Genomic DNA, 43626 nt, shown 5'->3' with positions numbered 1-43626 from the left:
CCGATCTGGAAAACCAGCTTGATGAAGTTTCCATGGGCAAGCTGGAATGGAAAGACGTTCTCAAGGATTTCTGGAAGTCGTTCAAAGGCAATGTCGACGAGGCGAAGGAACTCAAGATCACGGACGTCCTTGATGCCCTTCAGGTGATGCTGGAAAACTACCTGTTCCCGCCCCGCGAAGATGGAACAGACGCGCATAAATGCCCGAAATGCACGGATGGAACGCTGAGCCTCAAGCTCGGCAAGTTTGGCGCCTTTCTTGGTTGTTCGAACTATCCGGAATGCAATTATACCCGGCCGCTCGTTGCCAATGAAAACGGCTCCGAATCCGAACTTGACTCCGGCCCCAAAGTCCTTGGCATTGATAAGGAAACCGGCAAGGAAATCACCCTTCGCAAAGGCCCGTATGGTGTTTACGTGCAGCTTGGCGAGGAAGAGGAAGTCGAAGGCAAGAACGGCAAGCCGAAAAAGGTCAAACCGAAACGCACATCCCTGCCCAAGGGATTGGAGCCATCTGTCGTTGACCTGACCAAGGCCGAAGAACTTCTGACCCTGCCACGTGTTGTCGGGATTTATCCCGATACTGGCGAGGAAATGAAGGCCAATATCGGTCGTTTCGGCCCATACGTTCAGGCGGGTAGCATTTTTGCCTCGCTCAAGGCCGACGATGATGTTCTGACGATTGGTGAAAACCGGGCGATCACCCTGATCGCGGATAAGCGTGAGAAGTCCGGCACGGAAATCGGCAAGCATCCCGATGATGGTGAACCGATCTTTGTCGCCGTTGGTCGCTGGGGACCGTTTGTTAAGCACAAGAAAACCATCGCCAATATCCGCGATGTAGAACGTGATGACATCACCCTTGAAATGGCCATCAAGGCCATCAAGGAAAAGGAAGCCAAGTCGGGCAAAACGACCAAGGCCGCGACCAAGAAAACGGCAACCAAAACCGCAACGGCTAAGAAAAAATCCCCTGCGAAAAAGAAAACGGCTGCAAAGAAGCCCGCAGCGAAGAAGACAACCACGAAAAAGGCGGCGGCGAATTAATCGCCGCCTTCCTTTTCTTTGGAATACCTATGAAAGGACGCCGCAACGTTGGCGAACGATACAGAAGACAAAAAACACTTCCCCACCAAGGAAGAGATTATCGAGTTCATCGATATGAGCCCGACACCGGTTGGGAAGCGCGAAATTGCGCGCGCCTTCAACATTAAGGGTGCAGCCAAGATCGAACTCAAAAAGATCCTGAAAGACCTGAAGATTGGTGGCGATGTCGTCAAGGGCCGCCGGCGTTTTGACAAACCCGACCGCCTGCCCCCGGTTGAAGTTCTGGAAATCACCGGCGTTGATGACGACGGCGAAGTTCTGGCCAAACCGAATGTCTGGAAACATGAATACGAACCGCCGCTGATTGTTGTGAAATCAATTCGTCGTGGCGGCCCAAGTGCGCCAGGCATTGGTGACAAGATTCTGGCCAAGCTTCGCTATACCGGCAAGCATACATACGAAGCCAGCATCATGCGGGTCCTTGGAAGCGGGCCACAGCGCGTCTTGGGGCTTTATCGCCCCAATGAACGCGAAGGCCGCGTTGTGCCCACAGATCGCAAGGATAGCGGCGAGATCGCGGTTCCGCTGGATGATCATCCTGATCTTGAAAGCGGCGCACTGGTTTTGACCGAAATTTTGCCGGGCAAACATTTTGGGCTGCGCAAAGGCCGGATTACCGAGGTTCTTGGCAATATCAATGAACCGAAATCCATCAGCCTTGTATCGATCCATGCGCGCGGCATTCCATTTGAGTTCCCGCCTGAAGTCGAACTTCAGGCACGCGAGTCCAAGGCAACACCTCTGGGCAAACGCACTGATCTGCGCGACATCCCGCTGGTCACCATTGATGGTGCCGATGCGCGTGACTTTGACGATGCCGTCTGGGCCGAAGCCGACCCCGATCCCGCCAATGAAGGCGGCTGGCACATCATGGTCGCGATCGCTGATGTGTCCTGGTATGTGCGTCCGGGCGATGCACTTGATCGCGAAGCGGTCAAACGCGGCAATAGCTGCTATTTCCCGGATCGTGTGGTGCCGATGTTGCCGTTTGAGCTTTCGAACGGCTGGTGTTCGCTTGTCCCGCATGAAGATCGCGGCTGCATGGCGGTTGAAATGTGGCTGGATAAACACGGCCATAAACTGCGTCACAAATTCTGCCGCGGAATGATGAAGTCGGCCGCCCGACTGACCTATGATCAGGTTCAGCGCGCCATGGACGGCCAGCCAGACGACACCACCGGTCCACTGGTTGATACCATCATCAAGCCGCTGTATGGCGCGTTCAATGCGTTTTTGGAAGCACGCAAGAAACGTGGCGTGCTCGAGCTTGATGTGCCCGAACGCAAGATCGAGCTTAATGACAGCGGACAGATCGTTGCCATTGCACCGCGTGCACGGTTTGACAGTCACAAGCTGATCGAAGAATTCATGATCGCAGCCAATGTCTGTGCTGCTGAGGAACTTGAACGTATCAAGCAGCCCTGCATGTATCGTATCCACGATGCACCGAGCGAGGAAAAGCTTGAAGCGCTGCACGAATTCCTTGAAGGCGCTGGCTACAAGCTGAACAAGGCATCGGTCCTGAAACCGCGTGATTTCAACCGCATTCTTGAACTGGCCAAGGACACGCCAGAGTCTGAGCTGATCAACACGGTCGTTCTACGCAGCCAGTCACAGGCCATGTACAGCCCCGACAATATCGGGCACTTCGGCCTTGCACTGAAACGGTATGCGCACTTTACCTCCCCGATCCGGCGCTATGCCGACCTTCTGGTCCATCGTGCTTTGATCGCGGGCCTCAAGCTTGGTGAAGGCGGTTTGACGCCCGAAGAAGGCGAACGGTTCGAACAGATTGGTGAGGACATCTCGGGCACCGAACGACGGGCGGCCATGGCCGAACGCGATGCGGTTGACCGTTATGTCGCTGCCTATATGTCTGACAAGGTCGGGGCGGAATTCCCCGGTAAGATTTCTGGCGTCACCCACTTTGGTCTGTTTGTTTCATTGAACGAAACAGGTGCAGACGGGCTGGTTCCGATATCTACCCTGCCCGATGACTATTACATCCATGACGCAGCAAGCCACGCACTTGTCGGGCAAAATCGCGGCAAGAAGTTCCAACTGGGTGATACGGTTGTCGTCAGGATCGCCGATGCCGATGCGGCCACCGGATCATTGGCATTGCGACTTGCCGAACACGCCGACATTACCGCCCGCGATCTGGTTGAACGGCCGCGCGGACGTCGTGGTGCGGGCAAACGGCGTGGCAGCCCCGGCGACCGCAGCCATCGCCATGGCAGCAAGCCCGGTTTCCGATCCGGGCCGCGGGATGCAAATGGTCCGGCTGGGTCGTCTGCGACCAAGTCCAAAGGCAAGAAAGCAGCGGCAAAGAAAAAGACCACACCGAAAAAGCAGCGCAAGCTGGTGGCATCCAATCGGGTAGCGCGTAAAAACACAAAAACCGATTAATCAAACAGCTTAGTAAAAAAAAGGCGGCGAACGCAGATTTCGCCGCCTTTTTTATCAGCTATTTACTTCCAGATGGGCAATAATATCTGTGTAAAATGCCATGTAAGCATAAACAAAAGTCATAGCCAAAACGGCACAGAACATATAAAAATCGCTATCTTTCCAAATCTGCTGCCAAATACTTATCTCCAACCCAGCATGATTTCTTTTTGCCCGATAATGTGAAAACATATTGAAGCAGGAAACACCACCTAGAAAAATCATAAATAAGCCGGCCAAATTTATCAGATTTTCGGCTTTCTGTGTTTTTTCATTAACAATTAAATACGCAAACCCTCCTCCGATTGCCATAGCGGCTTTCATGAAGAATTCAAAATTCCAGTATATTCTATTGTTATGATACTCTCTTCGCGGCCAATTACCACCATACGGCTCTGTAGATTTTTCTTCTTTCGGATCGCTGTCTTCTGTCATCTCAACACTCTTATTGTGAAACAAAGATGATTTTTCTCACACTATTGTAGAAATGAATCTGTTTAAATGGTCAGCTGTCTGCTTCCCTTTATTGCTTATAATTGCAACCCTCTCAGGCAAACCTTCAAGATCGGGATGTGATGCATCGAAACTCGTCAACAGGCCGAGCTTTTTGTCTGACAGGGTCTTCATCGCAGCCAAGGCACGGATCAGTTCGATCCCGCTGAGCCCATCAAGCACAGCCGCGGTAATGACGGCATCCGGGCGCGATTGAACCACCGTTTCGAACGCCTCGACGGCCGAACGGGCGGTGATGGTGCGAAAACCCTTTTCACGCAGTGCACGCTGCAAAAAATGCCCCTGCACAGCGGTCGCGGTGACAAGAAGGACTTCCTTATCCTGCGCGACCGCAACTTCGGATGCATCGTCTTGCTCATCCGCCTTGGCACTGCGGGTTGGCAGGGAACGCAGAATACGGGTTTCTTCTTCGGCCTGGGGGTTGGTGCCACTTTCGATGATCTCGCGGATCCAGCTGGTGAAATCCACCAGCGATGCCGCTTCGAGATCATCAATTTCGCTTAGTTCGGCAATATAATCTTCAAGCCGATGCGCAATCGCGCCCACCAGCGGGAAGCCGAATGATCCGGCAAGTCCTTTGACGGTGTGTGCCTCGCGCCGCAGTTCGGCAATTCCCGGTCCGGCTTCGTCCATTCCGCCAGCAACGCGATCAATCGTGGTTTCAATACGATCAATGCGTTCGATGGTGTCCTCGATGAAGTCCTGTTTCAGACCGGCAATGACTGCGTCTGCACTTCCCACTGGGCACTCCCTTGGCAACTGTTCGATCAAGCAAATGTGACCATGTATACGCCCCTGAGGTGAATAGGCAGGGCCGATTTTACTTGCTTGCGCAACCGAACATCATGATGATGGCGTACAGTCTCAATGCCTGTTTTCGCCACACGGATCAAGAGGGCGCTGAGATATGACAGGAGTTAATTTTATATATGAATGCCCCACACGATATTTCTCCCGACACAAATGCCACCAACAGCAACCAAAGCAGCGGTCGACTGATGACCGGTTTGCGTCGCGGATTTCGCCGCAAATGCCCGAATTGTGGCCACGGTTTTGCTTTTGGCGGCTATTTGAAGCTTCGTTCCGAGTGTGATGTTTGCAATCACCCAATCGGGGAATATCGTTGTGATGATGCCCCGCCCTACTTCACGATCTTTCTAGTCGGACACATCGTGGTTCCGGGTGCCTTGGCGATGGAACAGAATTTCAGCCCGTCCATGGCACTGCAACTTTCGATCTGGCTTCCGGCCACCGTCGCCTTGTGCCTTGGCTTTCTGCCCTTTATCAAAGGGGCTGTTCTTGGCACTCAATGGGCCATGCGCATCAAAGGATAGTCGTTGGCAGAATGCCAATTTTTCCAGTAGAATGCGTAGGTTATCTCGCCTGAATTAACCGGATTGTTTAATTGGTCGCACTTCGCGTAGCACAGAATGCATATTACAATCCCGACGCAGGAGTGCGACGTTTGCGGCGCACCTGTGTTGCCGTCGGGTTATGTGTATTGCAGGCTGCCTGCGCCACTTCAGACCGGATGGCAGTAACCTCGCCTGATGATCCGCAGACGCGCGAGCTGATTTCTCAAACAATCGAACTTGTCGCAACACGCTATATCGATCCGATCAGCCGTGAACAGATCCTGGTGAGCACCCTTGATGGACTCTCATCGATTGACGAAAACATTCGCGTCGACATCACCCCGAGTGATTTGGTCTTGCAATATGATGACCGAACAGTCGGCAAGATTGCCCTTCCGGCGTCATCCGATGGTATGGTGGATCACGAAAACCTTCAGATCTGGTCCGAAATCACGCTAACCGGATTGGCAAGATACCGGGCGCACTCAGCCAAACTGCGCAGCACGGACACCAAAGACATCGAGTCTGCCCTGATCAGTGGTGCGATCCGCAATCTGGACCGTTACAGCCGCTATGAGGGGCCGGTACGTGCAGAAAATGCCCGCAACCGTCGTGACGGCTATATTGGCATCGGCGTTCGTGTGGTTGGCGGAAGTGGCTACCCTGTTGTCAAACTTGTTCATGCGGAAAGCCCGGCTGCGCGTACCGGACTGCATCCCGGCGATCAGATCCTGACGGTCAATGGCGAGGACATGTATGGCAAAGCCAGTCGCTATGCTGCCGACTTGCTGCATGGCGAAGAAGGAACATCTGTCCTGCTTGAGGTGAATGCAGCCAAAAGCAATGCCATCACCCCCATGGAGATACTGCGTGAACGGGTGATTGACCGCACAGTGTTCGATGATGTCCGTGACAATATCCTGGTTGCGCGTGTCAGCAGCTTCAACTCAGCAACCGCGTCAACGCTTGCAGACAGCATCATGAAGGCGAAACTTTATGATGGTGGCCTTCAAGGTGTTATTCTCGACCTTCGTGGAAACCGTGGCGGACTTCTGCAACAGGGCGTTGCGGTGGCTGACCTGTTTCTGGCCGATGGTCCGATCGGAAAGACATTTTCGCGTGTCACAGCCGCACGTCACATATTCAAGGCAGAAACCGGCGATTTGACCAATGGCGCGCCGCTGGTTGTCCTGATTGACGGACGCACAGCGTCGTCAGCGGAACTGGTTGCAGCAGCCCTTCAGGATCGCCATCGTGCTGTGCTGATCGGGTCCACAAGCTTTGGCAAGGGGTCCGTTCAGGCAATCAATGATCTGCCCAACCATGGGACATTGACCTTTACCTGGTCGCGCATGACAGCCCCTTCTGGATACACCTTTGATAGAATCGGTCTTTTCCCGGCTATCTGCACGAAATCAGGCACAGGTAGCACCGCTATTCACAAGGTGGCGAACGCCCTGTCACAGCGTGATGAGACCGCCTCGGTGATGATGAAATGGCGCAAGCTGGACTATCAGGACGAAAAGAGCCGCCGTGAACTGCGCAGCGTTTGTCCGGCCAGCACAAATGGTGAAACATTTGATGTCGAAGTTGCACTTGAGCTGCTGAAAAATAACCGTGAATACAAGAATCTGGCCTATGTCGGACAACAGGAAATCGCCGATACTTTTGCCAGCCAATAAAATTACATTCTTTTTTCCAAAATGGCTTGACACTCTGCCGATAACCTTTATGTTCCGCCGCCTGAGATACACCTGAACACAGGATGCAGAGACATGGCGAAGCCCGCTTCGATCCTCGTAAAGTTGGTAAGCACCGCAGACACCGGTTACTTCTATGTTGTTAAGAAGAACCCGCGGAATACCACCGAGAAATTCCAGTTTCGCAAGTACGACCCGGTCGTGCGTAAGCACGTCGTGTTCAAAGAAGCGAAAATGAAGTAATCTGGTTCTTCGGAACTCGATTGCAAAGATTTAAAAAAGACGTGTCCTTCGGGACACGTCTTTTTTGTTTGTACTTGCCTGCTTCAGGTTAAATGCCACGTGCTGCGATATCAGCCAAAGCGTCTGTATCCCGCCGCAGCAAGCAACAACCAGCCCCCAATAAAGGCAAAACCGCCAATCGGCGCCACGGCACCAAACGCAGAAACACCGCCAAAGGCAATGGCGTACAAAGACCCGCAGAAGAAAACGATCCCGACAAGCATTGCATAGGCGGCAATGCGCAGGAACTTCTCATCGGGCACATGATGAACCAGACCAGCAATCGCGGCCAGGGCAACAGCATGTACGAGCTGATAATGCGCGCCCTTCTCGACCAGGCCACGTGCATAATCCATTTCGCTTCCAGCCATGCCATGGGCGGCAAACGCCCCCAACGCAACCGCCATCGCACCATTCAGTCCGGCCATAACCACAGAAATACGCATCAGAGGTTCCCTTAAAAAGAAGTGCTGTTGTTTCGTACAGATTAGACATCAACAAATCTGTCCGCCATGCGAAAACGCAAAAAAATGGCCGTACAACAAGTGTACGGCCAGTAACTCTCTTGGGGGAGATGTGCCGGAACATTTAAATGTCCGCCACACCAATACCTTTACCTGTCGATCACCCTCTTCTCTGTGACAGTCATCACATGAAGACAAAAAAATCATACAAATACGACCTAATGAATTGACTCACTTAGGAATTCTTCAAGTCGGCGCACATCCGGGACGAAAAGACCGGTCTCAACCTTTGTCACCAGTTGGCGACGCCCAAGCGTGCTCATGACGCGTGCAACGGTTTCACGCGATGTGCTGACACGCCCGGCGACCTCGGAATGAACCGGAACGGGTGACAAAAGTGCCGAGCCGTTATCGTCACAAACATTGTTGGCACGGCGCAAAATTTCCGCCACGACCCGTTCGTTGGCGCCAAGTGTGCTAACATCAACAATTCTTCGGGTCGAGTTCCGCACAATTCTGGCCAGTTCGCTAATCACGTTCCAGGCAACTGACGGGTGATTTTTGACGACCTTTTCAAAGTTGGCCGGGCTCAAAATACCGACACTGGTATCGTCAACCGCAATCACACAGGCCGAACGCGGTTGCCCGTCAATGGCAGAAAGTTGGCCGACACAGCCACCTGCCCCGATTTCCTCAAGGGTGATTTCGCGCCCCGAAAGCGAGTAATTAACGATCCGTACCCGCCCGGACAAAATCAGGTAAACGTCCGAACTATCTGATTCCGGTTCGATAATTTGCGTCCCGGCCGCAAACGTCTTTCGGTTGACGTGGCGTTCGACGTCTGCAATCGCGCTCTCATCGAGATCCGCGAAAATGCCGACCACTGATAATTTAACCATATCCCCCAAGCTTCTCACTACGGTGTTGTTAGTGTCCGGAGCACAGACCCCCTGCGTTCCCTCACATCTTTTACTGTCCCGGACGCAATCATAAGCAAACAACTTCAGACTGACAATCATTGCCAAACCAAAGTCGGACTCCCACATGTGATTGGACAAGATTATGCTGCATGTGCGAACATAATCGAGTTCTTTTTAATCAAGGCATATATTTGCATCGATCCCGCATCGCGAGGAGGCAGGCCATGAGTCCCGAATTGGAGATTTTCCGTCGCAGCCCGACCGGCAAACCCAAAAGTAAACATCCATTGGTGTTTGTACATGGCGCCTATACCGGGGCGTGGTGCTGGAACGAACATTTCCTGACCTGGTTTGCAGATCGCGGCTTTGAGACCGTGGCGTTTTCCTTGCGCGGCCATGGCGGAAGTGGCGGCCGCGAACTGCGCAGCCTCGCATCCATTGACGATTACGTCGAAGACCTTGAAGAGGTTGTCGAGACCCTTGGCAAGAAGCCGGTGCTGATTGGTCATTCGATGGGCGGCTATGTCATTCAGAAATATCTCGAACGCCACAGTGCCGAGGCCGCCGTCCTGATGGCCTCAGTTCCGCCGGAAGGCCTGATTGCCAGCAATGCGATGATGGCAATGGCCCAGCCCGATCTGTTTTTCCATATGTTCTGGCTTCAGGCCATTGGCCCCCATACCCTGCTTCGTGAACGTCTGGGGCGGGCGATGCTGTCGCCTGATATCGCCGAAGATGAAGGCATGATCTATTTCGGTCGGCTCGAAACGGAAAGCCAGCGGGCGATTACGGACATGATGGGCGCAAACCCGATCTTCCTGACAAAGGATGAAGCGCCAGCCATGCTGGTCATGGGCGCACGCGACGATGAAATCATCCAGAGCGAGCTGATCCACCACACAGCCAAGCGCTATGGCGCGGATTATGCTCTGATTGACGATATTCACCACGCGATGATGCTCGATCAAAACTGGGAAAAGGTCGCCGAAACCATACTGGAATGGCTGCAGGTCAAGCTCGTCAGCCAACAGCGCAGCAAAGGCAACAAGACAGCAGCCTAGGCAACCTACACTGGATTTTTACTGCACATTTGCACCCGCATCTGCCACGATGCGGGTGTTTTCTTTTGAGCGCCCCGACAAACAAAATACCCCGCCAAACAAAACAAAGGTCTGGAACATGCCCCTTAACGCTCCTGTATCTTTCGAAACAGTCAAACTTCGCCCACAACTTCTGGCAGCCCTTATCGCTGCGGGCTTATGCGCATGCCTTGGCCAAGGTGCTGTTGCCCAACAAACAACAGACGCCGTTGCGCCTGAGGCAAGCACGGCCGGTTCCTCGTCCGAAATGCGCAAGGCCGCCACTGCCAGCAACTGGATGATCAGTGCTGCAAACACGCTGGCAGTTCAGGCAGGTGCTAATATCTTGCGGTCTGGTGGCAACGCCATTGATGCGATGGTCACCATTCAGACCATGCTTGGCCTTGTCGAACCGCAATCGTCCGGGCTTGGGGGCGGCGCATTTTTGGTTTATTTCGATGCAGCGACTGGAAAGCTGACCACGCTTGATGGCCGCGAAACCGCGCCTCTGAACGCAACGCCGACGCTATTCCAGGATGAAAACGGCGAACCGCTTAATTTTTATGATGCGGTTGTTGGCGGCAGGTCGGTTGGTACGCCCGGAACCCCTGCCCTGATGAAAGCTGCACACGAAAAGTGGGGGCAGCTTCCTTGGAAGAGCCTGTTCGATCCGGCAATTGGTATCGCCACAACGGGCTTTGAAGTTTCTCCACGTCTTGCTGCCTTGATCGCTGATGATCAGGAAAAACTTTCACGCGATCCCGAAGCAAAGGGCTATTTCTTTGACAAGGATGGCGAGCCACTTGCGGCCGGTACGGTTCTTCAAAATCCGAAATATGCCAAGACCCTTCAAGATCTGGCAGCCAACGGGACCGTGAATTTCTATCAGGGTCAGATCGCCCAGGACATTGTCGACAAGGTTAAGGGTGCCAGTTGGAACCCCGGCGTCCTGTCACTTGCGGATTTTGCCAACTATCAGGTCAAGGAACGCCCACCCGCCTGTATCGAGTATCGCGATCATGATGTGTGCGGCATGGGACCACCTTCTTCGGGGGCGCTAACGGTCGGACAGATCCTTGGACTGGTTGAACCCTATGATATCGCCGCGATGGGCCCTGAGTCTGCGCAAAGTTGGCGTTTGATCGGTGATGCATCGCGTTTGGCATTTGCAGATCGCGGACGTTACATGGCAGATATTGATTTTGTCCCGATGCCATTGACGGGCTTGCTCGATAAAACCTATCTGGCGGAACGATCCAAACTGCTTGATCGGGATACCGCACTTGAATCCGTCGAACCCGGCATGCCAAGCTTTAGCCACGCCATGAAATTGGCCGACGACGAAGCGATTGAACGCCAAGCACCAGCCATTTCTCGATCGTCGATATCTATGGCAATGCGGTTTCGATGACGACCACGATTGAAAACGGCTTTGGTTCACGCCTGATGGTGAACGGCTTTATGCTCAATAACGAGCTGACCGATTTCTCGTTCAAGACCCATTCCGATGGCGTCCCTATTGCCAACGCCTTGGCACCGGGCAAACGCCCGCGTTCATCGATGGCGCCCACCATCGTGATGAAAGACGACAAACCGGTAATTGTCACGGGTTCACCGGGTGGATCGCGTATCATTGGGTATGTGGCCCAATCGCTTATCGGGATGATTGATTGGAACATGTCGCCCAAGGACGCCATCGACATGCCCCACCTGGTCAACCGGTTCGGCACCTTTGACCTTGAAGCCGGATCCGATGCCGAAAACTTGGCCCCGGCACTGGAAGGCATGGGCTTTAAGACCGATATCCGCGATCTTAATTCCGGCATTCACGCCATTATGATCACCGAAGACGGCCTGATTGGCGGGGCTGATTCCCGCCGCGAAGGCATTGTGGTTGGTGAATAAAGACATCCTGCGAAAACAAAAGAACGGGCAGCCCCAACACGGCGCTGCCCGTTCTTTTTTGATGGACACTATGAACGCCAGCTAGGCTGCAGACATCCAATCGGCCAACAGCCGATAAAGGTCGCGATGGTCGGTCGCAATATGATGCGCACCGGCATCAAGAAGGTAGTTGGCCGGCGTAATATCGACAAGACCGATGGTCGTCGCACCGGATGCAACACCTGCGCGCACGCCATTCTGGCTGTCATCGACAACAATGCAGTCCTTGATATCGACACCGATTTTCTGTGCGGCCAGCAAAAAGACATCCGGATGCGGCTTAGGGTTTTCGACATCATGTGCCGAGCAAACCCGCCCTTCAAAACGTTCCTTCAAGCCAACCTTGGCCAGCGACACATCCATCTTGGCATGTGGACCGTTGCTGCCAATCGCAATGGGAATGTTGTTTTCTTCCAGCAGATCAAGCACCGGATCAAGATGTGCGAACGGTGTCAGATCGTTGCGAAAGGCCGTAAACGTACGTTCGTAGCATTCAGACAGCCAGTCTTCTGGCAGCGTAATGCCAAACATCTGTTCCATTTTTGGCGGCACCATCGCCAATGTGCCACCAATGAAAAGATCATGGGTCTTCGCCATATCCATGTCGCAGCCATAATCACAAAGCTGCTCTGTCAACACGCGACAGGCAAGTGTTTCAGTATCGACCAAAACACCATCACAATCAAAGATCACACCCCGAACGACCGGCTTTGCCATTTCCGCCCCCTTACAATCCGGCCAGATCAGACCAGCGTTCCTCATCATAGGCGACCGTCCGGGTCGAACCGAAATCAACAACCGGACGTTTGATCACGGTCGGATTGGCGGCAAGCACCGCGGCCGCAGCGGCACCGCCCTGCTCCAATGTTGCCTTGTCGTCGTTACTCAGGTTGCGATAACTCGGCCCACGCTTGTTGATCAAAACCTTACCCCCGACTTCATCAAGCCAGGCTTCAATGGTCTTGGCGTCAATACCGTCAGCACGGAAATCATGGAGCTTGTTTTCAATACCCTTGGCCTCAAACCATTTAAGGGTTTTGCGGACAGTGTCGCAGTTCTTGATGCCGTAAATCGTAACCATATCAAATCCTGTACTTTAATATCTTCGGGATGCTGCCATGCATCGCGCAATCGGTTTTGACCCTAAATCCCGGAACCTATATAAAGACCGCGCTTGGAATACAGCAACCCTCTTCACCCGGCTTTGACAAAAACGGTAGGCAAATGACTGTTAATCGGCGTATTTCCGTCGCCCCGATGATGGATTGGACGGATCGGCATGATCGCTATTTTCTGCGGCAGATCAGTCGTCATACGTTGCTTTATACCGAAATGGTCACCACGGGCGCCATTCTTCACGGCGGCGTAGACCGTCATTTGCGCTATAACGATGCCGAGCACCCTGTTGCGCTTCAGCTTGGTGGCAGCGACCCGGATGATCTGGCGCGCGCCTGCGAAATCGCCAATGACTATGCCTATGATGAAATCAATCTGAATTGCGGTTGCCCGTCTGATCGTGTGCAGAACGGCGCCTTTGGTGCCTGCCTGATGGCAACGCCCGATGTCGTTGCGAAGTGCGTGAAATCGATGATTTCGGCCAGCAACGCCCCGGTGACAGTCAAAAACCGCATCGGCATTGACGATCAGGAAGACTACCCGTCGCTTAAACGCTTTACCGAAACGGTTGCCGAGGCTGGCTGCAAGACTTTCATCGTTCACGCGCGCAAGGCGTGGCTCAAAGGTCTTTCGCCCAAGGAAAACCGAGAAGTTCCGCCGTTAAAGTACGAATTGGTCTATCAGCTTAAACAGGAATTCCCGGAGCTTGAAATCCTGATCAACGGTGGCATCAAGACGCTTGATGAAACCGCCGAGCATCTGAAACATGTCGATGGTGTCATGATCGGGCGTGAAGCCTATCAGAACCCTTATGTTCTGGCCGATGTCGACCGGCGTTTTTATGGCGATGATGCCAAGCCCCTGACCCGCCATCAGGTGGTTGAGGCAATGCTGCCCTATATCGAAGAACACCTGAAAGAAGCAAACGGCACCATTGGCCATGTCACCCGCCATATGCTGGGCCTGTTCCAGCAAATGCGCGGTGCAAAACAATGGCGCCGTTATCTGAGCGAAAATGCCCATCGCAAAGGGGCTGGTACGGAAGTCGTACGCGAAGCCCTGGCCCTTGTCCCCGAAAAGGATGACGAGGTCCTGTCTGCATGACGGCAAACGATGTCACCATGCCAGCGGAGGGTGATGAACCAAGACCTGCTGGCGAAATAACCTGGCAGGATGGCAATGTGCCGTTCTCTCCGCATTTTGGTGATATCTATTTCAATCCCAAGGATGGGCTTGCTGAAACGCGCTATGTGTTTCTTGAGGGTAACAACCTTCCATCTGCCTGGCAGAACCGCGAAAGCTTTGCTATTGGCGAAACCGGCTTTGGCACCGGACTGAACTTTCTGGCCGCGTGGCAAAGCTGGAACAGTGATCTCAAACGATCCAGACGCCTGCATTTCGTTTCCGTTGAAAAATACCCGCTGTCGCGCGATGACATGATCCGCGCACACCAGAGCTGGCCAGAATTATCGCAATATTCCAAACAGCTTGCCGAAATCTGGCCGCATGAAACCATGTTGCCCGGTGTACACCGCTTTTCCCTTGCCCATGGCAATGTCAGTCTGACGCTTTTGATCGGCGATGCGATTGAATGCTGGTCTGACTATGACGGGAATATTGATTGCTGGTTTCTTGATGGCTTTGCCCCGTCGCGCAATCCCGATATGTGGCATCCTCACTTGTTTGCTGCCCTTGCCGGCGCGTCCAACCCGCGTGGTGCAAGCCTTGCGACTTTTACTGCCGCACGCATTGCACGTGACGGGCTGGAAAGTGCGGGATTTGAAATCAGCAAGCGCAAAGGGTTTGGCTATAAACGCGACATGATCACGGCAACGCTTCCGGCACCGAACGTTGACAACGACAATACGCTGGGCCTTTTCGAAATCGCCGATGATCCTTGGTTTAACCTTCCCCGTCCCAAGAAAACCAAATCTGTCGCCGTCATCGGTGGGGGTCTTGCCGGTGCGGCCTGCGCGGATGCCTTAAACGCACGTGGCCTTGCCGTAACCCTTTTTGAAAAGGCCGATCAACTGGCCAGCGCGGCATCAGGCAACCCGATTGGCATGTTGGAGCCCTATCTGACCGTTGATGATGCCATCATGGGCCGGTTTTATGAGGCTGGTTATCGTTTCAGCCATCGCAAGATCAAAAAACTTTCCAATCAGGGGTTGGTCGAGGCCGATTTCTGCGGTGTGATTGATCTTGCCACCAGTGCACGCAAACGTGAAAGGCTTGATGGCCTGATCGCGCGCCTTGGCGACAAACCCGACCTTGTCGAGGCGCTTGACGGTGATCAGGCCTCAGAACGATTTGGCCTGCCCTTGCCCTATGGCGGTGTTTTTTATCCATCCGCCGGCTGGGTTAATCCGCCGTCGGTGGTACGGGCTTTTTCTGATGGTATAGATATTCGGCTTTCAACAACCATCACGGCCATTAGCGATGCTGAACAAGGCAAAGTCCTGACCGATGAAAACGGGGCTTCCTATGGGCCGTTTGATGCCGTTATCATCGCTGGCGCGCTTGAAATGCAGATGATGGGTCAGACAAGCTGGCTTAGAGATCACCTGACCCCTGTTCGTGGTCAGATCAGCTTTTTGCCAGAAGAAATCTTGGCAAACCTTGGGAATGGTTCCGTCATTAAGTGCGTTCTGAGCCACAAGGGCTACATCACACCAGCGCGCGATGGCCTGCATGTATTTGGGGCCACTTTTGGACGCGACGATGCGCAGACGGACCTACGCGAAGATGACCACGCATTTAACATTTCCCAGCTTGGCAAAGTCCTGCCCGATGTTGCGGAAAAGCTCTCGCCTGACATGCTTCAAGGCCGGGCATCCTTGCGCACGACAACCGCGGATCACCTGCCCCTGATCGGTCCTGCGCCGGATTTTGACGCCTATCTTGCGTCATATGGCGACATCGACAAGGGCAAAAAAGGCGCGCGATATATCGATGCGCCCTACCACAAAGACGTGTATATCTGTACCGGTTTCGGGGCCCGCGGACTGATCGGCGCCCCGCTTGCCGCCGAGATTCTTGCCAGTGAGATTTGCGATATGCCCCTGCCTCTGGAAAAAGTGCTGATGCATGCCATTCATCCGGCGCGTTTCATCATTCGCGGCCTCAAGCGTCGGCAACTCACCGCATGAACACGCCAAACGCCACACCATCATCGAAACCATCACCAGCCACCGACCCGGACCGGATGAAAACGGCGGCAACGCTGGCGTTGTTCTTTTCCGGACTGTTTCTGATTCAGGGTGTTTTTCTGCCTTATTGGCCGGTCTGGCTAAAATCCCAGGGATTATCGGCAGCCGAAATCGGGATCTTGTTATCACTGCCGAACTGGGTGCGTGTCTTTGCCGATCCGTTGATTGCCCAACGCGCTGATCGCACCGGCAATCGCAAGACCCCGATGATGTGGCTTGCCGGGATCTATGTTTTATCCATTCTGGCCTTCCCCATCTCGAGCGATTTCTGGTGGCTTGCCGCCCTTTCCGTCGTGATCGGCTTTACCTTCTCGCCGCTGCTGCCGCTTGGCACGACCATTACGGTGCATGAATGTAAGGCGCGTGAACTTGATTATGGTCGGGTGCGGCTGTGGGGATCGCTTGCCTTCATTCTGGCATCCTATGGGGCGGGCTGGGTTCTGGATGGAACATCAACAGAATGGATCGTCTGGATGCTGTTCGTTGCGGGGATCGTGAATTTTGCGATTACCACCCGCATGCCTGACCCGCAGACAGATCGTCCGCTCAGATCCGGTTCTTCGCTGATGTATCTGCTGCGCAAACCGGTTTTCCTGATTTATCTTGCCTGCATCGGATTTGCCCAGGGTGCTCATGGCACCTATTACGCCTTTGCCTCTGTCCATTGGGAATCAGCCGGTTACTCGCATGAAATGATTGGCGTTTTCTGGTCAATTGGTGTGATTGCCGAGATCGTTCTGTTTGCTGTCGCCGGGCGGTTTGTCCGTGGTCGCCATCCCGGTATCTTGTTTGCGATTGGTGCGGGATCAGGAATTTTACGCTGGATTGTACTGGGCACAACCGACAATCTATGGTTGATTATCTTGGTTCAACCCCTTCATGCTATGACATTCGGGATCACGCATTTGGCCGCTGTCAGTTTTATCGCCCGCGCCATACCCCAACAACTTGCCACCTCGGCACAAAGCCTGATGGCAACACTGTCCATGGGCGTTTTCCTTGGTAGCAGCATCTGGATTTCCGGCCCGCTGTATGAACAGTTCGGATCGCAGGTCTATTACCTGATGGCGGTATTTTCGGCGATTTCGATGGGATTTGCGATTGTGCTGACACGAGCCTGGCGCGGAGAGGATCAGACTTTTTGCAACTGATTAACCTTACCGGCACCGATAGAAACACAATAATTTTGAACTCAAAGGGGCCTTTGATATGACCTCGATGCCGTTCTCTCTCAGAATGCGCCGCTTGAAACTTGGTTTGAAAACACTGATTGGCGCTGAGCCCGCAGGCTATTTCATCCCTTACCGCTATGCCAGCGAGACGGCAAAGGCCGTCGGTCGCCCCAGCTACCCGGCAATCGAAACCATGATGGATACGGCAGCCCCCACCATGAAGGCTTGGCTGACCAAGGCCGCCAATTATCACGAAGCTTTTGCCAGCTTCGGCAATGCCACCCCGCCGGAGCCACGCTGGCAACAAAGCTGGTTTCCGCGCCTTGATGGGATGATGGCCTATGTCTTCACCCGCGAATTTCGCCCGGACCGGATCATTGAAATCGGATCGGGCCATTCGACACGGTTTTATTACCGGGCGATCAAGGACGGCGAACTCGATACGGCATTTCACGCGATTGATCCGGCGCCACGCGCTGATATCGCGAAGCTTCCGATCACAGTCGAACGCACCATCGTGCAAAAGGCCGACCCATCGGTTTTCAAAACCCTGACCGGTGCGGATTTCCTGTCGATCGACTCAAGCCACATCCTGATGCCCGGTACCGATGTTGATCTGCTGTTTTCATCGGTCATTCCGACCCTGCCAAGTGGGGCGATCATTCATATCCACGACATCACCCTGCCCGATGACTATCCGGAAATCTGGCAATGGCGCGGATATAACGAGCAACAAGGGGTCGCAGCGCTTCTGGCTGGCGGCGGGTTTGAAATCATGTGGTCAAGCGCATATGCGAAGACCCGCATGCGCGATGAGGTCGACCAATCCATAGCCAACGGCATTCACCTTCCCGAAGGCGCGCATGAGACCAGTCTGTGGCTGCGCAAAAAGTAATCCTTACTTTGGGTGTGCATGCCTGAAAACAAGGTCATTCGGATCAGGCCGCTGCGCGGTCTGGTCCAAAACGGCACCAATGCGTTCCGCCAGAGTAATAGAACGATCATTTTCCGGTGCGATGTAACTGACAAGCGTTGGCAAGCCGCGCGCGTTAAACGCCCAATCACGCAAGGCCGTTGCTGCCTCAAACGCATATCCCTTGCCTTCTGCATCCGGATACACAAGCCAACCTAATTCATATTCAGGGAACGGCGGCCCAAAATTGATGCCCACTTGACCAACGCAATGACCGGTCGATTTCTCATCCATCATCAGCGCACCAACGCCGAACAAATCCCATTGAGCAGCATCGCGACAAAACATAGCCCATGCAGCCTCAGTGTCATATGGGCCGCCCATGTGTGCTGAGCGCTTTGACGCAAGCATGGACGCGTAATCCGGCCAGTCGCCAAACGACATCCTGCGCAGTATCAGGCGTTCGGTCTCAATCCTAGGGGCCTTAGACGACATAATCCGCTCAGTTCTTGTAGGGGTCGGCTGCATCCCGCAGCCCGTCGCCAAGGAAATTGAACGCAAGAACCACAATCACCACCGGCACCACCGGCAACATCAGCCAAGGATAAACCGCGACCGCATTGATGTTTTGCGCTTCATTGAGCAACACCCCCCAACTGGTCACCGGCGCGCGCAGGCCAAGCCCAAGGAAGCTCAGCGCGGTTTCACCAAGGATCATGTTGGGGATCGATAGCGTCACCGATGCGATCAGGTGGCTGGCAAAGTTCGGCAGCAAGTGACGCGCAATAATCCGCTTTGGCTTCGCCCCCATCAGGCGTGCCGCCAGTGCATAGTCCTCTTCACGAAGCGCCAGAAGTTTCGATCTCACTGCGCGGGCAAGCCCCGTCCAGTCGATCAGACCAAGGATAATCGTGATCCCGAAATAGATTAAAATCGGGCTCCAGGTCACGGGCAATGCGGCTGAAAGCGCCATCCAAAGCGGAATTTCCGGCAACGAACGGATGACTTCAATCGCACGCTGGGCTGTTGAATCCACCCAGCCACCGTAATACCCGGCCGCCCCACCGATCAGGATACCGAGAAGGAAACTGACGGAAATGCCCACCAGACCAATGGTCAGCGAAACCCGCGCGCCATAGATCATCCGTGACAACATGTCCCGACCAAGTCTGTCGGTGCCGAACATGAACAGCGTACCGTCTTCAGACGGGCAGACGAAATGGAAGTCCATATCGATCATGCCCCAGAATTCATACTCATCCCCCGAACAGAAAAAGCGCAATGGCTCTATCCGATCCGTATTGACCGTGTAAGTCGGTTTGAGTGTTTCCATATTGACCGAGAAATCGGTGCCATATGTAAAAGGCCCGACAAATTCGCCCTCATGGAACAGATGAATACCCTGTGGCGGGTGATGGATATATTCCGAATTGCGGGTTTCCTGCGCATAGGGTGCAATGAACTCGACGATAAAGACCGACGCGTACATGATCGCCAGAACAATCAGTGAAAAATACGCCAGCCTGTGCCGTTTCAAACGCCACCACATCAATTGCCACTGGGAGGCCAGGAAATACTTTTCCTGCTCGGGCGTCAGTTCCTCGCGATCCCAGGGATCAAACGGTGCTGAATCAACAAAATGTTCGTTACGCTTTTCGGTTTCCTTGCTCAATTGCCGACCCCTCCCTGCAGACGAATGCGCGGGTCAAGCCAGGCAAGCAACACATCGGAAACAAACATGCCGACAACCGTCAAAAGGGCCAAAAACATCAGGAATGAACCAGCCAGATACATATCCTGACTTTGCAATGCCGTAAGCAACATCGGCCCCGTGGTCGGCAATGACATCACCACCGACACCAGAACCGAGCCCGACACCACTTGCGGCAGGATATTACCGATATCGGCGATAAACGGGTTAAGCGCCATGCGCAAAGGATACTTGAACAGTACCTTGGTCGGTGACAGACCCTTGGCATGGGCTGTAACCACATATTGCTTGCCCAGTTCATCAAGCAGGTTGGCGCGAAGACGGCGGATCATGGCGGCTGTCCCGGACGTCCCGATCACCACGACCGGTGCCCAAAGATGTTCAACGACCGACATCATCTTGGCCAAGGACCAGCCTTGATTGATGTATTCCGGGTCCATCAGACCACCGATTGATGTTCCGAAAACGACATTTGCGTAATAAAGCAGGATCAGGGCAAACAGGAAGTTCGGCATGGCAAGCCCAAGGAAGCCCAGCAACGTGAACCCATAGTCGCCCCAGCTATATTGACGGGTTGCCGAATAGATCCCGATGGGGAAGCTGACGATGTAGATGAAGATGATCGTGCTGAAATTCAGTACCAGCGACAGCCAAAGCCGATCACCGACCACATCGGACACCGGCAGGTTATATTCAAATGAAAAACCGAGATCGCCTTGCAAAAGCCCCCAGGCCCATTCGGCATACTGAATATAGATCGGCTGATCCAGCCCATATTGCCGTTTGAGAAACTCGATCTTGGCCGGGTCAACCGCCTCGCCCTGGGCTTGAAGCTCGTTGAGATACGTGGTCAGAAAGTCGCCGGGCGGCAGCTGAATGATGACAAACACCAGCACGCTGATCATAAACAGAGTGGGTATCATCACGAAAAGCCGTCTTGCCAGATAAGTCAGCATCGGCGCTGTTGCTCCCCCGAGGTTGTTTCACGCCATTCCCTCAACGACGTAAAACAACACGTTTTTAGTTAAAAGATTACCGATCCCACCAGAAGGTATCAGGCCGATAAATCCCAAAGAACGCACCCGGCTCCCAGCTATGGATGCCTTTTTCGGGTACGTTGCGCATGTCCTTGTCGATGACGACCGGTTGCGGCACGTTGCCGATCAAACCGATTGAGAACATGTTTTCCGAATTGATATCGAGAATGGCTTGCCATGCTTGTTTCTGGCCCGCTTCATTGCTGGTTTGCCACTTGCGATACTGTTCCATCAGTTCCCTGGCGGCTGGCATATCGGGTGCTTCACCCGCCTCGCCGTCCGTTTGATAATACTGCCCCCATTTCGGCCATTGCAGGCTGTCTTGCAGGACAGGAACAAATTCGTCAGGGGCAGTGTTGGGCGTCGCCAAGCCGTTATCAATACCGTTGAAAATCGACATGATCGTCTCGCCGGTATAGGCACGGTTGCGCATCACTTCGCGCTGCAACCCCTTGACGAACAGCTTGATGCCAACCTGACGCCAACTGTCGCCAACCAGTTCAAGCATGTCGTCATGTTCGGGGTTTTCCCCAGACGTCTCGACAATGATTTCCATCGGACGTCCATCTGGCAAAAGACGGATACCTTCGCCATTGCGTTCATCCAGCCCCATTGCATCAAGCAGTTGGTTTGCGGCCTTGACGTCGAAATCGGTATAACTTTCGCGATATTCCGGTTTGAACAACGGGCTTTTTGGCAAGATGGTATTGTTGGTTGGTTGCGCCAGACCAAAGAACATGACCCGGTTAATTTCGGTGCGGTTGATCGCCAATGACAGCGCACGACGGAAACGGACATCGCGCAGAACTTCGCGCCAGACCGGATCGCTGCAGGTCAGGTTGGGATACAATGCCGCGTAAGCCCCGGCCCCGACATCCCAAAGACGCACATCATAGTTCTGGTTGGCTTCGGATTGCTTCAGGAACGTGTAGTCCTTAAGCGACAGAATTCTGCTTTGCAGATCGACCTCGCCCGCGCCCACTTTGGCCGGAACCAGCTTTGCGTTCGAGATATTGAAGATCATCCGGTCGATGTAAGGAAGCTGGTTACCTTCCGGATCGACGCGGTGATAATACGGGTTGCGCACGAAGACGAAGCGATCAGACGGCTCCTCTGTCGTGATCAGCCATGGCTCCAGCGATGGGCGATGAATGTTGGAAAGCTTGTAGGGACGATCAATGTCCGTATGCAACACAGCCCAGCTACGCAGACCGCGTTCTTCAACCATCGCTTGAAGTTCGTCCGCATCACGATAATTCTCGTGGAACTGTTTCAGGTAGTGCGCCGGACGATAAATAAATGGCGGGCGGGTTGCTGCCAGTTCGGTCAGGAAAAACGGGTTTGGCTGTGACCAGCTGTAGCGAACGGTATATTCGTCAAGAATTTCAAAGGTTGCCGGTTCATTCCCGACAAACAGGAAACGCGGCGGTCCGACCGGAAACAGTTCATCATTATTGACGATATCTTCCCAGTAATAGCGAAAATCCTCGGCCGTGAACGGCTCGCCATCCGACCATTTGTGACCTTTGCGGATATGCAACGTGAAGACATTGCCTTCTTCGTTCACATCAAGCGCTTCAAGGATGTCTGGACGCAGGTTCAGATCCTGATCATAGCCGATCAAGCGGGCATAGCCATAGACAACCGCCATACGGATATCTTTGGACCGCCCCATGATGGTGACAAACTCCCCACCATACTTACCGATTTCCTTACCCTCACCCGCAAACTCAATCACATGCGGATGTTCTGGCAGGCGGTCGTTCATCGCAGGCAAAGACCCGCTTGCGACCGCATCCTCGAAATAAGGGACTTCTGCATGCGCCGGTGCGACCAAGACACTTGCCGCCAGAAAACCTGTCGTCATCACAAGGCCGGAAAAGGCACGATGAATTCTAGACATCGACGGGTTTAAAACACTGATCATATAGCGATCTCCGTAAAATCGGCACGTTCGGCACGAACAAAGTGATCTTCTGCGACCTGCATCATCTTGGGCTCGCTGGTCTGGTTGATCGTGAACGGGGCTGGCCACCGGGATGGATCAGATGCCTTGCCATCCATTATCTTGTCGAAATCAAGCAGGTGATCCAGATCGGCAAACGGCACGGCATGCAGCAAAGCCTGCGTGTAGGGATGCATCGGGTTTTTAAACAACACTTCACGTGGTGCGGATTCAACAATCCGCCCTGCACACATCACGGCAATCCTGTCTGCAACGTAATCCACGACCGCAAGATTGTGCGAAATGAACAGATAGGTCAAATTAAGATCGCGCTGCAAATCTTTTAAAAGATTAAGTATTTGCGCCTGAACCGACACATCAAGTGCCGATGTCGGCTCATCGAAAATCAACAAATCCGGCTTTAGGCTAAGCGCACGTGCAATCCCGATACGCTGGCGCTGCCCGCCCGAAAAACTATGCGGATAACGGTTCAGAAAGCGCGGATCAAGACCAACCAGGTCCATCAGTTCCAGCACCATTTTCTGTCGATAGTTACTATCCCCGACACCGTGAATAAGCATAGGCTCGGTAATGATATCCTGAACCGTCATTCGCGGATTAAGCGATCCGAACGGGTCCTGAAAAACAAATTGTATCCGCTTTCGGTAGGGATTGAGCTGATCTTCATCAAGCCCTGTCAATTCAGTCATCTGTCCGCTTTCACCGCGAAACAGAATGGAACCTTCATCCGGGCTCATCGCGCGCATGATCAGTTTGGAAAGCGTTGTTTTACCACAACCACTTTCACCCACAAGACCAACGCATTCGCCGCGATTAACCGTCAGCGAGACGTCGGACACTGCGGGTATAAGGCGCTCTTCGGATTTGATCCAGTTACCCTTGCGCGTGGTAAAACTTTTGCTGAGATGGCGAACTGCCAGAACCGGCTCGCTGGCCATGGTCGGGTGCAGGGCCAAAGTTGCCGGAACATCCGATGTATTTTGTTGTGTATCGCCATCACCTGCACTGGCAAGTAGACTGCCGGTTTTCGGCTTGATCTCGCGCAGCGGGCGCAATCTTTCGTCAGGTCCCATATCAAAGTGCGGAACCGCCGCCAGCAATGATCGTGTATAGGTATGGCCGGGATTGATGAACACATCGTCGGTTTTGCCAGCCTCGACCACCCGCCCGTCATAAATCACCACCATCCGGTCTGCCATGTTGGCAACCACACCAAGATCATGGGTGATCAACAGAACCGACATCTGCAGTTCCGCCTGCACTTCCTTGATCAGACGCAGAATTTGCGCCTGAATGGTTACATCAAGCGCGGTTGTCGGTTCATCCGCAATCAGCAAGGCCGGACGACAAACCAGTGCCATCGCAATCATCGCGCGCTGGCGCAGGCCACCGGAAAGTTCGAATGGATAAGTTTTCAGTGAACGCTTGGGCTGCGGAAAGCCGACCAGTGTCAGCATTTCAACGGCAAGCTCACGCGCCTCGGCCGATCCGACCTTGCGATGAAGTTTCACGGCTTCACATATCTGATCGCCGATTGTGTGGAGCGGCGACAGGGAACTCATCGGTTCCTGAAAAATCATCGAAATCCGGCCACCGCGAATGGCGCGCATGTCAGAGCCAGACCGATCCAGCATGGCGATATCCACCCGGGTTCCGGGCTTTTTCGGATCGGCAAAGATGATAGACCCTTTGGTGACTTGGGCCACCTTTGGCAACAAGCCCATGATCGCCTGCGAAATGGTGCTTTTGCCCGATCCGGACTCACCAACCAGTGCCACGGTTTCCTGCGCACCGATGCGAAAGCTTACATTTTCGACAGCCTTGACACGCATGTGCGGCAGTACGAATTCAACTTTCAGATCCTTGATGCGCAGAATATCGGTCATTCTAGTTGGTACCACCGTGTTTGCGTTCGGATGCCGCGGCCTTAACCAGTGTTTCGGCCTCATCCATGCGCATCAAGTTTGTTCTTGTGACGTCATCGACAAGCAGCTGGTTATCTTTCGCCCAATCACGAGAAATTTCAAGGAGATCGTCAAAACCATCCAGTGTTGATTCTGCGACAATTTTCGCATCCCCTGCCTGCAGGGTCAGCTCGAACCATCCCTTGTTGCCATCGCGCTTGGTACTAAAGTAACGCAAACGGAACTTTGAAAGTTCCGGCCAGGCAAAAGCCGTTCCACCGCGCAGACTTGAAAGCCGAATGCCGTATTCCGATACATAAATCTTTGACTGGAAGCGGATAACCGTGCGGGCAAAATAGAAAACGAACAGCAAAGCAAGCCCGGCCGACGTCCATTGAATGATTGCGAGCATCTCGGGAATCAGCGCGATAACCCCGCAAATCAGCAGCCCGACAATTGATTTCGCCAGATCAGGGGCCATCAATTTGGATGGATAGCCCATCGTCTGGACTTCGCTGTCACCAACACCTGCCGGCTTTACCGGGTCCACAGTGCTTGGCACGGTGCTTGGCACACTGGGGGCCTCGGGGGCCGGTGCCTGTTCAGGTTCCACGTGTTGTTTTGGCCTTATTGCCATGGAAATACTCCAGGTATTCTCAACCAGCGCAAGGCTGAATGGTCCATAGAAAACAGATTATCAAGGAACTTCGTGGTGGCCTCGTCATGGACAAGATGATGGGTCAGAATGCCCGTCGGCTCATCCGCGTCGACCTGCCCTGTTCGCCGCGCCGCCAGATGTTCAATCATCGCGCCAAGTGCCGCGTCTTCGCCAACAAAACCGCGTATTCCACGCCAATCAATGACGTCAACATGCGTGTTGACCTGCATGATGCCTTTGTACGGCTCTGCCGCCTTGCGGGCATTGAATGTGCTGATCCCGCAAAAGCCAAGGGAATGCAAAGCCGCCACGACATCTTCGGCCACCCGGTTCCATGGCGGCACCAGGACCGGCAAGAAACGATTGCCAAAACGCGATTGCAGAACCGAAAACCCATGGCGCAGATCGGCAACGACATCGCCAATATCGCGCACGTCATCGAGTTCCTGTTTCTTGCGTCCCTCTGGCATGTGGTTCTGGTGGGACCAGCCATGCTGCAACACACGTGTATCAAGCGTCTCGACAAGACGTTCGACAAGGTCATCCTGCAAAGCCGCCGGAATAACCGCAAGGGCGAGTGGCACTTTATAGTCTTGTTCGAAACGCAGAAGCGTCTCAAGCGCCGGGGTAACAGAAACAGCATCGTCGTCACGCCACCACGCGGTGGCAATCCGGTCTTCCGACTGCCACAGATCAAGCTCTGCGCGTAATTGGTCCCAGCTGCTCATGCCTGCCCTTTGATCTTTTCTGCGATGATTGACGCAGTTCTTTTTGCGCCATCCAGCGCGATTTTAATCCCGCTTGGCTGTCTGGCGTTATCTATTTGTTTTGCTAATGATTGCGCAGACAGGCCATCAAGATCAAGCAGGGAAATAACCCCTTCATTGGCAAGGACTTCTGCACGTTCGGTTTGCTCGCTTTCGCCGCCTTCCGCAAAAGGCACCATGACCGCTGGCGTTCGTGTCGCCAACACATCCATCAGCGTGTTGTATCCGGCCTGTGAAACGGAAACGGCGGCACGCGCCATCCGTTCACGGAAATCGGGCAAGAACCGATGCAGGATCACACCGTCGGGCAACTGGCCGCGCAAAATATCGAACTGATCTGAGGGAAAATGCGGCCCAGAGACAATATCCCAAATAGCGTCGCTATATTTTTGCGAATGCGCGCGGGCAGAAATTGCAAGCCTGATCAGTTCAGCCCCGACGGCACCACCGCCAGCAGAAACGAGAACACCGCTACGATCTGCCTCAACACCATCCGAGACGTCATTGGCAACCTTTGGTGCGACATATCCCGTGTAGGCGATCAGGTCCGATATATCGTCGGCGAACTCAAAGCTGCGATCAAAACCAAACAGTTGCGGATCACCATGCACCAGAACCGCATCAAGATATTTACGCGCGGTATCACGCATCCATCGCGTTTTGCCGATGTCTTTTTTACGCACCAAAAGGTCTCTGACAGAACAAATGATCGGAATGCCTGCCTCAACCGCCGCGTCAAATAGCGGGATCAACTCGAAGCGAAATGCGCGGCGCCCGAATGGGAACATTTCGACCAGAAGCAGTTTCGGCGCGGTTTCCTTAAACGCGGTCAGGAGTTGTCTTTTACGTTCTTCCTGCCAATCGTCCCCCAAGGCGTTCCCTTCCGGATCGACAAGCCCAGAGAAACCAGTATCGGATGTTTTGCACGGGGAAAGCTGAACAACTTCATTGGCCGCGAAATCAAGGCTGTCATCGGGCACACCGCCGCTTACGACCGTGACGCCAAGCCCTTTATCGCGAAGCGCCTGATTGATCAACGCCATACGGCGGACGTGACCAATGCCAAGCAAGTGCTGAACATAAACCATGACGTCACTCATCACGCAGACTCCTGCGCAGGCGCAAGCGGCACATTGAGTGCTTCAACAGAGAGCCCGGCCTCATCAGTATACTGAAACACCTGCAAACAGTGCCAATCGAGTTTGTCTGGAATTTTGCCCATCATGTCCCATCCACGTGCTGCAGCATAGACAGCACGTATCACGCCCTTATGGGTGACCGCACCAAATTCCGGCAGGTCGCAATCCTTTAGAAATGTCGCAACCCGGTTCAAGACATCACGCGGGCTTTCGCCATCATCTGGGAGAAAATCCCATCCACGGTCTTCATTGGCGCGAAGGTCTTCCCCCATCCTTGCACGAAGATCCGACAGTTTTTGGCCCTCCCACGTACCCCAGTCCATTTCAATGAACGCGGGCTCAGTGGCAACGGTTCTGATCCCAAGCGCATCTGCAGTTTCACGTGTCCGGGACAAGGGCGAAGAAAACCACGGAACATTGGCCCACATGGCGGGCAAGCGGTGCTGGCGATACCAAGCAGCTGTCTCGGGCCTGATTGAGATATCTGTCCGTCCCTGAATGCGCTTTTCGGTATTCCAGGCCGTGACACCGTGGCGAAGCAATGCAAAACGGATCTGTTTCATACCAAACCCTGCCCGTTTTGTGACGAAACGTGACCCGGGATGATTTTCTTGAATGTGGTGGATAAAAGATCAGCTGCGGCTTCAAGCGTGTGATGCTGCGCTGCTTTCGATGCGCCAGCGGCACCTATATCGCGCAGTACGGCAATATCCGCCCCAAGGCATTCCGCTAAACGGTCTGAAAAAGCATCGACATCACCAACAGGCACAAGCCACCCGGTCACACCGGATGAAACAATACCCGACACACCGCCAGTATCCCCCGCCAGAACCGGAAGCCCCGCAGACTGGGCCTCAAGCAATGCCATTCCGAAGGCTTCATTGATCGCGGGCCATACGAACAAATCTGACTGCGCGAGAATATCTTTGGTTTGTTCCGGTGTTTTCAGGCCCACTAGTGAAACCTTGTCTTCACCAAGTCCATGTTCTTCAAAAAGGTCCTCGACCTCCTGACGCGCTGGGCCATCACCAATCACTGTCAGGTGCCAGTTATCAACACCATTGCGCCTGAGGCGACCCAGTGCGTCTGCCAAAAGCGCATAGGATTTCAGTTTGTCACCATCGCGCATCATTGCGGTTGTCACCAACCGCACCCATTCTGGATTGATTGCTACCCGCTGTCCGACATGCCATGACGCGACACGTGTAAAGGGCGGCAGGAAGTGCAGACGATCCGGTTGGCAGACCTGTGCAAGGCATTCCATATCGACCCGATTGAGTGAGAAAACTGCATCCGCCTGCCTAATTGCTGTCTCGACTGCCAGATGGCTTTGTCCCCATGGCCCGTTTGCACGCTTTGGGGCAAAGGATGCTTCGGCCACCACATACGGGATACCCAGCGCATCGGCGACAATCGGCCCGATCCAGTCCGGTGCCTTGTAATAAATATGATAGGTAAACCAGATATCCGGTTTGGGACGGAACCCCGATTGGTACTGGCGCACTAAACGGGCAGCAAGTTTGGTACCCAGTTCGGCAAGCCGCGCCTGCTTAAGGACATTGCCATCAGCAACGCGGCTACGAAGGCGGGCAGCAATATCGACCTTCATACCTGCTGACTGAAGGGCTTCACACAGCATGCGGGCAATCAGGCGGTCACCCGACGGAACAGGATGGTCAGTCGGCTTTAGCGGGGCGTAAAAGGCAACCTGCAAGTGCGTGCCTCCTACTCTGCGGCGGGTTGTTCGGCGGGGATTGCAGCCTGTTCGTCGGACTGGGAGTTAACACCGAAACGTTCCGCCAGTTCCTTCATGCCGCGATAGAACGAGAAATCACGACGCACAATCTCATTGCCCTTACGACCCATGGTTTCTCGAAGACGGGGATCAGTGATCAAGGCTTTCAGCGCACTCGCAAGTGCATCCGGATCACGTTCGGGCACAAGTTTGCCGTTTACGCCGTCTTTAATCAGTTCAGGAATGGCCGAAATTGCAGTCGAAACCGCAGCAAGTCCGCAAAGCTGCGCTTCCATCAGAACGTTTGGCAGCCCGTCGCGATCACCATCCTTCTCAATCCGGCTGGCCAGTACGAACAAATCGGACGACTGACATGCCGCGATAACTTCTTTCTGATCACGCGCCCCTTGCCAGTCACAGCGGTCCGCTATGCCGAGCTCCGTTGCAAGTTTTTGATATTTTTCACCATCGCCGCCACCAATATGAACGAACCGCCAATGAAGGTCGGCTGGCAACTTGGCCAAGGCGCGCAGAAGGTCGTCATAGCCCTTCTTGCCCACCAGTCGCCCGACCGACAGGATCCTTACCGGGTTATCGGCATCCGTCCCATCGCGCAGAGGTCTTTCTGGAAGGTCTTCGGGGAAACGCGAAAAATCCAGTCCGTGATAGAGCAGATTAACTTTATCCGGATCCTCAGCAAGTTTACGAAGGTAATCGACATTGGCGCTTGTACAGGTCACCAGCCAATCCATATCGCGCAGCTTTTCGCGCATGTCCCAGTCCTGACTTGTATAGATATCCTTGGCATGCGCCGAACAGGACCACGGCAAACCGCGCATGATCGCGCAATAGCGCGCCACAGATGCCGGGGTATGCAGGAAGTGGGCATAGATGCGGGTCACATCATCGGGCAGCTCGGCGGCCATCACCATGGCCTGGGCAAGTCGTCGCGCGCGATTGGCAGTGCGGTCCCGGCGGTAATCCTGCCACCAGATATTCAGGGCACGACGATATCCCGGCATCTTGCGGGCCTTAAGCCAGCCACGCAAAACCCGCATCGGTTCCTGATAGACATATTCCGGGAGATAATCGACCGCACCTGTAATGCGATCATTGATCGGATGGCGTTTTTTGTCGGTTGGATGGCGCAGCGACACAATCCGATAGGGAATGCCTGCCTGCTGAATACCCAAAATTTCCTGGGCGATAAAGGTCTCCGACAATCGCGGATAACCCTTCACCACGATTGCCAGATTGTCGCGTACCATCAAATCTATTCCCGATGAATTATTCTGCGGCCATTTGTGGCGGAAGCCAGCGATCAACCAATTCGCCAACGCGATCCAGTCCGCCCATAAGGTTTGGAACAGTCACATGTGACGGTTTTGGCTGATGTATCAGACCACGCAGTGCGTCGGCCATTTCGCGCGGATCGCGACCACCGTCTTCGGTCAGCATTCTGACCAGACCAAGCTTTTCTGCCGCCGCAGCGCGAACATACTGTTCAAGACGCGGCACAGTACGCGGCACGATAACGGCCGGTTTATCAAAGGACAGGATCTCGCAGAAGGTGTTGTAACCGCCCATGCCGATCACGCCGGCCGACTTGTGCATCAACACTTCGACATTGGCATCAAAGGTAATGACCGACAGTTTGTCGATCTTTTCCGCACGCTTCATGAATTCGTTTTGCTGTGTCGGCCCCATAAAGGGTCCGAGAACAACCAGCGACGGCACCGGAATGTCCGGATCGGTTTCATAGGCGCTAATCACCCAATCGACCAGATTGACGCCGTCCCCGCCACCGCCTGTCGTTACCAGATAATACGGTTCTTCAAGACCAAGCGCCCCGTGCTCGGGTGCGGGTCTGCGAGTGGCAGTACGTGGCAGATAGCCGGTATAGGACATCTTTTCTTCAACGCCCGGGGGCAAGTCGATCCCTTCGAGCGGATTACAGATTTCCTTGAGGCCATAGACCCAGATTTCGTCATAGAGATTTGCCAAGGCCGGAACGCATTGCTTGCGGTCCCATTCTTCGCGCAGGTTCACGGGATCATCCATCACATCGCGCAAGCCCATCACCAAACGGGTGCGACGATGGCGCAACATCTGCAAGGTAGACTCGACCTCGCCGCGCAAGCCAAGCGGTTCTTTATCAACGATAAAGATATCCGGGTTAAACACATCGGCTGTATGCTGGATAATCGATTCTCGCATCGCCAGAATCTGGTCGACATCGATATTAAGGTTAAGCGAAGTATATTCGCCATTCGACAGCTTGATCACGCCCGGAATGCGGACAAAGTCCACGCGCGAGCGGAATTCAAAGCTGCCGATAATCGGCGAGCCTGACAAAATCAGTACAGATACATCATCGCGATGCGATACCAGGGCATGCGCAATCGTACGGCAACGGCGCAAATGCCCAAGCCCAAAGGTATCATGGCTGTATATCAGAACCCGATATCCGGAATTCCCTACGATTGACATATCCCCGCCCGTATGCGTAGTGATCTCAGTTCCCCGCACAACCCATAAACAGGGTGACAGGTTCTTTGTTTATGGCAAGTAAATCCGTGAAGTCGGGGTTTGCGCCCTTCTTTCAGCTCCTGGACAATTGCTCTCATACTGAACCGATATCGCGCAAGACTTTTTCGAGCATCTCTTTTCTTTCTTCCGCGGTTTCAAGCGAACGAAGTTTTTCCGAAAGCGCAGTTACTGTACCTGCATAAAGATTATGCCAGTCATCGCGCGAGAGTTCTTCACCCGAAAGACGTGCCTGCGGAATAGCCGGTTGGCCTTTGCCCTTCTTGAGGGTGACCGTATCATCAAGCATCGGCATGGAAATCTGCTTTTCCTCGATGCCGTGCGCCATCAGAACTTCGCGGAATGCCGCACGTGCGCCTTCTTCACCGTGGGTGAGGAAAATCTGACGCGCGACTGGCAAGCGGTTCTTGGTCCATTGCAAAAGCATGTCCTGATCGGCGTGGCCGGAATAAACGTCCAACGTCCGAATACGGGCACGCACTTCGATTTCATCGCCGTGGATCCGCACATGTTTTGCCCCGCCCTGCAAAACACGCCCGAAAGAGCCCGCCGCCTGAAAACCGACCAGAAGCACAGTGCAATTAGGCCGCCACAGGTTGTTCTTCAGATGATAGCGAATGCGACCGGCATCGCACATGCCACTTGCGGAAATAATGATCGCACCGCTGGTGACCTGTGCGAGCTGCTTACTGGCCTGAACATCCGGCACCATATGGAACTTCGGATGCGACAGCGCCTGTGCGTCGCCGCGCTTCAGGTGTTTGGCAAATACATCGGTCGCACGTTGCGCCAAGGGGCTATCGACAAAGACATTTGCCGGTGGCAACTGGCCGCGGTTGAAAAGATGCGCAAGATCAACAAGCAACTCTTGCGTTCTGGCAACGGCAAAACTCGGAATAACCAGATTGCCGCCATTGCCCAGCGCATCCTGAACTTCCTTGCGCAGCATCTCGCGGCGTTCTTCGTCGGTCATCACCGGACGGTTACGATCGCCATAGGTGGTTTCGACAAACAGATAGTCGACCCCCGTCGGGGCCTCGGGCGCTTCGTTGAATACGGCCTCACCGGTTCCAACATCACCCGAGAACAGCAATCTTGTCGGTTTACCGTCTTTGTCGCCGTTCTCAATCTCCACCTCGATCGACGCGGAACCAAGAAGATGCCCCGCATCCCAGAATCGCGCCCGCACGCCGTCGATCACCGGCAACCATTCGTGATAGTCGACAGTCTTGAGCTGCGAAAGCGTATTTTCCGCGTCTTCACGGGTGTAGATCGGGGTGACTTCCGGACGACCGCGCCGCGCATTGCGACGGTTCAGACGTTCGACTTCGCTTTCCTGAATGTATCCCGAGTCCGGCAACATATAGGTCAGAAGATCACAGGTCGGCTCCGTCGCATAAATCGGCCCGCCAAACCCGGCCTTGACCAGCTTGGGCACCAGGCCGGTATGGTCAATATGCGCATGCGTCAGCAACACAGCCGAAATCCGGTCCGCCTCAAACGGGAACTTGCCATAGTTCAATTCACGGACGGTTTTGCTGCCCTGGAACATACCGCAATCGACAAGAAAATTGCCCTGATCGGTCTGCAAAAAATAGCAAGACCCGGTCACCCCACCAGCAGCACCACAAAACGTCACCGATATCGTCATTCTATTCACTTTCGCGGATTGGAAACGATCCAACAGTCCGGCAAACCATGTTCGTTTGCAATGATGTGGATCATTTTTGATGAAGTCACTGCAGGCCTTGCAGCGGCAAATAAAGAACCTGATCTCCCTTGGAGACCTGTCCGCAATTTTCCGGCAGTTCAATCAGACCTTCGGCCCAGACCATTGATGACAGCATCCCTGAACTGGTCGAAGAAAAAGCAATCGTTTCGAATTCGCCGTCATCATTCTGCACCAGACGCGCACGCAACCATTCCCTGCGTTCGGTGCCACGCCTGAAATCAAACCCGGCACGGACCGGGATACGTGTTGGCGCCAATTTGGAATGATCCGCGCCCATCGCATGGCGCAGCAATGGCAAAACATAGAGCAACCCTGAGACCAGGACTGATACCGGGTTCCCCGGAAGCCCGATCACCAGACAATCACCGATCTTGCCGCGCATCAAAGGCTTGCCGGGCTTGATCGCAAGCTTCCAGGCGGTGATTTCACCAAGGCTGTCGACCACCGGTTTCAGAAGATCGGCCTTGCCGACCGAAACACCGCCAGATGTCATGATCACGTCATGCGACTTTGCCGCGCTCGACAACGCGTTTTGCAACACATCAAAATTATCAGTCAGCAATCCAAGGTCTGTGACCTCGCAACCTATGGACCGCAACATCCCGATCATTGCAAACCGGTTGGAATCATAAATGCCCCCCGGCGGCAACGGATCACCGGGCTTGGCCAGTTCATCTCCGGTGGAGAAGACAGCAACTTTAAGGGGCCGCGCAACCGACAAGCTGCCAAATCCCTGCCCGGCCGCAATCGCAATATCCTGTGGGCGCAGGATTGTGCCTGCCTTCAAAACTGTATCACCGGTTTTGATGTCTTCACCCAGCCAGCGGATATTTTGATGCAAACTTGTGCGTGCGATCACGTCGGCATCAATTTCAATGATGGTTTCATCGGCATTGGCTTTGACATTTTCCTGAATGATCACGCAATCCGCGCCATCGGGGATCGCTGCCCCCGTCGCAATACGGATCGCGCATCCCATTGGCAGGGTTCCGTCATAAGGGTGGCCAGCCAACGATGCACCAACGACCGAAACCGGGCCGTCTATTGCGGCCAGATCGGCATGACGCAGGGCGTAGCCATCCATTGCCGAGTTATCTACCGACGGCACAGAAATCCGCGCAATGACGTCCTTGCGCAAAATCGCACCGTAGCAATCACTGATCGGGCGTTCTTCGGATGGCGTCATCACCGGCACTTCGGCAAAGGCAATGTCGAGCGCATTGGAAAGTGTTGTCAGTCCCGGTTTGATTGTTTGCATTCCGAAAGTTTCCTGCCGCCCTTGATCTTGTTTTGTATTCCCATCCGCAATCAGGATAGCCCGATCATCGGCGGGACGCATCAGGATTGTCCGCTATGCCCCGGACGGGATTTTGAAATTGCACGGCTCAGCATAATCACCGGCACCACACCGACAAGCACAATGGTTAGCGCCCCAAGGGCAGCATGTTCAATCATTTCATCCTTGGCGAACTGATAGACATGGGTGGCCAGTGTATCAAAATTGAACGGACGCAAAATAAGCGTTGCTGGCAGTTCCTTCATGCCATCGACAAAGACCAGCACCGATGCCGCCAAAATGCCACCACGCACCATCGGGAAGTGAATGCGCTTTAGCGTTCCCCAAGGGCTTTCGCCCAAGGTGCGCGCCGCATCATCCATGCTTGGCCGAACCTTGCCAAGGGCAGCTTCGATCGAGCCATAGGATACCGCCATGAACCGCACTGCATAGGCAAAGACCAACGCGAATACCGTCCCGCTTAGCAGCAACCCGGTCGATATGCCGAAGGTATCGCGCATCACCGCGTCCAACGCGTTGTCAAACCGTGCAAACGGGATCAAAACACCGATGGCCAGAACCGCGCCCGGCACGGCATAGCCGACCGATGAAAGACGGACACAGAATTTCAAAAGCGGTTGCGGGAACAGGCGCAGCGCATAGGCCATGAATATCGCGCAGCCAACGGCAACAAGTGTCGCAAGCCCGGATACCAAAAGGCTGTTACCGGCAATTTCAAAGAAATCCGCCGTCCAGCTTTGATCAAAATAGCCAATGGAATAATAAATCAGCACCAGCGACGGCACGACAAAGCCCAGCACAATCGGCAGGATACAAACCGCCAACGCCCCGGCCTTGGCAAGCGGGCTCAGTTCATAGCCCGGGAGTTCCTGAAAACGGCTGGTGGTGTCATGGAAACGCTGGCGGCGACGTGAATAGCGCTCAATCACCATCAATGCGATCACAACAGCCAGCATGGTCAGGGCAATCTGGGCAGCACCACCGGCATTTCCCATACCAAGCCAGACATTAAAAATACCGGCCGTCAGGGTATGCACGGCAAAGAAATCAATCGTGCCAAAGTCATTGAGCGTTTCCATCAACGCAATCACAACGCCAACAACAATTGCCGGTCGCGCCAACGGCAACGCGACCGTAAGAAACGAACTCCAGGCACTCCGTCCCAGAATACGGGCGGCTTCAATCGCGCAGATCGATTGCGACAGGAAGGCTGCACGTGCGAGCATGTAAACATAAGGATACAGCGTCAGGCTAAGCACAATGATCGCACCGCCCTTGGTGCGAATATCGGGGAACCAGTAATCAGCCGCCGATTGCCAGCCAAACATATCGCGCAGCATCCCCTGCACCGGCCCGGCATATTCCAGAAGATCGGTATAGACATAGGCCACGATATAAGCCGGGACCGCCATGGGCAGCAGCATCGCCCATTCAAAGAAACGCTTGCCCGGAAGTCGGCACATGGTCACAACCCACGCCGAGGCAACCCCGATCAAGGTCACCCCGATGCCAACGCCCAGCATCAGAATGCCGGTGTTTTTAAGGTACCTTGGCAACATGGTTGAAGCCAGATGCGGCCAGATATTCTCGGTCGGGAACAACGCAATCCACGCCACGGCTACAATCGGTGCTGCCACCATCGCCGCAACGATAAACGCCCCGATCAACCAGACAGCCGACTGACCACGCGGCAACCAACGCATTGCCGTGCGCCCGGATGGTGCACGCATCGGGTCAAAGGTCTCCGTCACGGCGGCGGGCCGGATATCCTCTTCCTCTGGCGTCTGGCAAGCGTTGTTCAAGGCTGTTTCCGTTTCCTGCGTCGCGGATCATGCCACCCTGTGCGGGTTGGCCGGTCTTGATACCTTGGGATGGGCGTGCGGTCTACTCGTTAAAGCCGACTTCATCAATCAGACGGATCGCCGCCCCACGATTGGCCGCAACCGTATTGAGCGGCAAATCATCATGAACGAACGTGCCCCAGGCCCGAACCCTTTCGGACCAGGCGACCCCCGGTTTGACCGGATATTCGAAATTGATATCGGCATACATGTGCTGGGCTTCGGCACTTGAAAGGAATTCCACCAGCTTGATGGCGTTTTCCTTGTTCGGCGCATATTTCATCAGCGCCACACCGGAAATATTCACATGCGTGCCGCGATCCCCCTGATTGGGGAAGACGATGCGCACCTGCTTGGCGGCATCGGCCTTGTTCGGATCATCCAGCATCTTGCCGTAATAGTATGAATTGCCGATCGCCACATCACAGACGCCCTGTGACACCGCCTCGATCTGGTCGGTATCCCCGCCTTGCGGCTTGCGCGCCAGATTGTCCTTAACCGCACTCAGCCAGGTTTTGGTCTCTTCTTCGCCATGGTGGGCAATCATCGAGGCGATCAGGGCAATGTTATAAACATGCATGGCCGAACGCACACAAATGCGCCCCTTCCATTTCGGATCAGCAAGCTCTTCATAGGTGGTGATGGCGTCCGGCTCCACCCGATCAAGCGAGGTATAAAGCACGCGTGCACGCGTGGTCATCCCGACCCAAAGCTTTTCTTCATCGCGGAACTGATCGGGGATATTGGCGTCCAGAACGGCACTTTCGATCGGCTGGGCGATGTCGGCATCGACTGCATCCTGAATGCGGCCGACATCAACGGTCAACAGCAGATCGGCCGGGGTATTGCGCCCTTCGTGCTTGATGCGCTCCACCAGTCCACTTTGCGAGAAAAGCGTATTGACGCGAATTCCTGTTTCCTCGGTGAAGCGTTTGAACATCGGTTCGATCAGAAAGGGCTGTCGAAGCGAATAGACATTAACTTCCTCTGCGGCATGGGCGGTGGGGAACATGGACAACCCCATCGCGGAAACAACAAGACCAAGAACGGTTTTGCGCAGAGAAATCATAAATGCCTCGTTTGGATCAGCTGCAGGTCGCACAGCAATTAGGAATGATTTGTATTTGCTGTGGCCGAAATTAAAGGGCCCGCCCCGCCTTTTGCAAGCAAGAAAACCACATAAGAGCCATACCCGAAGTCACGAATGCGCGACCGCATCCGGCCGGCGATGGCGTACCCAAACTGAAAAAAGGGGTGGCATTACACCACCCCTTTCAAAAAGCTCATCAAACTCAGTCGGTTTGACTATTCGTTATAACCGATCTCATCGACCATCTTGATCGCATCCGGGCTCAGGCGGGCAATCTCGGCCAGCGATACTTCATCGGCCTTGAAAGTGCCCCAGGACTTCACATTTTCGGCCCACTCGACGCCCGGTTTGACCGGATATTCGTAATTGACCTCAGCATAGATGCCCTGCGCAACATCACCGGCCAGGAATTCCATCAGCTTGATGGCGTTTTCGCGGTTCGGCGCATCGGCAATCAGGCTCATGCCCGAAATGTTCATCGACATGCCACGACCATCCTGATTCGGGAAGACAAGGTTCACGGCCTCGGCCCAAGGACGCTGTTCTTCATTGTCGAGCATCTTGCCGTAGTAATAGGTGTTGCCGATCGAAAGATCGCAAACGCCTTCCTTGATCGCCTTGACCTGTGCGCGGTCATTGCCCTGCGGCTTGCGCGCCAGATTATTCTTAAGACCCTGCAACCATTCCTTGGCTTTTTCCTCGCCATGAACGGCGATCATCGAGGCAAACAGCGCAACGTTATAAACATGCGTGCCGGAACGGGTGCAGATGCGCCCTTCCCATTTCGGGTCGGCAAGGTCTTCGTAAGACGTGATCTCGCCTTCTGCCACGCGCTCCTTGGAGGCATAGATCGCGCGACCACGCTGGGTCAGGGCAAACCAATGGCCTTCCGGATCGCGCAGATGGGCCGGGATATTGGAGGCCAAGGTATCGTTTGAAACCGCTTCGGTCACACCGGCGTCAACGGCCTGCTGGATACGACTGATATCGACGGTCATCAGGATATCGGCCGGGCTGTTCGCGCCTTCCTGCTTGATACGTTCAACCAAACCTTTTTCAGCAAAGATCACATTGACGTCGATGCCGGTTTCAGCGGTGAACTTTTCAAAAAGCGGTTCGACCAGAAATTCCTGACGCAGGGAATAGACATTAACTTCCTGTGCCATCGCGGTTGTCGCAGCCATCGCTGTTGCGCCGAATACCGCACCACCGACGAGTTTCTTGATATCCATTTGAACGATCCCTGTTGAATTTGACCCTGTTGGATTTGGGTACACGTTGAAACGTACTGACGTTGCAACTCACTTGCATATTCAATGCAATTAAGATCAACTCGCATTTAATTCAACACAAATTTGCTAGACAGGGTGTCAAAATGTGACGGACTTCACTTCTGATGTCATGCTTGGGCTCAACGTTGGGCCATATCAAAGCACATTAAACGACCCGCCACTCGATTGCTTCCAGGCATCGAGGAATTCCTGATAGGCGGGAATGTCGCCTGCCCGTTCTTCAAGCCAGCCCACGGTCAGATTGATCGCATGGTTATAGCCATCATGATCGGTCATCCCGGTATGAAGCGCATGGCGCAGATACAGCAAATAGGTATTCAGAACATCCGTCTCGCAATAGCGGCGAATGCCATCAATCTCGCCATTGTCAAACATGTCTGAAACCTTGCTGCCATCCACCCCGGTCTTGCCCGGCAGATCAAGGGCGGCACAGACCTCGTTCATCTTGGTGCGGGCCGAAGCCCCATAATCCGAAAGAACTTCGGCCAGATCACAATGCCAATGCGGCGCATAGCGTGCCGTATAGTTTTCCCACTTGTTTGACGCCTGATGCAGCCAGCGGGCCGACACCCCGTGCTTCATCGCGCGGTATTTCAAAACCGGCAGATCAAACCCGCGCCCATTGAAACTGACCAAGCGCGGATACAGCTTGCCGCAATAGGCAAAGAAGCCATTCACAAGGTCTTTTTCCTCGGATGCGAGCTCCCCGCCCGATCGCAGTTCTTCGATCTCATACATTTCAAGATCGCCGTCGCGCTGAATGGTCGCGCGCAGAAAACTGATCGCCACCACCTTGTGAAACGGCTGACGCGGGAAGCCATTACGCCCATTGGTGATTTCAAGATGATAGTCTTCCAGCATCTTGCGCCCGGTTTCCGGATCGGGTGCGGTTTCACCGGTCAATTGCGGCAAAACATCAATATCGGGCACGGTTTCGATATCAAAGACGAACAGGCTGGAATGCATCATGGCGGCCCTCAATTCAAAATGCCCGGTAATGTGTTTTGCCCAACATAACGACAAAGCCAGACAAATTAAACCAATCCCCGCGACAACCGTAAATCACACCACCTGACATCTCCTGCCATCTCTGTCAGGAGCATTGTGCAATGATTTCAACATCACGTCGACGTGACATCTCATACCGGGGGTTGCGCGCATTTGACAGCCAAGTCTAGAATTGCAGCACCTGTATCAGGGGCACGGTCATATTCAAGTCGGGACCAGAGGGATTCCCGACGATTGCGGACATCCCGCACCGACCATGCATTTGATGCGATTCCGGACCGCAACCACGAAGGGACAGAAGGATGAAAACCCTGCCTACCGGAGCCGCAATGCTTTTGGCCGCTGGCCTTGCATTTACTTCTCATTCAAGCGCAAACGCGCAAGATGCCACATGCGAGATTGATCGACCGGTGATGTTTGCCGGTCTCAATTACGACAGTGCGCTTTTCCATAACGCTGTTGCCCGCTTCATCATTGAAAAGGGCTATGGCTGTCAGACTGATGCCCTGCCCGGCGATGTCATCCCGCTTTTGACAGGCGCCGGCAAAGGGGACGTTGATATCGTCATGGAAATCTGGCGCGACAACGTTGCCGAAGCCTGGACCAAGGCCGAAGAAGCCGGCAATGTCAGCCAGATCGGGGTGAACTTCGATGACGCCGTCGAAGGCTGGTTCGTACCAAGCTATGTCATCGAAGGCGATGCCGAACGCGGCATTGAACCGATGGCGCCGGACCTGAAATCAGTCGATGATCTGGCGAAATACACCGAACTGTTCGAAGACCCGGAAGAACCCGGCAAGGGGCGTTTTTATAACTGCCCGTCGGGCTGGGTCTGTGAAAAGGTCAATTCGGCCAAGCTTGGTGCCTATGACCTTGATGACAGCTTCACCAACTTCCGCCCGGGCACCGGTGCGGCCCTTTCGGCTGCCATCGCATCGGCGCATAAACGCGGTAAACCGGCCCTTTATTACTATTGGGGTCCAACCTGGGTGATGGGTCTTTATGACAGCACGCGTCTTGAAGAACCGGCTTATGACAAGTCGATCTTTGATGCGCTGAAAACAGAAGAAAACCCGACCAAGGCAACCGCCTACCCGCAAAGCACAATCACGATTGGTGTGAACAACGACTTCAAAGCCGCTGCACCAACCCTGATCACCTTCCTGACCAACTACGAAACCAGCAACGCGCTGGTCTCGGAAATGCTGGCCTACATGCAGGAAAATGACGAAAAGCCCGATGGGGCAGCGATGCATTTCCTGAAATCCAAGCCGGACGTCTGGAAAGCTTGGGTGCCAGCGGATGTTGCAGCACGTGTTGAAAGCGCGATGTAAGTAACACCACCAATAAATCACTCGAATACCCCACAGGAGAAATCCTGTGGGGTGTTTTGTTTAGCAAGAAAAATACGACGATAATTGAATAAACTAGGTCGGCCGGGATCCATCCTCAAAAGCCGCCAACTGGCAGTGTGTAAGGCGCTTGAAGCGCCATGCGGCCCATAGGCGATAAACAAGATTTGCGATCTGCCGAATAACAGGCAGAGCAATAACCGCTGCCAAAACACGCCATCTGTCTAGCTGACGCCAGATCAAAATGAACGCATCAGCACCTGCATGCCATCGCCCATCTGAATCTAGGGCACGCATTTGCTTTAGCCCTTCGACAAGTGAGATGCCGTGCTTTTCAAGATCGCCTGCGTGTTCCGTGACGTCGCGCCATTCGAAAACGCCTTTTGGTGCGATATTGCGGTAGTAATTGATTTCGCGCGAACACAAACCGCATTTTCCATCAAAGAACACAGTGATCATCGCAACCTCTCAGGAAAACAATATTGTCTATGATTTACGGCTTTGGCTGGCCTCTGGATTATCAATCACATTAACAGGCTACCAAAAGAAGTCAGGAGATGTCAGTCATAGTTCGATTTACTGTCGCGCGGTCCACGTGATCTTGTTAGGCTCTTACGCTCATTGATTTTTTGAGCAGATCGGGCCAATTGCGCCATGTTTCCAGAACAGTTGAATGTGCCTTTGGGCAAGTGGGTCAATCAGTTTGTTGATTGGCTGGTGGTCAATTACGGCGCGGCGTTTGAGGCCTTTGCCGACAGTTTGCTGACCGTTCTGGTGGCACTCGAGCAGGTCTTGCGTGGTGCACCCTGGTGGGTGGTCTTGATCGCCATTGCCGCGATCACCTGGCATGCCAGCAAGAACTGGAAGCTGGTTGTCGGGCTGGTCATCGCCATGTTTGCCATTGGCATGCTGGGTCTTTGGGACAAGGCAATGCAAACCCTTGCCCTGATGATTGTCGCGACATCGCTATCGGTTCTGATTGGCATTCCGGTCGGCATTGCCATGGCAATGTCCAATCGTTTGCGGGCCGTCATGTTGCCGATCCTTGATACCATGCAGACCATGCCGAGTTTCGTCTATCTGATCCCTGCCCTGATGTTGTTTGGATTGGGCAAGGTTCCGGCCATTCTGGCGACGGTGATCTATGCCGCCCCGCCCGTCATGCGCCTGACCGATCTTGGTATCCGGCTTGTTGATCAGGAAGTGCTTGAAGCGTCGCGATCCTTTGGCGCCAGCCGCAAGCAGATCCTGTTTGGTGTGCAGTTGCCGCTCGCACTTCCCAACATCATGGCCGGGATCAACCAGACGACGATGATGTCAATTTCGATGGTCGTCATTGCCTCGATGATTGGCGCACGCGGATTGGGGGAACAGGTCCTGATGGGTATTCAGCGTCTGGACGTTGGTGCGGGGATGGAAGCCGGGGTTGCGATTGTGCTTCTGGCCGTGGTGTTTGACCGGATCGGTCAGGCCTATGGCAAGCGATCACAACGATCGCACGATGCGGAGGACGCGTGATGAGTTACATCGAGATCCGCAATATTTTCAAAATCTTCGGGCCTGATCCGCAATCCGCACTTGAACTGGTAAAGGGCGGTGCAGACAAGGATGAAATCCTTGCCAAAACCGGTCATACGGTTGGTCTTCACGATGTCTCCCTGTCGATTGAACAAGGGGAAACCTTCGTCGTCATGGGCTTGTCTGGATCGGGGAAATCAACGCTTATTCGCCATCTTAATCGCCTGATTGATCCGACAGCGGGCGAAGTATCATTTGGTGGCGAAGATATCCTTGCGATGGATATTCCGACCCTGAATGCCTTTCGCCGCAAGCGGCTTGGCATGGTGTTTCAGCGCTTTGGCCTGCTTCCCCATCGCAACGTGATGGATAACGTTGCCTATGGGCTCGAAATCCAGGGTACTGCGCGCAAGGAACGCGAAGCCGCCGCATCTAAATGGATCGAACGTGTGGGTCTGGCGGGGTATGAGGCCAAATATCCTGATCAACTATCGGGCGGCATGCAGCAACGTGTCGGCCTTGCCCGGGCACTTGCCACCGATCCGGAAGTCTTGCTGATGGATGAGGCTTTCTCCGCCCTTGATCCATTGATACGGTCTGACATGCAGGATGAGCTGATGAAGCTTCAGGCGGAGCTTCACAAGACCATCGTGTTCATTACCCATGATCTGGACGAGGCGCTTAAGATCGGCGACAGGATCGCGATCCTGAAAGACGGCAAGCTGGTGCAGGTCGGACGGCCAGAGGAGATCGTGCTTAGACCCGCAGATGATTATGTCCAAGCCTTTACCCGCGATGTGAACAGATCACG

The 43626-nt window shown here is 54.0% G+C and carries 40 protein-coding genes; 15 read left to right on the top strand and 25 right to left on the bottom strand.

Features of this window, described 5'->3' with window-relative positions; genetic code table 11:
- A partial coding sequence (locus B2T33_RS12730; RefSeq protein ID WP_286792226.1) for a topoisomerase C-terminal repeat-containing protein occupies positions 1-1046 on the top strand: 1046 nt, incomplete at its 5' end.
- 48 nt (positions 1047-1094) lie between these two features.
- Positions 1095-3515 (top strand): ribonuclease R, encoded by a 2421-nt coding sequence (gene rnr / locus B2T33_RS12725; protein WP_197147581.1) that lies wholly within the window; start codon positions 1095-1097, stop codon positions 3513-3515.
- 54 nt (positions 3516-3569) lie between these two features.
- Here rnr and B2T33_RS12720 read toward each other — a convergent pair whose 3' ends face one another.
- The gene (locus B2T33_RS12720; protein ID WP_197147582.1) at positions 3570-3989 is read right to left on the bottom strand and encodes a hypothetical protein; all 420 of its coding nucleotides are present in this window, start codon (positions 3987-3989) and stop codon (positions 3570-3572) included.
- 36 nt (positions 3990-4025) lie between these two features.
- The gene (locus B2T33_RS12715) at positions 4026-4808 is read right to left on the bottom strand and encodes an Hpt domain-containing protein (RefSeq protein WP_197147583.1); all 783 of its coding nucleotides are present in this window, start codon (positions 4806-4808) and stop codon (positions 4026-4028) included.
- A gap of 188 nt (positions 4809-4996) precedes the next feature.
- On the opposite strand from B2T33_RS12715, the gene B2T33_RS12710 reads away from it, so the two are divergent.
- From B2T33_RS12710 to rpmG, 3 genes are all read left to right on the top strand, one after another.
- On the top strand, positions 4997-5401 hold the full coding sequence (locus B2T33_RS12710) for a DUF983 domain-containing protein (protein ID WP_197147584.1): 405 nt from the start codon (positions 4997-4999) through the stop codon (positions 5399-5401).
- A gap of 197 nt (positions 5402-5598) precedes the next feature.
- Positions 5599-7104 carry a S41 family peptidase gene (locus B2T33_RS12705; RefSeq protein WP_286792225.1) on the top strand — a complete coding sequence of 502 codons (1506 nt, stop codon included), beginning with the start codon at positions 5599-5601 and terminating at the stop codon, positions 7102-7104.
- A gap of 93 nt (positions 7105-7197) precedes the next feature.
- The gene (gene rpmG, locus B2T33_RS12700) at positions 7198-7365 is read left to right on the top strand and encodes a 50S ribosomal protein L33 (protein ID WP_008890790.1); all 168 of its coding nucleotides are present in this window, start codon (positions 7198-7200) and stop codon (positions 7363-7365) included.
- A 110-nt stretch (positions 7366-7475) separates the two neighbouring features.
- Here rpmG and B2T33_RS12695 read toward each other — a convergent pair whose 3' ends face one another.
- Positions 7476-7850 (bottom strand): DUF423 domain-containing protein, encoded by a 375-nt coding sequence (locus tag B2T33_RS12695; protein WP_197147586.1) that lies wholly within the window; start codon positions 7848-7850, stop codon positions 7476-7478.
- 236 nt (positions 7851-8086) lie between these two features.
- The gene (locus tag B2T33_RS12690) at positions 8087-8767 is read right to left on the bottom strand and encodes a Crp/Fnr family transcriptional regulator (RefSeq protein ID WP_008890792.1); all 681 of its coding nucleotides are present in this window, start codon (positions 8765-8767) and stop codon (positions 8087-8089) included.
- 245 nt (positions 8768-9012) lie between these two features.
- Here B2T33_RS12690 and B2T33_RS12685 point away from each other — a divergent pair, with 245 nt between their 5' ends.
- The 3 genes from B2T33_RS12685 (at position 9013) to B2T33_RS12675 (ending at position 11772) form a co-directional block, all read left to right on the top strand.
- Positions 9013-9849, top strand: a complete 837-nt coding sequence (locus B2T33_RS12685; RefSeq protein ID WP_064789621.1) for an alpha/beta hydrolase — start codon at positions 9013-9015, stop codon at positions 9847-9849.
- Positions 9850-9967: 118 nt separating this feature from the next.
- A complete protein-coding gene (locus tag B2T33_RS12680; protein ID WP_286792224.1) occupies positions 9968-11278 on the top strand; it encodes a gamma-glutamyltransferase family protein in 1311 nt (436 codons plus the stop codon).
- On the top strand, positions 11275-11772 hold the full coding sequence (locus B2T33_RS12675) for a gamma-glutamyltransferase (protein ID WP_286792222.1): 498 nt from the start codon (positions 11275-11277) through the stop codon (positions 11770-11772). Before B2T33_RS12680 ends, B2T33_RS12675 begins: the two co-directional genes overlap by 4 nt.
- Before the next feature lie 81 nt (positions 11773-11853).
- Here the strand turns inward: B2T33_RS12675 and B2T33_RS12670 are convergent, their stop codons facing one another.
- The gene (locus tag B2T33_RS12670; RefSeq protein ID WP_197147587.1) at positions 11854-12528 is read right to left on the bottom strand and encodes an HAD family hydrolase; all 675 of its coding nucleotides are present in this window, start codon (positions 12526-12528) and stop codon (positions 11854-11856) included.
- Between the two features lie 10 nt (positions 12529-12538).
- A complete protein-coding gene (locus tag B2T33_RS12665) occupies positions 12539-12892 on the bottom strand; it encodes an ArsC/Spx/MgsR family protein (RefSeq protein WP_197147588.1) in 354 nt (117 codons plus the stop codon).
- A 143-nt stretch (positions 12893-13035) separates the two neighbouring features.
- On the opposite strand from B2T33_RS12665, the gene dusA reads away from it, so the two are divergent.
- From dusA to B2T33_RS12645, 4 genes are read left to right on the top strand one after another with little or no spacing between them, the layout of a single operon-like run.
- Positions 13036-14031, top strand: a complete 996-nt coding sequence (dusA, locus tag B2T33_RS12660) for a tRNA dihydrouridine(20/20a) synthase DusA (protein ID WP_197147589.1) — start codon at positions 13036-13038, stop codon at positions 14029-14031.
- Positions 14028-16076, top strand: a complete 2049-nt coding sequence (gene mnmC / locus B2T33_RS12655) for a bifunctional tRNA (5-methylaminomethyl-2-thiouridine)(34)-methyltransferase MnmD/FAD-dependent 5-carboxymethylaminomethyl-2-thiouridine(34) oxidoreductase MnmC (RefSeq protein ID WP_286792217.1) — start codon at positions 14028-14030, stop codon at positions 16074-16076. Before dusA ends, mnmC begins: the two co-directional genes overlap by 4 nt.
- A complete protein-coding gene (locus B2T33_RS12650) occupies positions 16073-17287 on the top strand; it encodes a 3-phenylpropionate MFS transporter (RefSeq protein WP_008890799.1) in 1215 nt (404 codons plus the stop codon). The genes mnmC and B2T33_RS12650 overlap by 4 nt, the downstream gene beginning before the upstream one ends.
- A gap of 58 nt (positions 17288-17345) precedes the next feature.
- Positions 17346-18203 carry a class I SAM-dependent methyltransferase gene (locus tag B2T33_RS12645; protein ID WP_197147591.1) on the top strand — a complete coding sequence of 286 codons (858 nt, stop codon included), beginning with the start codon at positions 17346-17348 and terminating at the stop codon, positions 18201-18203.
- 3 nt (positions 18204-18206) lie between these two features.
- Here B2T33_RS12645 and B2T33_RS12640 read toward each other — a convergent pair whose 3' ends face one another.
- The 18 genes from B2T33_RS12640 to B2T33_RS12555 form a co-directional block, all read right to left on the bottom strand.
- Positions 18207-18716, bottom strand: a complete 510-nt coding sequence (locus B2T33_RS12640) for a GNAT family N-acetyltransferase (RefSeq protein ID WP_286792213.1) — start codon at positions 18714-18716, stop codon at positions 18207-18209.
- Positions 18717-18723: 7 nt separating this feature from the next.
- The gene (locus B2T33_RS12635) at positions 18724-19893 is read right to left on the bottom strand and encodes an ABC transporter permease (RefSeq protein WP_197147593.1); all 1170 of its coding nucleotides are present in this window, start codon (positions 19891-19893) and stop codon (positions 18724-18726) included.
- Positions 19890-20888, bottom strand: a complete 999-nt coding sequence (locus B2T33_RS12630; RefSeq protein ID WP_064780909.1) for an ABC transporter permease — start codon at positions 20886-20888, stop codon at positions 19890-19892. The genes B2T33_RS12635 and B2T33_RS12630 overlap by 4 nt, the downstream gene beginning before the upstream one ends.
- Positions 20889-20964: 76 nt before the next feature.
- On the bottom strand, positions 20965-22896 hold the full coding sequence (locus B2T33_RS12625; RefSeq protein ID WP_197147594.1) for an ABC transporter substrate-binding protein: 1932 nt from the start codon (positions 22894-22896) through the stop codon (positions 20965-20967).
- Positions 22893-24821, bottom strand: a complete 1929-nt coding sequence (locus B2T33_RS12620; RefSeq protein ID WP_286792208.1) for an ABC transporter ATP-binding protein — start codon at positions 24819-24821, stop codon at positions 22893-22895. Before B2T33_RS12620 ends, B2T33_RS12625 begins: the two co-directional genes overlap by 4 nt.
- Before the next feature lies 1 nt (position 24822).
- Complete coding sequence (locus B2T33_RS12615) at positions 24823-25452, bottom strand: hypothetical protein (RefSeq protein WP_252724132.1); 630 nt, start codon at positions 25450-25452, stop codon at positions 24823-24825.
- Between the two features lie 14 nt (positions 25453-25466).
- Positions 25467-26225: a polysaccharide deacetylase family protein gene (locus B2T33_RS12610; RefSeq protein WP_286792205.1), complete on the bottom strand. Its 759-nt coding sequence runs from the start codon at positions 26223-26225 to the stop codon at positions 25467-25469.
- Positions 26222-27364 (bottom strand): glycosyltransferase family protein, encoded by a 1143-nt coding sequence (locus B2T33_RS12605; protein ID WP_197147598.1) that lies wholly within the window; start codon positions 27362-27364, stop codon positions 26222-26224. Before B2T33_RS12605 ends, B2T33_RS12610 begins: the two co-directional genes overlap by 4 nt.
- Positions 27364-27966: a histidine phosphatase family protein gene (locus tag B2T33_RS12600; protein WP_197147599.1), complete on the bottom strand. Its 603-nt coding sequence runs from the start codon at positions 27964-27966 to the stop codon at positions 27364-27366. The genes B2T33_RS12605 and B2T33_RS12600 overlap by 1 nt, the downstream gene beginning before the upstream one ends.
- A complete protein-coding gene (locus B2T33_RS12595) occupies positions 27963-29117 on the bottom strand; it encodes a glycosyltransferase family 4 protein (protein WP_286792200.1) in 1155 nt (384 codons plus the stop codon). The genes B2T33_RS12600 and B2T33_RS12595 overlap by 4 nt, the downstream gene beginning before the upstream one ends.
- An 11-nt stretch (positions 29118-29128) precedes the next feature.
- Positions 29129-30406, bottom strand: a complete 1278-nt coding sequence (locus tag B2T33_RS12590) for a glycosyltransferase family 4 protein (protein ID WP_286792198.1) — start codon at positions 30404-30406, stop codon at positions 29129-29131.
- A 19-nt stretch (positions 30407-30425) separates the two neighbouring features.
- Complete coding sequence (locus tag B2T33_RS12585; protein ID WP_063089861.1) at positions 30426-31628, bottom strand: glycosyltransferase family protein; 1203 nt, start codon at positions 31626-31628, stop codon at positions 30426-30428.
- A 133-nt stretch (positions 31629-31761) separates the two neighbouring features.
- Complete coding sequence (locus B2T33_RS12580) at positions 31762-33336, bottom strand: MBL fold metallo-hydrolase (RefSeq protein ID WP_197147602.1); 1575 nt, start codon at positions 33334-33336, stop codon at positions 31762-31764.
- An 85-nt stretch (positions 33337-33421) separates the two neighbouring features.
- A complete protein-coding gene (gene glp, locus B2T33_RS12575) occupies positions 33422-34675 on the bottom strand; it encodes a gephyrin-like molybdotransferase Glp (protein ID WP_286792192.1) in 1254 nt (417 codons plus the stop codon).
- An 80-nt stretch (positions 34676-34755) separates the two neighbouring features.
- The gene (locus B2T33_RS12570) at positions 34756-36444 is read right to left on the bottom strand and encodes an ABC transporter permease (RefSeq protein WP_371810700.1); all 1689 of its coding nucleotides are present in this window, start codon (positions 36442-36444) and stop codon (positions 34756-34758) included.
- A gap of 154 nt (positions 36445-36598) precedes the next feature.
- A complete protein-coding gene (locus B2T33_RS12565) occupies positions 36599-37624 on the bottom strand; it encodes a Fe(3+) ABC transporter substrate-binding protein (RefSeq protein ID WP_197147604.1) in 1026 nt (341 codons plus the stop codon).
- A gap of 236 nt (positions 37625-37860) precedes the next feature.
- Entirely contained in the window at positions 37861-38877 is a 1017-nt protein-coding gene (locus B2T33_RS12560) for a Fe(3+) ABC transporter substrate-binding protein (RefSeq protein WP_197147605.1), read from the bottom strand.
- Positions 38878-39072: 195 nt separating this feature from the next.
- Positions 39073-39906 carry a 3'-5' exonuclease gene (locus tag B2T33_RS12555; protein WP_197147606.1) on the bottom strand — a complete coding sequence of 278 codons (834 nt, stop codon included), beginning with the start codon at positions 39904-39906 and terminating at the stop codon, positions 39073-39075.
- Between the two features lie 341 nt (positions 39907-40247).
- Here B2T33_RS12555 and B2T33_RS12550 point away from each other — a divergent pair, with 341 nt between their 5' ends.
- Entirely contained in the window at positions 40248-41279 is a 1032-nt protein-coding gene (locus B2T33_RS12550; RefSeq protein WP_197147607.1) for an ABC transporter substrate-binding protein, read from the top strand.
- Positions 41280-41372: 93 nt separating this feature from the next.
- Here B2T33_RS12550 and B2T33_RS12545 read toward each other — a convergent pair whose 3' ends face one another.
- Positions 41373-41756: a thiol-disulfide oxidoreductase DCC family protein gene (locus tag B2T33_RS12545; RefSeq protein WP_197147608.1), complete on the bottom strand. Its 384-nt coding sequence runs from the start codon at positions 41754-41756 to the stop codon at positions 41373-41375.
- Between the two features lie 195 nt (positions 41757-41951).
- Here B2T33_RS12545 and B2T33_RS12540 point away from each other — a divergent pair, with 195 nt between their 5' ends.
- Both B2T33_RS12540 and B2T33_RS12535 read left to right on the top strand, forming a co-directional pair.
- Positions 41952-42815: an ABC transporter permease gene (locus B2T33_RS12540; protein ID WP_064780883.1), complete on the top strand. Its 864-nt coding sequence runs from the start codon at positions 41952-41954 to the stop codon at positions 42813-42815.
- On the top strand, positions 42815-43626 hold an 812-nt coding region (locus B2T33_RS12535; RefSeq protein WP_286792184.1), incomplete at its 3' end, for a quaternary amine ABC transporter ATP-binding protein. The genes B2T33_RS12540 and B2T33_RS12535, both read left to right, overlap by 1 nt.

Source organism: Thalassospira sp. UBA4513 (genome assembly GCF_002388495.1).
GTDB lineage: Bacteria > Pseudomonadota > Alphaproteobacteria > Rhodospirillales > Thalassospiraceae > Thalassospira > Thalassospira tepidiphila.
The sequence above is the reverse complement of the archived record's forward strand: the minus strand, read 5'-3'. Positions and strand labels throughout refer to the sequence as shown.

Excerpts from the sequence above, each read along its gene's own strand:
- B2T33_RS12720 (WP_197147582.1), bottom strand. The coding sequence starts at position 3,989 with ATGACAGAAGACAGCGATCCGAAAGAAGAAAAATCTACAGAGCCGTAT.
- B2T33_RS12710 (WP_197147584.1), top strand. The coding sequence starts at position 4,997 with ATGAATGCCCCACACGATATTTCTCCCGACACAAATGCCACCAACAGC.
- B2T33_RS12705 (WP_286792225.1), top strand. The coding sequence starts at position 5,599 with ATGGCAGTAACCTCGCCTGATGATCCGCAGACGCGCGAGCTGATTTCT.
- rpmG (WP_008890790.1), top strand. The coding sequence starts at position 7,198 with ATGGCGAAGCCCGCTTCGATCCTCGTAAAGTTGGTAAGCACCGCAGAC.
- B2T33_RS12695 (WP_197147586.1), bottom strand. The coding sequence starts at position 7,850 with ATGCGTATTTCTGTGGTTATGGCCGGACTGAATGGTGCGATGGCGGTT.
- B2T33_RS12690 (WP_008890792.1), bottom strand. The coding sequence starts at position 8,767 with ATGGTTAAATTATCAGTGGTCGGCATTTTCGCGGATCTCGATGAGAGC.
- B2T33_RS12685 (WP_064789621.1), top strand. The coding sequence starts at position 9,013 with ATGAGTCCCGAATTGGAGATTTTCCGTCGCAGCCCGACCGGCAAACCC.
- B2T33_RS12680 (WP_286792224.1), top strand. The coding sequence starts at position 9,968 with ATGCCCCTTAACGCTCCTGTATCTTTCGAAACAGTCAAACTTCGCCCA.
- B2T33_RS12675 (WP_286792222.1), top strand. The coding sequence starts at position 11,275 with ATGACGACCACGATTGAAAACGGCTTTGGTTCACGCCTGATGGTGAAC.
- B2T33_RS12670 (WP_197147587.1), bottom strand. The coding sequence starts at position 12,528 with ATGGCAAAGCCGGTCGTTCGGGGTGTGATCTTTGATTGTGATGGTGTT.
- B2T33_RS12665 (WP_197147588.1), bottom strand. The coding sequence starts at position 12,892 with ATGGTTACGATTTACGGCATCAAGAACTGCGACACTGTCCGCAAAACC.
- dusA (WP_197147589.1), top strand. The coding sequence starts at position 13,036 with ATGACTGTTAATCGGCGTATTTCCGTCGCCCCGATGATGGATTGGACG.
- mnmC (WP_286792217.1), top strand. The coding sequence starts at position 14,028 with ATGACGGCAAACGATGTCACCATGCCAGCGGAGGGTGATGAACCAAGA.
- B2T33_RS12650 (WP_008890799.1), top strand. The coding sequence starts at position 16,073 with ATGAACACGCCAAACGCCACACCATCATCGAAACCATCACCAGCCACC.
- B2T33_RS12645 (WP_197147591.1), top strand. The coding sequence starts at position 17,346 with ATGACCTCGATGCCGTTCTCTCTCAGAATGCGCCGCTTGAAACTTGGT.
- B2T33_RS12640 (WP_286792213.1), bottom strand. The coding sequence starts at position 18,716 with ATGTCGTCTAAGGCCCCTAGGATTGAGACCGAACGCCTGATACTGCGC.
- B2T33_RS12630 (WP_064780909.1), bottom strand. The coding sequence starts at position 20,888 with ATGCTGACTTATCTGGCAAGACGGCTTTTCGTGATGATACCCACTCTG.
- B2T33_RS12625 (WP_197147594.1), bottom strand. The coding sequence starts at position 22,896 with ATGATCAGTGTTTTAAACCCGTCGATGTCTAGAATTCATCGTGCCTTT.
- B2T33_RS12620 (WP_286792208.1), bottom strand. The coding sequence starts at position 24,821 with ATGACCGATATTCTGCGCATCAAGGATCTGAAAGTTGAATTCGTACTG.
- B2T33_RS12610 (WP_286792205.1), bottom strand. The coding sequence starts at position 26,225 with ATGAGCAGCTGGGACCAATTACGCGCAGAGCTTGATCTGTGGCAGTCG.
- B2T33_RS12605 (WP_197147598.1), bottom strand. The coding sequence starts at position 27,364 with ATGAGTGACGTCATGGTTTATGTTCAGCACTTGCTTGGCATTGGTCAC.
- B2T33_RS12600 (WP_197147599.1), bottom strand. The coding sequence starts at position 27,966 with ATGAAACAGATCCGTTTTGCATTGCTTCGCCACGGTGTCACGGCCTGG.
- B2T33_RS12590 (WP_286792198.1), bottom strand. The coding sequence starts at position 30,406 with ATGGTACGCGACAATCTGGCAATCGTGGTGAAGGGTTATCCGCGATTG.
- B2T33_RS12585 (WP_063089861.1), bottom strand. The coding sequence starts at position 31,628 with ATGTCAATCGTAGGGAATTCCGGATATCGGGTTCTGATATACAGCCAT.
- B2T33_RS12580 (WP_197147602.1), bottom strand. The coding sequence starts at position 33,336 with ATGACGATATCGGTGACGTTTTGTGGTGCTGCTGGTGGGGTGACCGGG.
- glp (WP_286792192.1), bottom strand. The coding sequence starts at position 34,675 with ATGCAAACAATCAAACCGGGACTGACAACACTTTCCAATGCGCTCGAC.
- B2T33_RS12570 (WP_371810700.1), bottom strand. The coding sequence starts at position 36,444 with ATGCGTGCACCATCCGGGCGCACGGCAATGCGTTGGTTGCCGCGTGGT.
- B2T33_RS12565 (WP_197147604.1), bottom strand. The coding sequence starts at position 37,624 with ATGATTTCTCTGCGCAAAACCGTTCTTGGTCTTGTTGTTTCCGCGATG.
- B2T33_RS12560 (WP_197147605.1), bottom strand. The coding sequence starts at position 38,877 with ATGGATATCAAGAAACTCGTCGGTGGTGCGGTATTCGGCGCAACAGCG.
- B2T33_RS12555 (WP_197147606.1), bottom strand. The coding sequence starts at position 39,906 with ATGATGCATTCCAGCCTGTTCGTCTTTGATATCGAAACCGTGCCCGAT.
- B2T33_RS12550 (WP_197147607.1), top strand. The coding sequence starts at position 40,248 with ATGAAAACCCTGCCTACCGGAGCCGCAATGCTTTTGGCCGCTGGCCTT.
- B2T33_RS12545 (WP_197147608.1), bottom strand. The coding sequence starts at position 41,756 with ATGATCACTGTGTTCTTTGATGGAAAATGCGGTTTGTGTTCGCGCGAA.
- B2T33_RS12540 (WP_064780883.1), top strand. The coding sequence starts at position 41,952 with ATGTTTCCAGAACAGTTGAATGTGCCTTTGGGCAAGTGGGTCAATCAG.